The 56,879-nt window shown below is 60.1% G+C and carries 51 protein-coding genes and 1 rRNA gene (1 of these 52 running past the window's edge); 26 read left to right on the top strand and 26 right to left on the bottom strand.

Annotation, left to right across the window (positions count from 1 at the left end; genetic code table 11):
- From rpoD to rpsU, 3 genes are all read right to left on the bottom strand, one after another.
- On the bottom strand, positions 1-897 hold the 5' portion of the coding sequence (rpoD, locus tag ACKJSM_RS02815) for an RNA polymerase sigma factor RpoD (RefSeq protein WP_236178947.1). 951 nt of this gene lie to the left of the window's left edge; the window shows 897 of its 1,848 coding nt (coding positions 1-897); it begins with the start codon at positions 895-897; the stop codon falls past the left edge of the window.
- Positions 898-964: 67 nt separating this feature from the next.
- Entirely contained in the window at positions 965-2,932 is a 1,968-nt protein-coding gene (gene dnaG, locus ACKJSM_RS02810; RefSeq protein ID WP_410236567.1) for a DNA primase, read from the bottom strand.
- A gap of 480 nt (positions 2,933-3,412) precedes the next feature.
- Entirely contained in the window at positions 3,413-3,628 is a 216-nt protein-coding gene (gene rpsU / locus ACKJSM_RS02805) for a 30S ribosomal protein S21 (protein ID WP_002551877.1), read from the bottom strand.
- Positions 3,629-3,827: 199 nt separating this feature from the next.
- Between rpsU and tsaD the strand changes: the two genes are divergently transcribed.
- Positions 3,828-4,853: a tRNA (adenosine(37)-N6)-threonylcarbamoyltransferase complex transferase subunit TsaD gene (gene tsaD, locus ACKJSM_RS02800; protein ID WP_039768071.1), complete on the top strand. Its 1,026-nt coding sequence runs from the start codon at positions 3,828-3,830 to the stop codon at positions 4,851-4,853.
- 23 nt (positions 4,854-4,876) lie between these two features.
- Here the strand turns inward: tsaD and plsY are convergent, their stop codons facing one another.
- The gene (gene plsY, locus ACKJSM_RS02795; protein ID WP_007959895.1) at positions 4,877-5,446 is read right to left on the bottom strand and encodes a glycerol-3-phosphate 1-O-acyltransferase PlsY; all 570 of its coding nucleotides are present in this window, start codon (positions 5,444-5,446) and stop codon (positions 4,877-4,879) included.
- Between the two features lie 74 nt (positions 5,447-5,520).
- Between plsY and folB the strand changes: the two genes are divergently transcribed.
- Entirely contained in the window at positions 5,521-5,877 is a 357-nt protein-coding gene (gene folB, locus ACKJSM_RS02790; RefSeq protein ID WP_410236566.1) for a dihydroneopterin aldolase, read from the top strand.
- Positions 5,868-6,386, top strand: coding sequence for a 2-amino-4-hydroxy-6-hydroxymethyldihydropteridine diphosphokinase (gene folK / locus ACKJSM_RS02785; protein ID WP_410236565.1), 519 nt, complete (start codon positions 5,868-5,870; stop codon positions 6,384-6,386). Before folB ends, folK begins: the two co-directional genes overlap by 10 nt.
- Before the next feature lie 39 nt (positions 6,387-6,425).
- Here the strand turns inward: folK and ACKJSM_RS02780 are convergent, their stop codons facing one another.
- The 11 genes from ACKJSM_RS02780 to ACKJSM_RS02730 all read right to left on the bottom strand — a co-directional run bounded on the left by ACKJSM_RS02780 (position 6,426) and on the right by ACKJSM_RS02730 (position 20,620).
- Entirely contained in the window at positions 6,426-7,655 is a 1,230-nt protein-coding gene (locus tag ACKJSM_RS02780; RefSeq protein ID WP_410236564.1) for a multifunctional CCA addition/repair protein, read from the bottom strand.
- 63 nt (positions 7,656-7,718) lie between these two features.
- A complete protein-coding gene (locus tag ACKJSM_RS02775) occupies positions 7,719-9,290 on the bottom strand; it encodes a SpoVR family protein (protein ID WP_011336213.1) in 1,572 nt (523 codons plus the stop codon).
- Positions 9,287-10,558 carry a YeaH/YhbH family protein gene (locus ACKJSM_RS02770; protein ID WP_064599841.1) on the bottom strand — a complete coding sequence of 424 codons (1,272 nt, stop codon included), beginning with the start codon at positions 10,556-10,558 and terminating at the stop codon, positions 9,287-9,289. The genes ACKJSM_RS02775 and ACKJSM_RS02770 overlap by 4 nt, the downstream gene beginning before the upstream one ends.
- Before the next feature lie 205 nt (positions 10,559-10,763).
- A complete protein-coding gene (locus tag ACKJSM_RS02765; protein WP_236178952.1) occupies positions 10,764-12,686 on the bottom strand; it encodes a PrkA family serine protein kinase in 1,923 nt (640 codons plus the stop codon).
- Between the two features lie 296 nt (positions 12,687-12,982).
- Positions 12,983-13,312, bottom strand: coding sequence for a thiosulfate sulfurtransferase GlpE (gene glpE, locus ACKJSM_RS02760; RefSeq protein ID WP_102619787.1), 330 nt, complete (start codon positions 13,310-13,312; stop codon positions 12,983-12,985).
- 33 nt (positions 13,313-13,345) lie between these two features.
- Positions 13,346-14,227: a symmetrical bis(5'-nucleosyl)-tetraphosphatase gene (locus ACKJSM_RS02755; RefSeq protein ID WP_236178953.1), complete on the bottom strand. Its 882-nt coding sequence runs from the start codon at positions 14,225-14,227 to the stop codon at positions 13,346-13,348.
- Positions 14,227-14,607: a Co2+/Mg2+ efflux protein ApaG gene (gene apaG / locus ACKJSM_RS02750; RefSeq protein WP_236178954.1), complete on the bottom strand. Its 381-nt coding sequence runs from the start codon at positions 14,605-14,607 to the stop codon at positions 14,227-14,229. The genes ACKJSM_RS02755 and apaG overlap by 1 nt, the downstream gene beginning before the upstream one ends.
- Positions 14,608-14,723: 116 nt before the next feature.
- Complete coding sequence (gene rsmA / locus ACKJSM_RS02745; RefSeq protein WP_236178955.1) at positions 14,724-15,542, bottom strand: 16S rRNA (adenine(1518)-N(6)/adenine(1519)-N(6))-dimethyltransferase RsmA; 819 nt, start codon at positions 15,540-15,542, stop codon at positions 14,724-14,726.
- Positions 15,539-16,528, bottom strand: a complete 990-nt coding sequence (pdxA, locus tag ACKJSM_RS02740; protein ID WP_410236563.1) for a 4-hydroxythreonine-4-phosphate dehydrogenase PdxA — start codon at positions 16,526-16,528, stop codon at positions 15,539-15,541. The genes rsmA and pdxA overlap by 4 nt, the downstream gene beginning before the upstream one ends.
- Positions 16,525-17,841, bottom strand: a complete 1,317-nt coding sequence (gene surA / locus ACKJSM_RS02735) for a peptidylprolyl isomerase SurA (RefSeq protein ID WP_410236562.1) — start codon at positions 17,839-17,841, stop codon at positions 16,525-16,527. The genes pdxA and surA overlap by 4 nt, the downstream gene beginning before the upstream one ends.
- Positions 17,822-20,620 (bottom strand): LPS-assembly protein LptD, encoded by a 2,799-nt coding sequence (locus ACKJSM_RS02730; protein ID WP_236178958.1) that lies wholly within the window; start codon positions 20,618-20,620, stop codon positions 17,822-17,824. Before ACKJSM_RS02730 ends, surA begins: the two co-directional genes overlap by 20 nt.
- 130 nt (positions 20,621-20,750) lie before the next feature.
- Between ACKJSM_RS02730 and ACKJSM_RS02725 the strand changes: the two genes are divergently transcribed.
- From ACKJSM_RS02725 to ACKJSM_RS02715, 3 genes are read left to right on the top strand one after another with little or no spacing between them, the layout of a single operon-like run.
- Positions 20,751-21,770 (top strand): aminoglycoside phosphotransferase family protein, encoded by a 1,020-nt coding sequence (locus tag ACKJSM_RS02725; RefSeq protein WP_085746586.1) that lies wholly within the window; start codon positions 20,751-20,753, stop codon positions 21,768-21,770.
- Positions 21,767-22,438 carry an N-acetylmuramate alpha-1-phosphate uridylyltransferase MurU gene (murU, locus tag ACKJSM_RS02720; protein WP_410236561.1) on the top strand — a complete coding sequence of 224 codons (672 nt, stop codon included), beginning with the start codon at positions 21,767-21,769 and terminating at the stop codon, positions 22,436-22,438. The genes ACKJSM_RS02725 and murU overlap by 4 nt, the downstream gene beginning before the upstream one ends.
- A 1-nt stretch (position 22,439) precedes the next feature.
- Positions 22,440-23,207, top strand: a complete 768-nt coding sequence (locus ACKJSM_RS02715) for a TerB family tellurite resistance protein (protein WP_236178961.1) — start codon at positions 22,440-22,442, stop codon at positions 23,205-23,207.
- 62 nt (positions 23,208-23,269) lie between these two features.
- On the opposite strand, the gene ACKJSM_RS02710 is transcribed toward ACKJSM_RS02715, so the two are convergent.
- On the bottom strand, positions 23,270-24,259 hold the full coding sequence (locus tag ACKJSM_RS02710) for an alpha/beta hydrolase family protein (RefSeq protein ID WP_410236560.1): 990 nt from the start codon (positions 24,257-24,259) through the stop codon (positions 23,270-23,272).
- Positions 24,260-24,332: 73 nt separating this feature from the next.
- Between ACKJSM_RS02710 and ACKJSM_RS02705 the strand changes: the two genes are divergently transcribed.
- From ACKJSM_RS02705 to trpE, 10 genes are all read left to right on the top strand, one after another.
- On the top strand, positions 24,333-26,732 hold the full coding sequence (locus ACKJSM_RS02705; RefSeq protein WP_410236559.1) for a PAS domain S-box protein: 2,400 nt from the start codon (positions 24,333-24,335) through the stop codon (positions 26,730-26,732).
- On the top strand, positions 26,733-27,362 hold the full coding sequence (locus tag ACKJSM_RS02700; RefSeq protein WP_007959929.1) for a response regulator transcription factor: 630 nt from the start codon (positions 26,733-26,735) through the stop codon (positions 27,360-27,362).
- 218 nt (positions 27,363-27,580) lie between these two features.
- Positions 27,581-28,705 (top strand): ABC transporter ATP-binding protein, encoded by a 1,125-nt coding sequence (locus ACKJSM_RS02695; RefSeq protein WP_236178964.1) that lies wholly within the window; start codon positions 27,581-27,583, stop codon positions 28,703-28,705.
- A gap of 48 nt (positions 28,706-28,753) precedes the next feature.
- Positions 28,754-29,797 (top strand): ABC transporter substrate-binding protein, encoded by a 1,044-nt coding sequence (locus tag ACKJSM_RS02690; RefSeq protein WP_007959933.1) that lies wholly within the window; start codon positions 28,754-28,756, stop codon positions 29,795-29,797.
- Between the two features lie 130 nt (positions 29,798-29,927).
- Positions 29,928-31,175: an ABC transporter permease gene (locus ACKJSM_RS02685; protein ID WP_410236558.1), complete on the top strand. Its 1,248-nt coding sequence runs from the start codon at positions 29,928-29,930 to the stop codon at positions 31,173-31,175.
- Between the two features lie 12 nt (positions 31,176-31,187).
- On the top strand, positions 31,188-32,012 hold the full coding sequence (locus tag ACKJSM_RS02680) for an ABC transporter permease (protein WP_236178966.1): 825 nt from the start codon (positions 31,188-31,190) through the stop codon (positions 32,010-32,012).
- Between the two features lie 139 nt (positions 32,013-32,151).
- On the top strand, positions 32,152-33,300 hold the full coding sequence (locus ACKJSM_RS02675) for an iron-containing alcohol dehydrogenase (protein WP_410236557.1): 1,149 nt from the start codon (positions 32,152-32,154) through the stop codon (positions 33,298-33,300).
- 114 nt (positions 33,301-33,414) lie between these two features.
- Positions 33,415-34,089, top strand: coding sequence for a ribulose-phosphate 3-epimerase (gene rpe / locus ACKJSM_RS02670; RefSeq protein WP_003228808.1), 675 nt, complete (start codon positions 33,415-33,417; stop codon positions 34,087-34,089).
- Positions 34,086-34,904 carry a phosphoglycolate phosphatase gene (locus tag ACKJSM_RS02665; RefSeq protein WP_236178968.1) on the top strand — a complete coding sequence of 273 codons (819 nt, stop codon included), beginning with the start codon at positions 34,086-34,088 and terminating at the stop codon, positions 34,902-34,904. Before rpe ends, ACKJSM_RS02665 begins: the two co-directional genes overlap by 4 nt.
- A 71-nt stretch (positions 34,905-34,975) precedes the next feature.
- Positions 34,976-36,454: an anthranilate synthase component I gene (gene trpE, locus ACKJSM_RS02660; RefSeq protein WP_236178969.1), complete on the top strand. Its 1,479-nt coding sequence runs from the start codon at positions 34,976-34,978 to the stop codon at positions 36,452-36,454.
- Positions 36,455-36,524: 70 nt separating this feature from the next.
- Here the strand turns inward: trpE and estP are convergent, their stop codons facing one another.
- Positions 36,525-38,435 (bottom strand): esterase EstP, encoded by a 1,911-nt coding sequence (gene estP / locus ACKJSM_RS02655; protein WP_410236556.1) that lies wholly within the window; start codon positions 38,433-38,435, stop codon positions 36,525-36,527.
- 403 nt (positions 38,436-38,838) lie between these two features.
- Between estP and ACKJSM_RS02650 the strand changes: the two genes are divergently transcribed.
- The 4 genes from ACKJSM_RS02650 to ACKJSM_RS02635 all read left to right on the top strand — a co-directional run bounded on the left by ACKJSM_RS02650 (position 38,839) and on the right by ACKJSM_RS02635 (position 42,126).
- A complete protein-coding gene (locus tag ACKJSM_RS02650) occupies positions 38,839-39,432 on the top strand; it encodes an aminodeoxychorismate/anthranilate synthase component II (RefSeq protein WP_236178971.1) in 594 nt (197 codons plus the stop codon).
- Between the two features lie 9 nt (positions 39,433-39,441).
- On the top strand, positions 39,442-40,491 hold the full coding sequence (gene trpD / locus ACKJSM_RS02645) for an anthranilate phosphoribosyltransferase (RefSeq protein ID WP_039768098.1): 1,050 nt from the start codon (positions 39,442-39,444) through the stop codon (positions 40,489-40,491).
- The gene (gene trpC / locus ACKJSM_RS02640; protein ID WP_236178972.1) at positions 40,488-41,324 is read left to right on the top strand and encodes an indole-3-glycerol phosphate synthase TrpC; all 837 of its coding nucleotides are present in this window, start codon (positions 40,488-40,490) and stop codon (positions 41,322-41,324) included. The genes trpD and trpC overlap by 4 nt, the downstream gene beginning before the upstream one ends.
- 97 nt (positions 41,325-41,421) lie before the next feature.
- Complete coding sequence (locus ACKJSM_RS02635; protein ID WP_410236555.1) at positions 41,422-42,126, top strand: biotin/lipoate A/B protein ligase family protein; 705 nt, start codon at positions 41,422-41,424, stop codon at positions 42,124-42,126.
- A gap of 4 nt (positions 42,127-42,130) precedes the next feature.
- On the opposite strand, the gene crp is transcribed toward ACKJSM_RS02635, so the two are convergent.
- A complete protein-coding gene (gene crp, locus ACKJSM_RS02630; RefSeq protein WP_011336190.1) occupies positions 42,131-42,775 on the bottom strand; it encodes a cAMP-activated global transcriptional regulator CRP in 645 nt (214 codons plus the stop codon).
- A 236-nt stretch (positions 42,776-43,011) separates the two neighbouring features.
- Here crp and ACKJSM_RS02625 point away from each other — a divergent pair, with 236 nt between their 5' ends.
- Together ACKJSM_RS02625 and speD are read left to right on the top strand one after the other, a co-directional pair.
- Complete coding sequence (locus ACKJSM_RS02625) at positions 43,012-43,434, top strand: OsmC family protein (protein ID WP_003228794.1); 423 nt, start codon at positions 43,012-43,014, stop codon at positions 43,432-43,434.
- Positions 43,435-43,671: 237 nt separating this feature from the next.
- Positions 43,672-44,466: an adenosylmethionine decarboxylase gene (gene speD / locus ACKJSM_RS02620; protein ID WP_085609101.1), complete on the top strand. Its 795-nt coding sequence runs from the start codon at positions 43,672-43,674 to the stop codon at positions 44,464-44,466.
- A 61-nt stretch (positions 44,467-44,527) separates the two neighbouring features.
- Here speD and coq7 read toward each other — a convergent pair whose 3' ends face one another.
- The 6 genes from coq7 to hemJ all read right to left on the bottom strand — a co-directional run bounded on the left by coq7 (position 44,528) and on the right by hemJ (position 49,023).
- Positions 44,528-45,175: a 2-polyprenyl-3-methyl-6-methoxy-1,4-benzoquinone monooxygenase gene (coq7, locus tag ACKJSM_RS02615; RefSeq protein ID WP_007956317.1), complete on the bottom strand. Its 648-nt coding sequence runs from the start codon at positions 45,173-45,175 to the stop codon at positions 44,528-44,530.
- 107 nt (positions 45,176-45,282) lie between these two features.
- Positions 45,283-45,621, bottom strand: coding sequence for a histidine triad nucleotide-binding protein (locus ACKJSM_RS02610; RefSeq protein WP_007956318.1), 339 nt, complete (start codon positions 45,619-45,621; stop codon positions 45,283-45,285).
- An 81-nt stretch (positions 45,622-45,702) separates the two neighbouring features.
- Positions 45,703-46,491 (bottom strand): SDR family NAD(P)-dependent oxidoreductase, encoded by a 789-nt coding sequence (locus tag ACKJSM_RS02605; protein ID WP_007956321.1) that lies wholly within the window; start codon positions 46,489-46,491, stop codon positions 45,703-45,705.
- Positions 46,492-46,552: 61 nt separating this feature from the next.
- Positions 46,553-47,503 carry a DUF805 domain-containing protein gene (locus ACKJSM_RS02600; protein ID WP_410236554.1) on the bottom strand — a complete coding sequence of 317 codons (951 nt, stop codon included), beginning with the start codon at positions 47,501-47,503 and terminating at the stop codon, positions 46,553-46,555.
- A gap of 89 nt (positions 47,504-47,592) precedes the next feature.
- On the bottom strand, positions 47,593-48,561 hold the full coding sequence (locus ACKJSM_RS02595) for an NAD(P)H-dependent flavin oxidoreductase (RefSeq protein ID WP_236178975.1): 969 nt from the start codon (positions 48,559-48,561) through the stop codon (positions 47,593-47,595).
- A gap of 33 nt (positions 48,562-48,594) precedes the next feature.
- Positions 48,595-49,023 (bottom strand): protoporphyrinogen oxidase HemJ, encoded by a 429-nt coding sequence (hemJ, locus tag ACKJSM_RS02590; RefSeq protein WP_236178976.1) that lies wholly within the window; start codon positions 49,021-49,023, stop codon positions 48,595-48,597.
- A 135-nt stretch (positions 49,024-49,158) separates the two neighbouring features.
- Between hemJ and argC the strand changes: the two genes are divergently transcribed.
- Together argC and erpA are read left to right on the top strand one after the other, a co-directional pair.
- A complete protein-coding gene (gene argC, locus ACKJSM_RS02585; protein ID WP_064599800.1) occupies positions 49,159-50,193 on the top strand; it encodes an N-acetyl-gamma-glutamyl-phosphate reductase in 1,035 nt (344 codons plus the stop codon).
- 168 nt (positions 50,194-50,361) lie between these two features.
- Entirely contained in the window at positions 50,362-50,712 is a 351-nt protein-coding gene (gene erpA / locus ACKJSM_RS02580) for an iron-sulfur cluster insertion protein ErpA (RefSeq protein WP_003228776.1), read from the top strand.
- A 72-nt stretch (positions 50,713-50,784) separates the two neighbouring features.
- Here the strand turns inward: erpA and ACKJSM_RS02575 are convergent, their stop codons facing one another.
- The gene (locus ACKJSM_RS02575) at positions 50,785-51,876 is read right to left on the bottom strand and encodes an anhydro-N-acetylmuramic acid kinase (protein WP_410236553.1); all 1,092 of its coding nucleotides are present in this window, start codon (positions 51,874-51,876) and stop codon (positions 50,785-50,787) included.
- A 3-nt stretch (positions 51,877-51,879) separates the two neighbouring features.
- Positions 51,880-53,304: a peptidoglycan DD-metalloendopeptidase family protein gene (locus ACKJSM_RS02570; RefSeq protein WP_410236552.1), complete on the bottom strand. Its 1,425-nt coding sequence runs from the start codon at positions 53,302-53,304 to the stop codon at positions 51,880-51,882.
- Positions 53,305-53,514: 210 nt separating this feature from the next.
- On the opposite strand from ACKJSM_RS02570, the gene tyrS reads away from it, so the two are divergent.
- Positions 53,515-54,714: a tyrosine--tRNA ligase gene (tyrS, locus tag ACKJSM_RS02565; RefSeq protein ID WP_410236551.1), complete on the top strand. Its 1,200-nt coding sequence runs from the start codon at positions 53,515-53,517 to the stop codon at positions 54,712-54,714.
- A gap of 554 nt (positions 54,715-55,268) precedes the next feature.
- Positions 55,269-56,805: ribosomal RNA gene (locus ACKJSM_RS02560) — 16S ribosomal RNA — on the top strand.
- Positions 56,806-56,879 lie beyond the last annotated feature (74 nt).

The following is a 56,879-nucleotide window of genomic DNA, read 5'->3' as shown; positions in this document are numbered from 1 at the left end:
CATACGTGCATCACGTACACACAGCTGCATGATCGCGCGCTCTTGCTGACGCAGACGATCCAGGGCGCTGCGAACACGCTCGACCAGGGCTTCGAATTGCTTCGGCACCAGTTTGATCGGCATGAACAGCTCGGCCAGGGCCAACAGTTCGGCAACCGCCGCCTTGTTGTGGCGACCGTGCTTTTTCAGGGCCTTGCGGGTGATTTCCATCTGGTCGGCGACAGCACCGAAGCGCTGGGCTGCAATGACCGGATCCGGACCGCTTTCGGCTTCTTCTTCGTCATCGGAAGCTTCGGCCTCGTCATCGTCGTCGGACTCTTCCGCCTTCGCCGCTTTTGCGTCGATCGGTGGCGGCACTTCGGCGGCAGGCGGCGCAATGCCGTCGTCCGGATCGATGTAACCGCTCAGAACATCAGACAGGCGTCCACCTTCGGTGGTGACGCGGGTGTACTCGGCGAGAATATGGTCAACCGTGCCAGGGAAGTGCGCGATCGCGCTCATCACTTCACGGATGCCTTCTTCGATACGCTTGGCGATTTCGATTTCGCCTTCACGAGTCAGAAGCTCGACCGTACCCATTTCACGCATGTACATGCGCACCGGATCAGTGGTGCGACCGATATCGGTCTCCACCGCCGCCAACGCAGCGGCTGCTTCTTCCGCGGCGGACTCATCGGTATCGGCTTCGGCCAACAAAAGGGCATCCGCATCCGGAGCGCTCTCGTGTACCTGGATCCCCATGTCGTTGATCATGCGGATGATGTCTTCCACCTGCTCCGGATCTGAAATATCCTCGGGCAGGTGGTCGTTGACCTCTGCGTAAGTCAGGTAGCCCTGCTCACGACCCAGTTTGATCAACTCAATAATACGAGACTGCTGTTGCGCTTTTCCGGACATAACACCCTATCCACTGAAGGTCTTGGCGGGCAAAAAACAAGCCGAGGATTATACCTGAGCTATGACCTCACGCGCCAGTTGAGGTCGGGTTTGATGCGGAAACATTGCGACTTAAAAGGTCGCGCAGTTGATTTTTCTCTTCGGTGCTCAGTTCGCTTTGACGCGCTTTCCTGAGCAGTTGTTCCAGATTTCGCTCGCGTTGGCGGGCTGACAAGCTAGTAATGGTGTCGAAAAACTGTTGTTCAAGGTTGTCTCCGTCAATCAGCCATTCCTTTTCCGCCAGCGCCTTGAGCAGTCGGCCCTGTTCGGTTCCGTGCCATCGCGCGATCAACTGAAACGAGTTTAGCTTGGGATTCTTCTGTACGGCTTCGAGCAGTGCTACCAGCAGTTGTGCGTTGGTCTGGTTCTCGTCCGCGAAGTGCCCGGCGTCCTCGACTTTTTCCGCCAGTTGCGGGTGATGCAGCAAGGTCCTCAGGGCGGCCAGTGTCGGTGGTTCGACGGCGGCCGGCACGCGCGGGGCACGTGGCTGATCGCGATCGCCGCTACGCTTGCCATTCTTGTCCCACGGTTTCTTGTCCCATTTCTTGCCGCCAGCGCCGGGTTTCTTCGGCGTCCACTCCTGCTGCGGCACATACATGTCTTGTGCCTGCGGCTGATGGTAGTCGCTGTAGTCCGGCATGGCGTCGTAATCGATGCCCGGATCGTAGGCAGGTGGTGCTTCCGCAGGCGCGCTCTGGGCCAGCTGGCTGACGCTCTCGCTGCTCAGACCGGTGATTTCGGTCAGGCGCTGACGCATCAGGATGCGCAGGTTGGCACCGGGAACCTTGTCGATCAGCGGCGCAGCGAGCGTGGCCATATGGGCCTTGCCCTCAAGCGAGCGCGGGTCGGCCTCTTCGGTCAGTTGCTGGAAGAAGTAATCCGCCAGCGGTTGAGCGTGCTGATTGATCCGGGCGCGGAAGGCGTCAGTGCCCTCGGCGCGAATCAGCGTATCCGGGTCTTCGCCTTCGGGTAGAAACAGAAAGCGTGCACGGCGCCCGTCCTGCAGGCTGGAAAGTGTAGCTTCCAGTGCACGCCAGGCAGCATTGCGGCCGGCCTGGTCACCGTCGAAGCAAAACAGAACGTTCGGTACTACACGAAACAGACGCTTGAGGTGTTCTTCGCTGGTGGCGGTGCCCAGTGTCGCGACGGCATTGCGCAGGCCTTGCTGGGCCAGAGCGATGACGTCCATGTAGCCTTCGACGACGATGATTTCGTCGAGGTTGCGATTATTCTTGCGTGCTTCGTACAGGCCGTAGAGTTCCTGGCCTTTATGGAAGACTGGAGTCTCCGGGGAGTTCAGGTATTTCGGCTTGTCGTCGCCGAGAACCCGGCCACCGAAAGCGATGATCCGTCCGCGAGTGTCGCGGATCGGGAACATCACGCGATCGCGGAAACGGTCATAGCGTTTGCCGGTTTCGGCGTTCTCGATCAGCAGGCCGGCGTCGATCATGGCTTTCTGCTGCAAGGTGTCGCTGCTCAAATGCTTGAGCAGGTTGTCCCATCCCGGCGGTGCGAATCCGAGGCCGAAGTCCCGGGCGATTTCGCCGGTCAGGCCGCGGCCCTTGAGATAGTCCACGGCGGCCTTGCGTGCCGGGTGGCTCTTGAGGGCCTGCCGATAAAAGTCGGCAGCAGCGGTGAGCAGTGGATAAAGCGGCGAGTCGGTCGGCTGGCGCGGTTTGTTCGAGCGACCGCCTTCTTCGCGCGGTACTTCCATGCCGGCGGCTTTGGCGAGGTCTTCGACGGCCTGGGGGAAGTCCAGGTTGTCGTGATCCATGAGAAAGCCGAGGGCGTTGCCGCCGGCGCCACAGCCGAAACAGTAATAAAACTGTTTGTCGGGGCTGACGCTGAACGACGGAGTTTTCTCTTTATGGAACGGGCAGCAGGCGGTGTAGTTTTTGCCGGCCTTCTTCAATTGCACGCGCGAGCTGACCACGTCGACGATGTCGGTGCGGTTCAGAAGGTCGTCAATGAAGCTCTGGGGAATCAGCCCGGCCATGGCGTTCTCGTCTGCACTGTAATGGATCCGATGCGAAAGGCGGCCGGACGCGGGTCAATGAGTGATGCGCGCACGTTGGGCGGCTCGACCGGTGTCGTTTGCGTAATCGCTGTCGGGAAGTGTATCTGCCGAAAATCCACTGACGTTAGTAATCATCAGTCTTTGACTATTCGAAAATGTTGCGCTGAATCCGCTGACGGCTGGTAATCAGTCTCGGATAGCTCATGAAGCGGGCACGCAAGCAGGTGCCTTGGGCTGATCGTCGTAAGAGGAATCAGTGGGTGTGCTCGTCAGTAGCCTTGAAAGGCTCGTCAGAAAAGACGTGCACCGCTGGCAAAAGAGCCAGGCCTGACGCGGTGAAGCGGGTTTGTCTCGGTCGCATCTGCGGCTTCGACGGTGAAGCATCAAGCGTTTTACGCAAATGCCATTAGCCCGGCTGAGGGCCGGGCTTGGCAGAAGCTTGCTACGATCGTCTGTGTATTAGTACAGACGAACGGCGCGGCGCTGTTCGCGCTGAACTTTCTTGGCGTGACGCTTAACAGCAGCAGCTGCCTTGCGCTTACGCTCAGAAGTTGGCTTCTCGTAAAATTCGCGGCTACGAACTTCAGCCAGTACACCGGCTTTTTCGCAGGAGCGCTTGAAACGACGCAGAGCTACGTCGAAGGGTTCGTTCTCTTTAACTTTGACGGCTGGCATCCAGAGCTACCTTCATTCATTACCGGGGTCAACATCCTCGCGGCAAAAGAGCACTTGAAGACGTCGGTTTTTAAGGGTTGCGGATGTTAACCCCTCATCGCTCGGAATGCAAAGCCTCTGATCGAAAACCGCTGGTCGGGGCATCACGCGGCGACTATGATGCGCGCCTTCGAATTCAGCCTAAACAAGGCGCAAACCCATGCTAGTACTGGGATTAGAAACTTCCTGCGACGAAACCGGCGTCGCATTGTACGACAGCGAGCGCGGCCTGTTGGCCGACGCGCTGTTCAGTCAGATCGACCTGCACCGCGTCTATGGTGGCGTCGTGCCGGAGCTGGCCTCGCGCGATCACGTCAAACGCATGCTGCCCCTGATTCGTCAGGTGTTGGCCGAGGCTGACTGCGTACCGACCGAGATCGACGCCATCGCCTACACCGCGGGTCCCGGCCTGGTCGGGGCGCTGCTGGTGGGGGCTTCCTGCGCCCAGGCGCTGGCGTTTGCCTGGGGCATTCCGGCGCTCGGCGTGCACCATATGGAAGGCCACCTGCTGGCGCCGATGCTGGAGCCAAAACCGCCAGAGTTCCCGTTCGTCGCTTTGTTGGTGTCCGGTGGTCATACGCAGCTGGTTCAGGTCGATGGCATCGGCCAATACAGCCTGCTCGGCGAGACGCTGGACGATGCGGCGGGCGAAGCTTTCGACAAGACCGCAAAAATGATGGGCCTGAATTATCCGGGCGGACCGGAAATCGCCAAGCTGGCAGAGAAGGGCGTCGCAGGACGCTTCACCTTCCCGCGTCCGATGTGTGATCGCCCGGGCCTGGATTTCAGCTTCAGCGGCCTGAAGACCTTCGCCCTCAACACCTGGCAGCAATGCGTCAGCGCCGGGGACGACAGCGAGCAAGCCCGTTGCGACATCGCGCTGGCGTTCCAGCAGGCCGTGGTGGAGACTTTGACCATCAAGTGCAAGCGTGCCCTGAAACAGGCCGGAATGAAGCGTCTGGTGATCGCCGGCGGCGTCAGTGCCAACAAGGCGTTGCGTGTTTCGCTGGAGAAAATGCTCGGCGACATGAAAGGCGATGTGTTCTACGCCCGTCCCGAGTTTTGCACCGATAACGGCGCGATGATTGCGTTTGCCGGCTGCCAGCGTTTGCAGGCCGGTCAGCAGGAAAGCCTGGCGATCAGCGTGCAGGCGCGTTGGCCGATGGAGCAACTGTCGGCGCTTTGATAAGTGGCGCTCACGTGCGGTATTTAAAAATGCCGTTCGCGCCCGGCGAACAGGTCGCGTAGATTGCCCCGGTGGCGCCAGACGATCAGCAGTGTCAGCGTGCTCATCGGCAGCAGCGCCGCCGGTTCCTGCCAGGCCAGCAACGGCAGGGTCAGCGGAGTGGCGATTAACGCCGCCAGCGAGCTGGTGCGGGTCAGGTAGAACGTCAGCAGCCAGGCGCACACGGCCAGCAGCGCGGCGGGTGGATACAGACCCAGCAACATGCCGGCTGCCGTGGCGACGCCCTTGCCGCCGCGAAAGCGGAAGTACAACGGGAACAGGTGACCGATCACGGCGCAGACGCCGATCCACGCCTGATCCTGCAGTGAAAGGCCCATTGCCGAAGCGATCAGCACCGGCAGCAGGCCTTTGCACAGATCACCCAGCAGGGTCAGGATCGCGAGTTTGCGACCGGCCAGGCGCAGCATGTTGGTGGCGCCGGCATTACCCGAGCCACTCATTCGCGGATCCGGATTTCCGGTCAGGCGGCTGAGCAAAATGGCGAAGGACAGAGAGCCGAGCAGGTAGGCGAGGATCGCCAGTAACCAAAACATGCTAACTATTCCGGGCGAGGACGCCCTGATTCTAACGGCGCATTGCGCCCTTGTCGTGCAGCGGAGAGAAGTGCTTGGACAGAGTGTTTATCGAGGGCCTGGAAGTCGACACCGTAATCGGTGCCTACGACTGGGAGCGCGGCATCCGACAGTGCCTGCGTCTTGATTTGAGCTTCGCCTGGGACAATCGCCCGGCCGCTGCCGGTGACGACCTGACCCTGGCGCTCGATTACGCCAGTGTGTCCACGCGGATCCAGGCCTTTGCCGAGCAATCGCAGTATCAACTGGTCGAGACCTTCGCAGAGCGTCTGGTGGAAGTGCTGATGGGCGAATTCAAGATCACTTGGGTGCGTCTGAAGCTGACCAAGCCAGGTGCCGTGCCGGCCGCCAAGGGTGGTGTGGGTGTGGAGATCGAGCGCGGATGTCGCTGACCCAGGTCTATCTCGGGCTCGGTAGCAATATCGAGCGCGAAACCCATTTGCGGGCCGGTCTGGATGCCTTGTCCACGTTTCTGGTGGATATCCGCTGTTCGCCTGTGTTCGAAAGCCAGCCGGTGGGGATCAAGAGCGGCCCGTTCTTCAACTTCGTGGTGTCGGCGTTCACCGATCTGCCGTTGATCGAACTGGATCGCCGCTTGAAATTCATTGAAGCGGACAACGGTCGTTATGCGCCGGATCGCAAGGGCTTGCCGCTGGATATCGACGTGTTGCTGTACGGCGATCTGGCGGGCAACTTCGACGGGCTGATCCTGCCTCGGGCTGAAATCCTGAAAAATGCCTTTGTGTTGTGGCCGCTGTCGCTGATTGCGCCGGATCGGGTGCATCCTGGTGTGGGAAAAAGCTTTGCGACATTGTGGGCCGAGGCGCAGATCGATCAGGTGCTCGCCCCGGTCGGATTTGAGTGGCGCGGTACTCAGCTCACGCCTTCAGATCTGTTTTGAACGGCTTGATCCGCCCTCGGGAGGGCGGATCAACAGTTTTCAAGACGCCGCCGATTCCTTGTATGCCTTCAACGCCTTGAGCCGTTCGCGCTTGAGTGCCTCACCCAGTTCCGGGCCTTTGAATCCCTTCTCCAGCAACGGCTGCACCGCCACGCCGCGCGCGACATTCGCCGCGCCGCGCAGGTAATCGGCCTGTGGATAACTGCGCTGCTCAAGCCCTTTGCGGCCTCGGGCATCCATCTCGCACGCGACGATAAACTCTTCGAAACGCTGTGGTCGACGGTAAACGTCAAAGCTTTGCAGCAACTCAAGCAAAGTCGACGCTTTCAACTCCAGGGCGCGATGCCCGTGGGTGTGATATTGGCCGACCAGCAAGGCCAGTTCCTGACAGTCTTTCGGTGCCTTGAAGCGTTCGTTGATCGCTTTGATCAACTTCAGGCCCTTGTGCTCATGGGCAATGTGGCGTGGCCATTCCTCCTCCGGCGTCAGGCCTTTGCCGAGGTCGTGGAGCAGGCAAGCCCAGCGAACGGTCAGGGGCTGCTTGTACAGGGCTGACTGCTCAAGCACGCTCAGCGTATGAATGCCGCTGTCGATTTCCGGATGGTGGGCTTGCGGTTGCGGCACGCCGAACAACGCATCGACCTCCGGCATCAGCACTTTCAAGGCCCCGCAATCACGCAGTACCTGAATGAATACCTGGGGCTGATCTTCCATCAGTGCGCGGGAAATCTCTTTCCAGCTGCGTTCGGCCGTAAGGGCTTCCAGTTCGCCCGATTCACTGAGCTGACGCATCAGCGCCAGGGTCTCGGACGCCACCTTGAAACCAAGCTCCGCGTAGCGGGCGGCAAAGCGCGCAACACGCAGAACCCTGAGCGGATCTTCGGCAAATGCGGGGGAAACGTGGCGCAGAATCCGCTCTTCGAGATCGCGCCGACCATGATAGGGATCGGTCAGGTTTTGCTGATCGTCCTCGGCCATGGCGTTGATCGTAAGGTCACGGCGGATCAGGTCTTCTTCAAGCGTGACTTCGGGACTGGCGTGAAAGGTAAAACCACCATAACCGCGACCGCTCTTGCGTTCGGTACGAGCCAGGGCGTACTCCTCACCGCTTTTGGGGTGAAGAAAAACCGGGAAATCCGCGCCGACCGGGCGAAATCCCTTGGCGAGCATTTCTTCTGTCGTCGCACCGACCACCACCCAATCGATATCGGTGACCGGTTTGCCCAGCAGGCGATCACGAACTGCACCGCCGACCTTGTAAATCTGCATAAAGAACCTCCGTAGGCCCGACAGGATAACCCTTGCGCCGGATTTTCGGAGGTCTGAACGGGATCAAAGATGAATGACGGCCAGGTCAAGTCGACCGTAATCCCCCTCGCTGTGTTCGCTGCGGGGCGGAACATGGTGGGTTTTCATAATCTGATCACCTTGCAGGGTTTCCAGGTGGATGTCGAAACCCCACAGCCGGTGCAGGTGTTTAAGGACCTCCTCAGTGGAGTCGCCGAGGGGTTTGCGGTCGTGTTGCTGATGGCGCAGAGTCAACGAGCGGTCACCGCGGCGATCGATGCTGTAGATCTGTACGTTGGGTTCGCGGTTGCCCAAGTTGTATTGGGCCGCGAGCGTTTCGCGAATGATCCGGTAACCGCCCTCGTCATGGATCGCCGGTACCAGCAGATCGTCCTTCTGGTCGTCATCGAGGATGCTGAACAGTTTCAGGTCGCGGATTACTTTGGGTGACAGGTACTGCAGGATGAAACTCTCATCCTTGAAGCTGCTCATGGCGAACTTGATGGTCGATAGCCAATCGCTGCCGGCGATTTCCGGAAACCAGCGGCGGTCTTCTTCCGTGGGCTCTTCGCACATGCGCCGGATGTCGCGGTACATCGCAAAGCCCAGTGCATAGGGGTTGATGCCGTTGTAGTAAGGGCTGTCGAACCCCGGCTGGAACACCACGCTGGTGTGGGACGTCAGGAACTCCATCATGAAGCCGTCCGTCACCAGGCCTTCGTCGTACAGGTCGTTCATCAGCGTGTAGTGCCAGAACGTCGCCCAGCCTTCGTTCATCACCTGGGTCTGGCGCTGCGGATAGAAATACTGGGCGATCTTGCGCACGATCCGCACGATCTCGCGCTGCCAGGGTTCCAGCAGCGGGGCGTGTTTCTCGATGAAATACAGGATGTTTTCCTGTGGTTCGGCCGGAAAGCGTGCGTTGTCCTTGTCACTGTATTTGTCCGCGCCTTTGGGAATGGTGCGCCACAGGTCGTTGATCTGCTTCTGCAGGTGTTCTTCACGATCCTTCTGCCGACGCCGCTCTTCCTCGGCGGAAATCGGGTATGGACGTTTGTAGCGGTCGACACCGTAGTTCATCAGGGCGTGGCAGGAGTCGAGCAGATCCTCCACGGCATCAATCCCGTGGCGCTCTTCGCACTGCATGATGTACTGCTTGGCGAACACCAGGTAATCGATGATCGAACTGGCATCGGTCCAGGTGCGGAACAAATAGTTGCCCTTGAAGAAGCTGTTATGGCCGTAGCAGGCGTGCGCAACCACCAGGGCCTGCATGCAGATGGTGTTTTCCTCCATCAGGTAAGCGATGCACGGATCCGAGTTGATCACGATTTCGTACGCCAGCCCCATCTGCCCGCGGCTGTAGGATTTCTCGGTGCTGAGGAAATGCTTGCCGTAGGACCAATGGTGATAGCCCAACGGCATGCCGACCGAAGCATAGGCGTCCATCATCTGTTCGGCGGTGATCACTTCGATCTGGTTGGGGTAGGTATCCAGGGCATAGCGGGCCGCGATACGGGCGATTTCGCGGTCGTAGGTCTGGATCAGCTCGAATGTCCATTCCGAGCCGGTGGAAATGGGTTGGCGCTTCTGCTCTTTGGCGGTCTTGGCGGTCATGTCACTAACCTGCGCTGGAAGAGTTCACGGAAGACCGGATAGATATCCCCGGCCGAGACCAGTTGTTGCTGGGCAAAAGTGTCGGAAAAGGCTTCGGCGATGCGCTCGTACTCGTACCACAAGGCCTGATGTTCGCGCGGGGTGATCTCAACGTAAGTGTAGTACTGCACGAACGGCATGATCTGGTTGATCAGGATGTCGCGGCAGATCGGCGAGTCGTCGTTCCAGTTGTCGCCGTCGGAAGCCTGGGCGGCGTAGATGTTCCACTCGTTGCTCGGGTAGCGCTCGGCCATGATCTCCTGCATCAGTTTCAGGGCGCTGGAAACAATGGTGCCGCCGGTTTCGCGGGAATAGAAAAATTCCTCTTCGTCCACTTCCCGGGCGCTGGTGTGGTGGCGGATGAACACCACGTCGATCTTGTCGTAGTTCCGCTTGAGGAACAGGTACAACAGGATGAAAAAACGCTTGGCGATGTCCTTGGTCGCCTGGGTCATGGAGCCGGAAACGTCCATCAGGCAGAACATCACCGCTTTGGAGCTCGGATTGGGTTGTTTGACCAGCAGGTTGTATTTCAAATCGAAGGTATCGAGAAACGGCACGCGATGGATGCGCGCACTGAGTCGCTCGATTTCTGCTTCAAGATCCTGGATATCGCCGAAATTGTCCGGCTCTTCCCGTTTCAGCCGAGCCAACTCTTCTTTGGCTTCGCGCAGTTTGGCGCGGCTGCTGCCCGACAATGCAATGCGCCTGGCATGGGCCGAGCGCAGGGTGCGGATGATGTTGATACGCGACGGATTACCTTCGTTGCTGATCCCGGCGCGTACAGTTTTGAAGGTGTCGGTGCCGGTGAGGTTGCGCTTGACCAGGTTGGGCAGCTCGAGATCCTCGAACATGAATTCGAGGAATTCTTCCTGGGTGATCTGAAAGACGAACTCGTCCATGCCTTCGCCGGAGTTGCCGGCCTTGCCCGGTCCACGGCCACCACCGCCTCCCGGCGGACGGGCGATGTGTTCGCCGGCGGTGAATTCCTTGTTGCCGGGATGAACCACGGTCTGCTTGCCGCCGCGACCATGGTGAAGCACCGGTTCGTCGATATCGCGACCGGGAATGCTGATCTGCTCACCGTGCTCCATGTCGGTAATGGAGCGCCGGCTGACCGCCTCTTCGACGGCCTTCTTGATGTGGTCACGGTAACGCCGCAGGAAGCGCTGACGGTTCACCGTGCTCTTGTTCTTGCCGTTGAGACGTCGGTCGATCACATAGCTCATGACTGCTCCTTAGAAGCTGTCCTGCAAAGGGGTGAGCGGTCATGCAGCATTGAACCGAATGCCAAGGGACGTACACGCTCCCCCAAGCGCTTTGGGTGCTGCCTGAACCTCGCTACCGCCTTTCGAACATCTTCCAGAGGCCTGTGTAGCAGAAAATGCGCGCACAGGCCTCGGACTGACGACAACCGGTCTGGCCGGTCGCGGGTTACTGTGATTTTCTGACCCGCAGATACCACTCGGAGAGCAGTCGTACCTGTTTGTCGGTGTAGCCGCGTTCGACCATTCGTGTAACGAAGTCGTTGTGTTTCTGTTGATCCTCTTTGCTGGCCTTGGCATTGAAGCTGATGACTGGCAGCAGGTCTTCGGTGTTCGAGAACATTTTCTTCTCGATGACCACCCGCAGTTTTTCGTAGCTGAGCCAGGTCGGATTCTTGCCGTTGTTGTTGGCCCGGGCACGCAACACAAAGTTGACGATCTCGTTGCGAAAATCCTTCGGATTGCTGATGCCGGCCGGTTTTTCGATCTTTTCCAGCTCCTCGTTGAGGGCGACGCGGTTGAGGATCTCGCCGGTTTCCGGATCGCGGTATTCCTGATCCTGAATCCAGAAGTCCGCATACAGCACGTAGCGGTCGAAGATGTTCTGGCCGTACTCGCTGTAAGACTCGAGGTAGGCGGTCTGGATCTCCTTGCCGATGAATTCGATATAACGCGGCGCCAGGTACTCTTTCAGGTAGCGCAGATAGCGCTCGCGGGTTTCGGCCTGGAACTGTTCCTGTTCGATCTGCTGCTCCAGCACATAAAGCAGGTGTACCGGGTTGGCGGCAATTTCGTGCGGATCGAAGTTGAAGACCTTGGACAGGATCTTGAACGCGAACCGGGTCGACAGACCGTTCATGCCTTCGTCGACGCCCGCTGCATCGCGGTATTCCTGGATCGACTTGGCCTTCGGATCGGTGTCCTTGAGGTTTTCGCCGTCATACACGCGCATCTTGGAGTAGATGTTGGAGTTTTCCGGCTCTTTGAGACGTGACAGTACGGTGAACTGCGCCAGCATCTTCAGGGTGTCCGGCGCGCAATGGGCCTTGGACAGAGAGCTGTTGAACAGCAGCTTGTCGTAGATCTTCACTTCGTCGCTGACCCGCAGGCAGTACGGCACCTTGACGATGTAGATCCGGTCGATGAACGCCTCGTTGTTCTTGTTGTTGCGGAAGGTGTGCCACTCCGATTCGTTGGAGTGGGCCAGCAGGATCCCGGTGAACGGAATCGCGCCGAGGCCTTCGGTACTGTTGTAGTTGCCTTCCTGAGTGGCGGTCAGCAATGGGTGGAGCACCTTGATCGGTGCCTTGAACATTTCGACGAATTCCATCAGGCCCTGGTTGGCCCGGCACAGCGCACCGGAGTAGCTGTAGGCATCGGCGTCGTTCTGGGGGAATTCTTCGAGTTTGCGGATATCGACCTTGCCCACCAGCGCGGAGATGTCCTGGTTGTTTTCATCACCCGGTTCGGTCTTGGCCACGGCGATCTGGTTGAGGATCGACGGGTACAGCTTGACCACGCGGAACTGGCTGATGTCGCCGCCGAATTCGGCCAGGCGCTTGGTGGCCCATGGCGACATGATGGTGTTCAGGTAGCGCCGTGGGATGCCGAAGTCTTCCTCGAGGATCGCGCCATCTTCGGTGGCGTTGAACAGGCCCAGAGGCGATTCGAATACCGGCGAGCCCTTGATGGCATAGAAGGGCACTTTTTCCATCAGTTGTTTCAGCTTCTCGGCCAGGGACGATTTACCACCGCCGACAGGGCCGAGCAGATAGAGGATCTGTTTCTTCTCTTCCAGGCCCTGAGCGGCATGGCGGAAATACGACACGATCTGGTCGATGCATTCTTCCATCCCGTGGAAGTCTTCAAAGGCCGGATAGCGGCGGATCACCTTGTTGGAAAAGATTCGCGACAGCCTCGAGTTGGTCGAGGTGTCGAGCAGTTCCGGTTCGCCGATGGCCATTAACAGACGTTCGGCGGCAGAAACGTAGGCACTGCGATCCTCTTTGCACAGTTCCAGGTACTCCTGCAGGGAGAGTTCTTCCTGGCGTGTGGACTCGAAGCGTTGTTGGAAGTGGCTAAAGATACTCATGACGTCACCTCGCTCGATACGTGGAGCCGACGCCGGATCACTCAGTCGATGCTGGCAGCAGCCGCGATGGCAGCTGTTGTTTACCCCCCAGAACCCTTCCACGATCGACAATCGCGAAAGTTACTCCCGATGACCCGTGCGCCGGTGTACCGGCTCTCCCCTGTTTTGGATGGCCTGGGCTTAAGGATAGTTGGGAATTCGGGAGGTAAAGGCGAGATACGTAATTATGTGTGGCAAGACCGTTCGTCTGCCGGCGCAGGCCCGCGGAAGCCGGGGCCTGCACGTTACAAAAAAAATTATTCGGAGATGCCTTGCGCGGTTTCCGAAGGAAAAGTCGTACGCCACAGTTCGAAGCCGCCGTCCATGCTGTAGACGTCGGAGAAGCCCTGGCTCACGAGATACGCGGCGGCACCCTGGCTCGAGTTACCGTGGTAGCAGACCACGACGGTCGGGGCATCGAGGTCGGCGCCCTGAATGAAAGCATGCAGGGAATGATTGTCCAGATGCTTCGAGCCGCTGATGTGCAGTGCGGCAAATGTTGCCGGGTCACGGACGTCGACGACCACGGCGCCTTGCTCGCGCAGGGCCTGGGCCTGTTCAGGGGGGATACGTTTGAATTCGCTCATGGCGGGCTCCTGTGGCTCGGCTGAAAACGCAGTCTAGCGCGGGGCGCTGACGGGAGAAGATTCGGTGATCAGTGGCGCGACGGTGGGCAGGACGGCCCCGTGTTCGTCGCATTTGCATGACAGGCGTTCGCCGCTGTCGACATTCATCAGGGTCAGGCTGCCGCCCCACACACAACCGGTGTCGAGGGCTGAAATGCCTGGCTCGAGCACGTTGCCTTCCAGCGCCGCCCAGTGACCGAAGATGATCCGCAGGCCACGGGTCTTGCGCTCCTTGTGCTGGAACCAGGGCTTGTAGCCCGGCGGTGCGGTGTCGACGCCTTCCTTGCTCTTGAGGTCGAGCTTGCCTTCGGCGGTGCAAAAACGCATGCGGGTGAAGTAATTGGTGATGACCCGCAGGCGTGTCACGCCTTTGAGGTCGCTGTCCCATTTCGCCGGGTCGTTGCCGTACATGCCGTCGAGGTAGGCGGGGAACAGATTGTCGTCGCGCAGGGCTGTTTCAACTTCGGCGGCGCACTTCAGGGCGCGCCGCAGGGACCATTGCGGTGGAATGCCCGCATGCACCATGGCCACTTCGCGCTGCTCGTCGTAGTGCATGAGTTTCTGCTGGCGCAGCCATTCCATCAGTTCGGCACAGTCGGGCGCTTCAAGAATTTCACGCAGGGTGTCGGACTTCTTCATGCGCTCGATGTTTTTCGCTGCTGCCAGCAAGTGCAGGTCATGGTTACCGAGCACGCACACCAGCGAGTCGCGCATGCCATAAAGGAAGCGCAGCGTTTCCAGTGACTGCGGGCCACGGTTGACCAGATCGCCCACCAGCCACAGGCGATCCAGCGCTGGGTCGAACGCAACCTGCCTGAGCAGGCATTTGAGCGGTTCGAGGCAGCCTTGCAGGTCGCCGACGGCATACGTCGCCATCAGTGCAGGGCTCCGGGAACGGCGAGGCGGAAGGGCTTGATGATCGCGTCGAAATGCTTGCCGTCGTCGGCGACCATTTCGTAAGAGCCCTGCATGGTGCCGACCTTGGTGGTCATCACCGTGCCGCTGCTGTAGGTGTGACTCTTGCCGACGCCGATCAACGGTTGCTGGCCGACCACGCCGGCGCCCCGCACTTCTTCGACATGTCCGTCGCCATCGGTGATGACCCAGTGGCGCGACATCAGGCGGGCCGGTTGCTCGCCATTGTTCTGCACAGTGATGGTGTAGGCGAAGGCAAAACGCTCGTGCTCGGGTTGCGATTGGTCTGCCAGATAGTGGGTAACGACACTGACATCGACCTGGTAGCGGGGATCGGACATGCAAAAGGCCTTAAAAGCGAAGCGGGACGCGGGGCGTAGCTGATTGGGATTCAGTCTAGGCAAGTATCGGGCAGTAGACCAGAGTTGGCGTCCCGCCCGATAGCGATCATTGCCGGTCAGTCGGCATCAGGTGCTTTCGCCGGCTGCTCGGCGAGCTGGTCTGCAAGACGCACGAACGCGGCGAGGTCGAGCTGTTCGGGACGCAGGCTGCCATCGACGCCGGCAGCTTCGATCTCGGCGTTGCTCAGCAATTGCTTGAGGGTGTTGCGCAGGGTCTTGCGACGCTGGTTGAAGGCTTCGCGTACCACGCGTTCGAGCAGGCGATGATCCTTGGCCGGATGCGGCAGCACCGCATGCGGCACCAGGCGCACGATCGCCGAGTCGACCTTCGGCGGCGGATTGAATGCGCCAGGACCGACGTTGAACAGGTGTTCGACCCGGCAGTGGTACTGAACCATGATCGACAGACGACCCCAATCGCCGCCACCGGGGCCTGCGGCCAGACGCTCGACCACTTCCTTCTGCAGCATGAAGTGCATGTCGCGGATGATGCCGGCGTTGTTCAGCAGGTGGAAAATCAGCGGCGTGGAGATGTTGTACGGCAGGTTGCCGACCACGCGCAGGCTGTTGGGTGCAGCGTTCAGGCTGTTGAAGTCGAACTTCAGTGCATCGCCCTGATGCAGGTTGAAATTGCTCTTGCCGGCAAACTGCTGGTTGAGGATCGGGATCAGGTCCTTGTCCAGCTCCACCACGTCCAGCTGTGCGCCGGAGTTGAGGATGCCGGCGGTCAATGCGCCCTGGCCCGGGCCGATTTCCAGCATGCGGTCGCCGGCCTTGGCACTGATGGAGCGCAGGATGCGGTCGATGACGCCGGCATCGTGCAGGAAGTTCTGGCCAAAGCGTTTGCGCGCCTTGTGTTGGTATTGCTCGGTCATAAACGGGTCTCGGCCATCTGGTAGGCGGTTTCCAGAGCGACTTGCAGGCTGCCGGTGTCGATCCTGCCGCTGCCGGCCAGATCCAGGGCGGTGCCGTGGTCGACCGAGGTGCGGATGATCGGCAGGCCCAGGGTCACGTTGACTGCAGCGCCAAAGCCTTTGTACTTGAGCACGGGCAGGCCCTGGTCGTGGTACATCGCCAGCACCGCGTCGCAGTGCTCCAGATATTTGGGGGTAAACAGAGTGTCGGCAGGCAGCGGGCCACGAAGGTCCATGCCCTCGCGGCGCAGGCGCTCCAATGTGGGTTCGATGATGTCGATTTCTTCATGGCCCAGGTGTCCGCCTTCACCGGCGTGCGGGTTGAGCCCGCAGACCAGGATGCGCGGTTGGGCGATGCCGAATTTTTGTTGCAGATCGGCGTGCAGAATCCGCGTGACCCGTTCCAGCCGCTCCGGCGTAATCGCATCGGCGATGTCGCGCAAGGGCAGGTGAGTGGTGACCAGTGCCACGCGCAAACCGCGGGTGGCGAGCATCATCACCACTTGGGCGGTGTGGGTCAGGTCGGCGAGAAATTCGGTGTGACCGGAAAACGCGATGCCCGATTCGTTGATCACGCCCTTGTGAACCGGGGCGGTGATCATCCCGGCGAAATCGCCGTTCAGACAGCCATTGCCGGCGCGGGTCAGGGTCTCAAGAACGAAAGCGGCGTTGGCCTTGTCCAGTTGCCCGGCGACCACGGGGGCGCTGAGCGGGGTGTCCCAGACATACAGGCTGTTGGCGGGCGCCGGAGCGTCCGGCCAGTGGTCAGGCGCCACTTCCAGCAGGCTGACGGCCAGCCCCAGTTGCGCGGCCCGCTCTTGGAGCAGGTCGCGGCTGGTGATGGCAATCAGGGGGTGTGGCTGGGCTTGCGAGGCGAGCAGCAGGCACAGGTCGGGACCGATGCCGGCCGGTTCGCCGGGTGTCAGCGCGAAACGCTTGGGTTTCACTGCGCTGCCTGGTCTGCACCAGGGAGTTTGATCTCTACGTACGCTTCGTCACGGATCTGACGCAGCCAGGTTTGCAGCTCTTCGTCGTATTTGCGGTTACGCAGTACGGTCATCGCTTGCTGCTCACGGGCCTGTTCGGTGCTGTCGGTGGCGCGACGGCCAAGGACTTCCAGAACGTGCCAGCCGTACGGGGTCTGGAACGGCTTGGACAGCTGACCCTGAGGGGACTTGGCCATCACCGCGCGGAATTCCGGTACCAGTGCGTTCGGGTCGATCCAGTTCAGGTCGCCGCCGTTGAGGGCAGACCCCGGGTCTTCCGAATACTTCTTGGCCAGCTCGGCGAAATCTTCACCGGCTTCGATGCGGTTGTAGAGCGACTGAGCCAGTTCCTTGGTCTTGGCTTCGTCGCGAACCGGACTTGGCTTGACCAGGATGTGGCGCACATGCACTTCGTCGCGCATCTGGCTCTCGCCACCACGCTTTTCCAGCAGCTTCAGGATGATGAAGCCGCCTGGAGTGCGTGCCGGTTGAGTGATGTCGCCAGCCGTCATGCTGCTCAGTTCACGGTCGAACGGCGGTGGCAGTTGAGCGGCTTTGCGCCAGCCCATGTCGCCGCCTTCCAGCGCGTTGTCACTGGCGGAGTTGGCCACGGCCATCTGGCCGAAGTCAGCACCTTGCTTGAGTTGCTGGTAAACCTCCATCGCCTTGCGTGCTGCGCTCTGAATCGCTTCGGAGTTGGCGCTTTCCGGGGTCGGGATCAGGATGTTGGCCAAGTGCAGCTCTTCGGACAGTTGCATCTTGCCCAGGTCGGAGGCGAGGAAGTTCTTCACTTCCTGTTCCGACACCTGAATGCGCTCGGCCACGCGGCGCTGGCGCACACGGCTGATGATCATTTCTCGGCGGATCTGCTCGCGAGCGTCCTCATAGGACAGGCCATCGCGGGACAGGGCGATGCGGAACTGCTCCGGGGTCATGTTGTTGCGCTGGGCAATGGTACCGACCGCCTGGTTCAGCTCCTCATCGGTGATGCGGATACCGGAGCGTTCGCCGATCTGCAGCTGCAGGTTCTCGATGATCAGGCGCTCGAGCACCTGTTGATCCAGTACGCCCGGAGGCGGCAGACCGCCGCCGCGCTTGGCGATGGTTTGCTGAACTTCGTGGACGCGTTGATCCAGCTGGCTCTGCATGACCACGTCGTTGTCGACGATGGCCACCACTTTATCGATAGGCTGTACCGCGGCGTTGGCTGCGGTACCCAGGAACAGCGCGCCCAGCATCAGCGGGCGCAGACAATCAGAAAGCTTGGTCTTCACGTTGACGATAACCTTGGATGCCTTTGTCGAGGAAGCTCTCTACCTTGGCGCCGGTGAGGCCGCCGAGTCCCTTCAGAACAATTTGGAGGAAGACGCCGTGGTCGCCTTTTTCGTTTTCCGGGGCGTTCTGACTGAATTCGTCATAGCTGACCCAGTAACGGTTGATCAGGCGCAGTTTCCAGCAGCAGTTGTCATATTCGAAACCACCGAAGGCTTCCAGCGTGCGATTGCGGTTGTAGTCGTACTGCCAGCGGCTGATCGCGCTCCACTGCGGAACGATCGGCCAGATGACCGAGAAGTCATGTTGCTGGATTTTGTAGTAGTCCTTCACGTAGCCAGGCTGGCCAGGCGTGCCGTAGTCACCACCGCCCACGGCCCATTTACCGGTGTTCTGGTCGTAGCGGACCTGGTCGTTGCGATAGCGATAGCCGACGTTGACCACCTTGTTCGGGTTGTCTTCAGGCTGGTAGTGGAACATCGCGCTGCCGGAACGCGGGCTGCGGCTGTCCGGATCCCAGTTGTAGTCGGCCGTGGTGCGCCAGTCGCGGTTCCAGCGGTATTCGTATTCCAGTGCGTAAGGCGAAACGTTGGCGTGCGCGTCATCGCGTGTTTTGGCGTCGATGCCTGGCAGTTGAACTTCACGATCCTTGAAGTACAGAGCCTGGCCGACACTGATGCGTTGACGCTCGAATCCGTCGTCTTCGATCCAGCGGCTGGTCACGCCCAGCGACAGCTTGTTCTCGTCGCCGACACGGTCGGCACCCGAGAAACGGTTGTCACGGAAAAGCGAGGCGTAGTTAAAGGTGTATTCGCTGGTGTCGAATACCGGAATGTCTTCCTGATCCACCTCAGGTACATAGAGGTAGAAGAGGCGTGGCTCCAGGGTCTGGCGGTAATTTTTGCCAAAGAACGAGGTGTTGCGATCGAAGTACAGGCCGCTGTCGATACTGGCGATCGGTACACCGCGGCTCTGGTTGCTGTCGAACTTGCCGTTGAGCTTTTGTTGCTCGGCAGTCAAGGTATCGATCTGCGACTTGCCGGTGCCGTCCAGATCCAGCTGGTACTGGGTGTACTGATACTTGAGCGATGGCTTCAGGAAGCCATAGGTCCAGTTCATCGGCAGGCTGACGCCTGGTTTCAGATTCAGACGGTCGCCGTTGGCACGAGCCAGGCCGAACACGTTGTTATCGAGGCGGCGCTCGATCGTCCCGTCCTCGTTGACGAAATTGCCGTCCTTCAGATCGCGGTCAAACCGAACAAGCTCGGTCTCGTAATCGAAGTTCAGACCTTCCGGGTGATACGGCAGCTGACCATTGAAGGTGATCTGCGGCAGACGGTCATATGGCGTGATGTTCGATACGGTTGCCAGCTGGTACGCCTGGGCGTTCAAGCGAGCGGTGTAGCTGTCGCCACGATAGGTGACCGAGCCCTGCTGGTTCACGAAGTCGGCACTCTTCACGCCGATCTGATCAGTCTGTAGATCCTGGAAGTAGTACGGGTCGCTGATCTTGGTGTAGTCAACCTGGGTGAGCACGCGGGAGTCGAGACCGCCCTTGTGTTGCCAGTTGTACATGTAGCGATTCTTTTGGTAGTCGGTCTGCTTACTGCGCTCGGTTTCCTCGTCGTTGAGGTACGCCGCACCGAACTGGCCTTCGCTGGACTTGGTGAGGTAGCGGAACTCGCCTTCCATCAGCAGGCCGCGCTTGCCCATGTAGCGCGGGTACAACGTGGCGTCGTAGTTCGGTGCCAGGTTGAAGTAGTACGGGGTCACCAGCATGAAGCCGGTGTCGCTGCCGGTGCCGATGGTCGGCGGCAGGAAGCCCGACTGGCGACGGTCGTCGATCGGGAAGTAGATGTACGGGGTATACAGGATCGGAATGTCCTTGACCCGCAGCGTCACGTTGGTCGCGGTACCGAAGCCGGTGGCAGGGTTCAGGGTGATGTTGTTGCCCTTGAGCTGCCAGGCGTTGCTGTTCGGTTCGCACGTGGTGTACGTGCCGTCCTTCAGGCGGATGATCGCGTTTTCGGCACGCTTGGCGTACAGCGCGTTACCGCGGATGCGCGATTTGTGCATCACGTATTCAGCGTTGTCGACCTTGGCTTCACCGGTGTCGAGCTGCACATCGGCGTGGTCGCCGACGATCAGCGCACCGTTGTCGCGAATGCGCACGTTGCCCGCCAGTTCGCCACGGCTTTCGGCCTGATACAGGTTGGCCTCGTCGGCTTCGACCTGCATGCTGCCCTGACGCATGACCACATCACCGGCCAGGCTCGCGACTTGCGAATCCTGCTGATAACGCGACGCCTTGGCGCCGATGAAGGTCGGGGCGTCACTTTTATTCGTCTTGTCATTCATGCCAGGACGAATTGGTTCGATATAGGAACCAGAGCAGTAAGGACCGGTCTCGGCCAGTTGGGCGGCGGTGAGCTTCTCGCGCGGAACCCAGTCGAGGTGACTGTAGTCTTCGCTACGGGATTTCAGGCCACGGCCCTTGGACTCGGTAACCAGTACCGGCTTGGGCCCGGACTCCGCGGTGGAGCCGCTCTCGGCCGAGGCTTCGCCAGCGGCGCTGACGGCACTGCCGTCATGCACGGGACGCGGCGGCAAGGCAGCGGCCGGCGTCTTCGGCGAGCAGGCCCAGCCACCCGTTGCCGAGACGGCGCAGTCATACTGCTCGGCGGCAACAACGAATGAACTGGCCAGAGGTTGCATAGCCAGCAGACTGCCGGTTACCAACAACGGAAATTTTTTACGAAACGCGGGGGATTTCAATGCCATCTTATTAGTCCGGGCTTCCTGCGTGCCATCTGCCCGCGGTGTGGGCCGCACGCCTCTCGATGGTCTGAAAAAGATGCTGGATAATAAAGCATGACCCGCTTGACGGCTAGCGCCGTCGGAGACCCTTGCAATGCCTGATCAAGATGTACGCTTGCAACACCTGAAAGTTTGGCTCGATGAACAGTTGGCAACCCTTTTTGCGGATCAGGGCTGGGGCGCCGTACCCCCGGCCACGTTGACCGCGGCCAGCAGCGACGCGAGTTTTCGCCGGTATTTCCGTTGGGAGGGCGCGGGTCGCAGCTTCGTCGTGATGGACGCGCCACCGCCTCAGGAAAACTGCAAACCCTTCGTGGATATCGCCTTTTTGCTGGCGAAATCCGGCATCAACGTGCCGAAAATTTATGCCGAAGACCTCGAGCGCGGGTTTCTTTTGCTCAATGACCTGGGCAACAAGACCTATCTGGACGTGATCGACAGCGAAAATGCCGACGCGTTATTCAGCGATGCCCTGCAAGCGCTGCTGGCTTTTCAGCAGTTGCCGATGGTGGCACCGCTGCCGAGCTATGACGTCGCGTTGTTGCGCCGCGAGCTGGAACTGTTTCCCGAGTGGTACGTGAAACGCGAACTGGGCGTCGAGTTTGATGCCACCCAACAGCAGCAGTGGCAAAAGGTCAGCGATCTGCTGATCGACAGCGCCCTGGCCCAGCCGAAAGTGCTGGTGCACCGCGACTACATGCCGCGCAACCTGATGCTCAGCGAGCCGAATCCCGGTGTGCTGGATTTTCAGGACGCCGTGTACGGCCCGGTGACCTACGACGTGACCTGCCTGTTCAAGGACGCGTTCCTCAGCTGGCCTGAAGAACGTGTGCGCGGCTGGCTGGAAAGCTACTGGCAGCAGGCGTCGGCGCTGAACATCCCGGTGCAGCCGGACTTCGAAGAGTTCCTGCGTGCCAGCGACCTGATGGGCGTGCAGCGTCATCTGAAAGTCATCGGCATCTTCGCCCGCATCTGCCATCGCGATGGCAAGCCGCGTTACCTCGGTGATGTACCGCGTTTCTTCTCTTATATAGAAGCGGTCATCGCTCGCCGTCCCGAGTTGGCGGATCTGCAGGCGCTGCTCGCCAGCCTGCGTGGTGGAGTGACGGCATGAAGGCAATGATTCTGGCGGCGGGCAAAGGCGAGCGCATGCGCCCGCTGACCCTGACCACTCCCAAGCCGCTGGTGCGGGCCGGTGGCGTGCCATTGATTGAATATCACCTGCGTGCCCTGGCAGCGGCCGGTTTTAACGAGATCGTGATCAACCATGCCTGGCTCGGACAGCAGATCGAAGATCATCTGGGCGATGGTTCGCGGTTCGGCGTGTCGATCCAGTACTCGCCGGAGGGCGAGCCACTGGAAACCGGCGGCGGAATTTTTCGCGCCTTGCCGCTGTTGGGTGACGACGCGTTCCTGGTGGTCAACGGCGACATCTGGACCGATTACGACTTCAGCGTTTTGCATCAGCCGATCACCGGCCTGGCGCATCTGGTGCTGGCGGACAACCCGGCCCATCACCCGACAGGGGATTTCACCCTGACCGAGGGCCAGGTACGTGATGGCCAGGCCGAGGCGGCGACTCTGACCTACAGCGGCATCGCCGTACTGCATCCGCAGTTGTTCGACGGCTGCGCCGACGGTGCCTTCAAACTGGCGCCGCTGCTGCGTAAAGCCATGGGGGATGGTCAGGTGACCGGCGAGCGGCTGAAGGGCCACTGGGTCGATGTCGGTACCCACGAGCGTCTGACCGAAGCCGAAGCCTTGATAGAAGCGAGTCGCTGATATGTTGTGGCCAGGGACTCTGATTGGAGCCGGAGCGGGTTTTGCTATCGCCAGCATTCCGGGGGCCATGCTTGGGGCTTTGTTGGGGCAGGCGCTGGATCGGCGCCTGCATTTGCAGAGCTGGGGGCACTTGCGGGAAAAACTCGGTGGGCGGCCGATGCTGCGCAACGACGAATTGTTGTTCGTGTTGCTCGGGCGTCTGGCCAAGAGCGACGGGCGGGTCACGGACGGTCATATCCAGCAGGCGCGTCAGGAGATGCGTTCGCTGGAAATGAGCGAGCCGGCACAGCGCCGGGCGATTGCCGCGTTCAACCGCGGCAAGTCCGGCAACGACAATCTGCGCGGTTACCTGCGTCGGTTGAGCGCTCAACCCCATGCGGCCGAAGGCGTGTTGCGTGCCTGCTGGCGAATGGTCTTCGCCGATGGTCGGGCCGGCGTCAGCGAGCGGGAACTGCTGGCACAGTGGGGCAAGTGGCTGGGCTGGACGACACACCAGATACAGGCGCTGGCTACGGATTACGAGCCGCACAAGCGTCCGATCGTCAGCGCGGCGGTCAGCTATCAGGAGGCGATGCGCCTGCTCGGTGTGTCGGCCACCAGCGAACCGGCGCAGATCAAGCGTGCCTATCGACGGCTGCTCAGTCGGCATCACCCGGACAAGGTGGCCGGGACGGGCGCAACGCCAGCGCAGGTGCGTGAGGCCACCGAGAGAACCCGCGAATTGCACAATGCCTACACCTTGATTCGCGAACGGCGGGATTTTCGCTAGGCATAAAAAATCGCAGCGTTGAGCTGCGATTTTTTTATCCGTGTTTTTTACATCCGGGCCCTTTAGTCCGGACTCTGCGGATTCAACCAGCCACGCACCCGGCGGAAGAATTGCTCCTGCTCGGCCTTGTTATCCGGCAAGGCCCTGAGTGCGACCTGACTGAACGCGGACGTCTTCAACCGTTTGCTGGCCTGCAGGCGCTCCAGTGCCGCGTTGCGGTCCAGCGGTTTATCCATGTAGAAAATATCCGCCGTCGGCAGCTTCAGGGCAGGCGTCAGTTCCACCAGTGGCGGTTGGGCCTTGGGCGGCGTCTGCGCGGCCACCAGCACCAGTTTCTCGACCTGCGAGGTCTGTCGCTCACTCAAGTAACGTGCGGCCCAGTAGGCGCCGGTGCCATGGCCGAGGACGACGATGCTGCGCGCGCTCTGTTGCTCGGCGTAGGCCAATGCGGCGTCGATGCGGGCGAAGATTCGCTCGGCATCCACCTTGGACTGTTCCTCGGTGGTTTCGGCAACGACCTTGTCGGCCACATCGGCTTCGCCGCCGGCGGCTTGTTCGATTGGCTCGGCAGTGGTCGAATCCTTGCTGCCAGGGTCGGCGGTTTTCGCTGCGGCGGGGGCTTCGACCACGCGCGGTGCGATCGCATCGCTTTGCAGATCGGGCAGGGTGATACTCAGGCTGCTCCACTCGACGTCCGGCAACTTGTGGCGCAACGGGCCAATTGCCTGGGGCCAGTCAGCGGTCTCGCCGGCACCGGGAATGAGGACCACCGCGCCTTTGGGTTCGGCGGTGTTGGCAGGTTTCCAAAGGGCGAGGAAGGTGTCGCTGCCCGCTTGCAGTTGCTGTTGTTCCTGGGCCGGAACCTTGCGTTCGAGTGCTGCGGCTTCTTCCTGACTACGCTCAAGCAGTGGCTGGCGTTCGACCGGTTTCTCTTCGGCGGCTTTTTCTGCGGCGGGGGCGGGTGCCGGATCCGCGGCTTCGACGGAAAACGCACAAGGCAGGATCAGCGACAGGCACAATGCTGGCATTGCCAGGCGATAGACAGGGGGCATCGGTTATTCCAGGCCAGAAGTTATCCCGGCAGCCTAATGGGTTGGTCAGAATTTGTCAGTGTATGAGACTTCAATGATGCGTTTTTGCTGCCTGTGGGTTATCGGCTGTCTGGTGTTTCCCTTGATAGGCTGGGGGGCGCCTGCGCCATCGAGCCACCTCGCGCGGTTGTCGGCGAGCGAACAACAGTGGCTTGCGCAGCACAACGAATTGCGCGTGGGCCTGGTATTGCAGGCACCGTACGCGCAATACGACCGGCGACTGCAGCGGCTGTCAGGGGCCAATGTCGAGGTGATGAAAGCCTTGGCCCGGGCGCTGAATGTCGAGCTGAGCTGGCGCAACTTTCAAGATCTGGCGCAACTGGAGGCGGCTGCACGGGACGGCGAAATCGACATCGCCCCGGGCCTGACCCAGACCCCGGGCGGACTGCGCCTGTGGCAGTTTTCCGACCCCTACATGCGTGTGCCGCAACTGGTGGTCAGCGATCAGAAGAGCAGCGCGACCGTGGAGCTGGAAAAGCTCGACAGCCAGACCCGCGTCGCCGTGCGCATGCCCGGCGTCGCCGCCGATTACCTGCGCGGCAACTATCCCCATCTGAATCTGCAAGGCGTACCGATGGAACGCCAGGCGCTGCAACTGTTGCTGACTCAACAGGCGTCCTACGCGGTGGTCGATGAGGCGCAGCTCGGTCGATTGTCGGCGGAACCGGAGTTTGCCGGGCTGGTGGTGGTCGGCGACATCGGTCTGCCGCAACTGCTGCGCATCGGCACCCGCCGCGACTGGCCGGAACTGGCCGGGATCGTCGAGAGCGGCTTGCGCGCAATTCCGGCCAAGGATCTGGAGCGCCTGCATGCGCAATGGCTGCAGCCCAAGTATCCGCGGCTTTCCGAATCGCCGGGCTTCTGGCAGAACCTGAGTCTGTTGTTTGCAGTGCTGCTGCTCAGTTGCGTGGCCATCGTGCTCTGGCAACGGCGCCAGCAACGCAGTCTTGAACAGCGTCTGCTCGACGCGCGCGAAGACATTGCCTTGCGCGCCGCCAGCGAAGAAGCCTTGCGTCTGACCCAATTCTCCATCGATCAGAGCACCGTCGGCATTCTCTGGGTCAACTGGGACAGCCATGTGCGCTACGCCAATCGTGCGGCGGAAAACATGCTCGGTTATCCACAAGGCGCGATCATCGACCGGCCGTTGATCGACTTCGAGCCGGGCCTGCACATGGATCGCTGGCTCAATCTGTGGAAACGCGCCCGGGCCAGCGAAGAGGGGCCGCTGAGTTTTGAAACCAACTGTGTGCGGGCCGATGGCAGTGTGCTGCCGGCGGATGTATCGCTGAGCTTCCTGCGTTTTCGCGATGGCGAGTATCTGGTGGTTTACCTCACTGATGTCACCGAACGCCGGCGTGCCCTGGCTGCCTTGCAGGAAAGCGAGGCGCGGCTGCAAGGCATCGCGGCCAACGTGCCGGGGCTGGTGTTCCGTCTTGAGCGCGCACCGGTAACCGGGCAGATCGACTTTGCCTACATCAGTGAGGGCAGCGAGAGTCTGGTGGGCTACGCGCCGGCCGCCATCGCTCATCGCGACATGGGCCTGCGCAGCCTGGTGCATCCGGATGACCGGGCCGGTTATCACCAGACCCAGGATCAGGCGCTGGACACCGACAGCGACTGGTCGTGGCAGGGCCGAATCCTCACGCGCCAGGGCGAACAGCGCTGGGCCGAAATCAAGGCCATCACCCGTCAACTGGAGGGCGGCGCCTATGTCTGGGACGGCATCGTCTGGGACATCACCGAAAGCAAACGCATCGAACTGGAACTGGCGGCCTCCCGCGAACAACTGCGCGAACTGTCGGCGCACCTGGAAAGTGTGCGGGAGGAGGAAAAGGCACGGATTGCCCGGGAGGTGCACGATGAGCTGGGGCAGATGCTGACGGTGCTGAAACTGGAGACATCGATGTGCGAACTGGCCTACGCGCAACTTGACCCGGGGCTGAACGAGCGCTTGAACAGCATGAAGCGCCTGATCGCCCAGTTGTTTCAGCTGGTGCGGGATGTGGCGACGGCGCTGCGTCCGCCGATCCTCGACGCCGGGATCGCCTCGGCGATCGAGTGGCAGGCGCGGCGCTTCGAGGCGCGTACGCAGATTCCGTGTCTGGTGCAGGTGCCGGACAACCTTGCGCCGCTGAGCGACGCCAAGGCCATCGGCCTGTTCCGCATTCTTCAGGAGGCGTTGACCAACGTCATGCGCCATGCCCAGGCGCATACTGTAGAACTGACGCTGGTGCAGGAAGGCGACGAATTGTGTCTGACGGTCAGCGATGATGGCGTAGGATTTGTCGCCGCTGCCGGCAGGCCCACATCCTTTGGACTGGTGGGCATGCGCGAGCGGGTGTTGATCATGGGTGGGCAGCTGTCACTCGACAGCGAGCCGGGCGAAGGCACCACGCTGAGCGTGCGGGTGCCACTGGATGAGGAGAAGTAAGTGATCCGTGTACTGGTAGCCGAAGACCACACCATCGTTCGCGAAGGCATCAAGCAATTGATCGGCCTGGCCAAGGATCTGCAAGTGGTGGGGGAGGCGAGCAATGGCGAGCAGTTGCTCGAAACCTTGCGCAACGTGCCGTGCGAAGTGGTGCTGCTGGACATCTCAATGCCCGGCGTCAACGGGCTCGAAGCGATTCCGCGGATCCGCGCGCTGAACCATCCGCCGGCGATTCTCGTGCTGTCGATGCACGACGAAGCGCAGATGGCCGCCCGGGCGCTGAAGGTCGGCGCCGCCGGGTATGCGACCAAGGACAGCGATCCGGCGCTGCTGCTGACGGCGATTCGCAAGGTCGCGGCGGGCGGGCGCTACATCGACCCGGAGCTGGCCGACCGCATGGTGTTCGAAGTCGGCCTGACCGATGCGCGGCCGCTGCACTCGCTGCTGTCCGAGCGCGAGTTCTCGGTGTTCGAACGTCTGGCGCAAGGCGCCAACGTCAACGACATCGCCCAGCAACTGGCCCTGAGCAGCAAGACCATCAGCACCCACAAGGCGCGGTTGATGCAGAAACTCAACATCACCTCGCTCGCCGAACTGGTGAAGTACGCGATGGAACACAAGCTCCTCTGAGCGACATATCCAATAGCGACAGGCGTTTTTGCCGGTTCTGACGACTTGAGCCCCGACCCATGGGGCGGGTTTGCCAAAACGCGCCATCCTTGTAGGGCAATCCCTACCCCCGGACTTCCATCCGGCTGAGGCGATTCTCTCCTGCGCCCCGATTTGCGTGACTGTGAGCAGCCACTAGGCTTAATCCCACAGCAGTCATCAATAACAAAGGTGTGGGTATGAGCCAGGTCGAAACAAACGCAGGGGCCAGCGATGTGCTGGTCAGCTTTCGTGGAGTGCAGAAGAGCTACGACGGCGAGAACCTGATCGTCAAAGACCTCAACCTGGACATTCGCAAGGGCGAATTCCTCACCTTGCTCGGACCGTCCGGCTCCGGCAAGACCACCAGTCTGATGATGCTCGCCGGTTTCGAAACGCCGACCGCCGGCGAAATCCTCCTCGCCGGGCGGGCAATCAACAACGTGCCGCCGCACAAGCGCGACATCGGCATGGTGTTCCAGAACTACGCGCTGTTCCCGCACATGACCGTTGCCGAAAACCTGGCGTTTCCGCTGACCGTGCGTGGCCTGAACAAGAGCGACGTGAGTGACAAGGTCAAGAAGGCCCTGAGCATGGTCCAGCTCGACGCGTTCGCATCGCGTTATCCGGCGCAACTGTCCGGCGGCCAGCAACAACGTGTGGCCTTGGCTCGCGCGCTGGTGTTCGAGCCGCAGCTGGTGCTGATGGACGAACCCCTCGGCGCCCTCGACAAGCAACTGCGCGAACACATGCAGATGGAAATCAAACACCTGCACCAGCGCCTCGGCGTGACGGTGGTCTACGTGACCCACGACCAGGGCGAAGCGCTGACCATGTCCGACCGTGTCGCCGTGTTCCATCAGGGCGAGATCCAGCAGATCGCTCCGCCACGCACCCTCTACGAAGAACCGAAAAACACCTTCGTCGCCAACTTCATCGGCGAGAACAACCGTCTCAACGGTCGCCTGCTCAGTCAGACCGGCGAGCGCTGCGTGGTCGAGTTGGGGCGTGGGGAAAAGGTCGAGGCGCTGGCGGTCAACGTCGGCCAGACCGGCGAACCGGTCACCCTGTCGATCCGTCCGGAGCGCGTCAGTCTCAATGGTTCGAGCGACCAATGCGTCAACCGCTTCTCCGGGCGGGTGGCCGAATTCATCTATCTGGGCGACCACGTCCGGGTGCGCCTGGAAGTCTGCGGCAAGACCGACTTCTTCGTGAAACAACCGATTGCCGAGCTCGATCCAGCGCTCGCGGTCGGTGACGTGGTTCCGCTTGGCTGGCAGGTCGAGCACGTTCGCGCGCTCGATCCTCTTCTAGAGGCGCACTGAAACGCCCCGCAATACCAACACCAACCCTGCACGTGGAGAGAACAATAAATGTTGAGATCCCTGAAGTTCACAGCCCTGACCCTGGGCCTGATGGGTGCGGCAAGCGCAATGGCCGCCGGCCCGGATCTGACCGTGGTGTCGTTTGGCGGGGCGAACAAGGCGGCGCAAGTCAAAGCCTTCTACGCACCGTGGGAAGCGGCGGGCAACGGCAAGATCGTCGCCGGCGAGTACAACGGCGAGATGGCCAAGGTCAAAGCCATGGTCGACACCAAGAGCGTGTCCTGGGATCTGGTCGAGGTGGAATCGCCGGAACTGTCCCGTGGTTGCGACGAAGACATGTTCGAGCAACTCGATCCTGCGCTGTTCGGCAAGTCCGAAGACTACGTCAAAGGCGCGATCCAGCCATGCGGCGTGGGCTTCTTCGTGTGGTCGACCGTACTGGCCTACAACGCCGACAAGCTGAAAACCGCACCGACCAGCTGGGCGGATTTCTGGGACACCAAGAAATTCCCGGGCAAGCGCGGCCTGCGCAAAGGCGCCAAGTACACCCTCGAATTCGCCTTGATGGCCGATGGCGTTGCACCGAAAGACGTCTACAAGGAGCTGGCCAGCAAGGGCGGCCAGGATCGCGCGTTCAAGAAACTGGATGAGCTGAAACCGAACATTCAGTGGTGGGAAGCCGGTGCCCAGCCGCCGCAATACCTCGCTTCCGGTGACGTGGTCATGAGCTCGGCCTACAACGGTCGTATCGCCGCCGTGCAGAAAGAATCCAATCTGAAAGTGGTGTGGAACGGCGGCATCTACGACTTCGACGCCTGGGCCATCCCGAAAGGCCTGGACGCCAAGCGTGCCGAAGCGGCGAAGAAATTCATCGCGTTCTCGGTGCAGCCGCAACAGCAGAAGACCTACTCGGAAAACATCGCCTACGGCCCGGCCAACTCCCAGGCTGTGCCGTTGCTGGACAAGGCGATCCTGAAAGACATGCCGACCACCCCGGAAAACATCGCCAATCAGGTGCAGATCGACGTCAGCTTCTGGGCTGACAACGGCGAGCAACTGGAGCAGCGCTTCAATTCCTGGGCTGCGAAGTAACCAGAGGGCTTGCCCCCCCCTGTGATCGTTCCCACGCAGAGCGTGGGAATGATCATTCAGGTTGCGGTGTTCCAACACAACAGAGACGGTTTGCCGCCTCTGTAACGATCAAAGATTTGCGGAGTACGTCATGGCCATCGCCGTTCCCCTGAACGAGGGCAACAGCCCCACCTTGAAGCAGCGGCTCAAGCACGCCGAGCGGGTCAACCGCTGGAAGGCCCAGGCGCTGATCGCGCCGCTGGTGCTGTTTCTGTTGCTGGTGTTCCTGGTGCCGATCGTGGCGCTGCTCTATAAAAGTGTCGGCAACCCGGAAGTGGTCGCCGGCATGCCGCGCACCGTGACCGCGATTGCCGCGTGGGACGGCCGAGGCCTGCCCGCAGAACCGGTCTACAAAGCCGCCAGCGAAGACCTCGCCGAAGCACGGAAAAACCAGACCCTGGGCGATCTGTCCAAGCGCCTGAACATGGAGTTGGCCGGCTATCGTAGCCTGCTGACCAAAACCGCCCGCTCGCTGCCCTTCGCCAGCGAACCGGCCTCTTATAAAGAAGCGCTGGAAGGCCTCGATGAGCGTTGGGGCGATCCGGCCTACTGGCAAGCGGTGAAGCGCAACACCAGCACCTTCACCCCGTTCTATCTGCTGGCGGCGGTGGATCATCGCATCGACGACCTTGGCGAAATTGCTCCGGCCACCCCGGATCAGGCGATCTACCTCGACATCTTCGCCCGGACCTTCTGGATGGGCCTGGTCATTACCGTGATCTGCCTGGTGCTGGCCTATCCGCTGGCGTACCTGCTGGCCAACCTGCCGTCGCGTCAAAGCAACTTGCTGATGATTCTGGTGCTGCTGCCGTTCTGGACTTCGATTCTGGTGCGAGTCGCCGCGTGGATCGTGTTGCTGCAATCCGGCGGATTGATCAACAGCGCGCTGATGGCAATGGGCATCATCGATAAACCGCTGGAACTGGTGTTCAACCGCACCGGGGTCTACATCTCGATGGTGCACATCCTGCTGCCGTTCATGATCCTGCCGATCTACAGCGTGATGAAAGGCATCTCGCCGACCTACATGCGTGCCGCGATTTCCCTCGGTTGCCACCCGTTCGCCAGTTTCTGGCGGGTGTACTTCCCGCAGACCTACGCCGGTGTCGGCGCCGGCTGCCTGTTGGTGTTCATCCTCGCCATCGGCTACTACATCACCCCGGCGCTGCTGGGCAGCCCGAACGATCAGATGGTCAGCTACTTCGTCGCGTTCTACACCAACACCAGCATCAACTGGGGCATGGCCACTGCGCTCGGCGGGCTGTTACTGCTGGCGACCGTGGTGCTTTATCTGATTTATAGCTGGCTGGTGGGCGCCAGTCGCCTGCGCCTGAGCTAAGGGGAATTTGAAATGCTGAGTCCTTATATGTCGCCCGTCGAGCGGGTGTGGTTCTACAGCTTGCGGATCCTCTGCGGCTTGATCCTGTTGTTCCTGATCCTGCCGGTGCTGGTGATCGTGCCGCTGTCGTTCAACTCGGGCAGTTTCCTGGTGTACCCGCTGCAAGGTTTTTCGCTGCAGTGGTATCAGGACTTCTTCGCCTCGGCGGAATGGATGCGCGCGTTGAAGAACAGCATCATCGTCGCCCCGGCCGCGACCGTGCTGGCCATGGTGTTCGGCACACTGGCGGCCATCGGCCTGACCCGTGGCGATTTCCCCGGCAAGCCGCTGGTGATGGCGCTGGTGATTTCGCCGATGGTGGTGCCGGTGGTGATCATCGGTGTGGCCAGTTACCTGTTCTTCGCGCCGCTGGGCCTGGGTAACAGTTTCTTCTCGCTGATCGTCGTACACGCGGTGCTCGGCGTGCCATTCGTGATCATCACGGTGTCGGCGACGCTGCAGGGCTTCAACCACAATCTGGTGCGGGCGGCGGCCAGCCTCGGCGCTTCGCCATTGACCACGTTTCGCCGGGTGACTCTGCCGCTGATTGCGCCGGGGGTGATTTCCGGGGCGCTGTTTGCCTTTGCGACCTCGTTCGATGAAGTGGTGGTGACGCTGTTTCTCGCAGGTCCCGAGCAGGCGACGTTGCCACGGCAGATGTTCAGCGGGATTCGCGAGAACCTGAGCCCGACGATTGCGGCGGCGGCGACGTTGTTGATTGCCTTCTCGGTGATCCTGCTGCTGACGCTGGAGTGGTTGCGTGGGCGGAGTGAGAAGCTGCGTACTGCTCAGGTCTGAACCACGCCCGATATTGCTCCCACGCTCCGCGTGGGAGCAATCAGTGTGCAGGCAGTCATTCATGCGCTGAATGACAGACAACCCGAATTCCCCGACTACGCTTGTGCTCAGCTCCCCCATCTATAAGAGGCTGCGCACGATGAGTCTTTCCTCGTTCAAGATCGCTCACAAACTGATCACCGGCGCCGGGGCCATCGAGCAACTGGCGGCCGAGCTCACGCGGCTGGACATCGACAACCCGCTGATCGTCACCGATGCCGCGCTGGTCAAGTCCGGCACGGTGGAACTGGCGCTGGCGCAGATCGGCGAGCGCGAGTACGAAATCTTCGACCGGGTGCTGCCCGATCCGGAAATCGCCATCGTCGAAGACTGCATGCGCGTCTACCGAGAGGGCGGTCACGACGGGCTGATCGGCCTCGGTGGCGGCAGTGCCATCGACATCGCCAAGAGCGTTGCGGCGTACGCCGGTTATCACGGCGCTCTCGAAGATCTGTTCGGCGTCGATCAGGTGCCGCGCAAGGGGCCGCCGCTGATTGCCATCCCGACCACGGCCGGCACCGGGTCGGAGGTGACCAATGTGGCGATCCTCTCGGACAAGGTCGCCCAACTGAAGAAGGGTATTGTCAGCGATTACCTGTTGCCGGACGTGGCGCTGGTCAGCCCGCAAATGACCCTGACCTGTCCGCGCAGTGTCACCGCCGCCAGTGCCGTCGATGCCCTGGTGCATGCCATCGAGTCCTATCTGTCGCTGAATGCCTCGCCGATCACCGATTCGCTGGCCATTGGTGCGATCAAGTTGATCGCCCGATCCTTGCCCAAGGCGTACGCCAACCCGTCCAACCTGCAGGCCCGGGAAGATATGGCCACCGCCAGCCTGATGGCCGGCATGGCGTTCGGCAATGCCGGGGTCGGCGCGGTGCATGCGCTGGCGTATCCGCTGGGCGGGCGCTTCAACATTGCTCACGGCGTCAGCAATGCGTTGCTGCTGCCGTATGTCATGACCTGGAACAAGATGGCCTGTGTCGAGCGGATGCAGGATATCGCCGAAGCCATGGGGGTGAAGACCGCTCATCTGAGTCTCAATGCAGCCGCCGACAGCGCCGTTGCGGCAATGACCGAACTGTGCGCGGCGGTGGAGATCCCGTTGGGTCTGCGCAGTTTCGGCGTGCCTGAAGAAGCGATCCCGGCCATGGCGCTAGAGGCCGCTGGCATCGAGCGCCTGATGCGCAACAACCCGCGTAAGCTCAGCGCTGCCGATATCGAGAAGATCTACCGGGCGGCGTATTGAGAACCTGCCGGTCATCGGTCATGGCACAACCCAATCATCGCGGTCACGGTGCGCGCGCGGAAACTTGAGGTATACAATGCGCGCCATCGTGATTTAGCTCAGAAAAGGTGCGTCATGCAGCCCTTCGTTATTGCTCCGTCGATTCTTTCCGCCGACTTCGCCCGCCTGGGCGAGGAAGTGGACAACGTTCTGGCCGCCGGTGCCGACTTCGTCCACTTCGATGTCATGGACAACCACTACGTGCCGAACCTGACCATCGGCCCGATGGTCTGCGCCGCGCTGCGCAAGTACGGCATCACCGCGCCGATCGACGCGCACCTGATGGTCAGCCCGGTGGATCGCATCGTCGGCGACTTCATCGAGGCCGGCGCTACCTACATCACCTTCCACCCGGAAGCCACGCTGCACGTCGATCGTTCGCTGCAACTGATCCGTGAAGGCGGCTGCAAATCCGGCCTGGTGTTCAACCCGGCGACCCCGCTGGACGTGCTCAAGTACGTGATCGACAAGGTCGACATGGTCTTGCTGATGAGCGTCAACCCGGGCTTCGGCGGGCAGAAGTTCATCCCCGGCACCCTCGACAAGCTGCGCGAAGCGCGCGCGATTATCGATGCCTCGGGCCGTGACATCCGCCTGGAAATCGACGGCGGCGTCAACGTCAACAACATCCGTGAAATCGCCGCTGCCGGTGCCGACACCTTCGTGGCCGGTTCGGCGATCTTCAATGCGCCGAACTATCAGGAAGTCATCGACAAGATGCGTTCCGAACTGGCGCTGGCTCGCCCATGAGCGGCTTTGAGCAGCTGTTCCCGGGGCAACTGCCGCGGTTGGTGATGTTCGATCTGGATGGCACGCTGATCGATTCGGTCCCCGACCTGGCGGCGGCTGTGGATAACATGCTGCTCTCCCTCGGGCGCAAGCCTGCCGGTATCGAGTCGGTGCGCGAGTGGGTCGGCAACGGCGCGCCGGTGCTGGTGCGCCGCGCGTTGGCTGGCGGCATCGACCATTCCTCCGTGGATGATGTGGAGGCCGAGCATGCGCTGGAGGTTTTCATGGAGGCTTACGGCGCCAGCCATGAGCTGACCGTGATCTATCCCGGCGTGCGCGACACCCTCAAATGGCTGCACAAGCAGGGCGTGGCCATGGCGCTGATCACCAACAAGCCGGAGCGCTTCGTTGCGCCGTTGCTGGATCAGATGAAGATCGGCCGCTACTTCAAGTGGATCATCGGCGGCGACACCCTGCCGCAGAAGAAGCCTGACCCGGCAGCGCTGTTCTTCGTGATGAAAATGTCCGGAATCCCGGCTTCGCAATCGTTGTTCGTCGGTGATTCGCGCAGCGATGTGCTGGCGGCGAAAGCGGCGGGGGTCAAGTGCGTCGGGCTCAGTTATGGCTACAACCATGGCCGGCCGATTGCCGAGGAGTCTCCGGCGCTGGTGATCGACGATCTGCGCAAGCTAATTCCCGGTTGCCTGGATACGGCCGCTGAGATAACGTTGCCCGACGCTTCTCAATCCCCTTCTGGAAACGCCATCGTGGTGGTCACCCGCAAACTCTGGATGAAAGTCATCAAGGCTCTGGCCCGCTGGCGTTGGCGCGCCTGACTTGTTCCTGGCCGGCCTGCCGGCGCGTTTGCTCACCTGACTGATTTGCCCCTCACACCACGAGGCACCCTATGATCCGCGAAGAATTCCTGCGTCTGGCCGCTGACGGCTACAACCGCATTCCGTTGGCCTGCGAAACCCTGGCCGACTTCGACACGCCGCTGTCGATCTACCTGAAACTGGCCGACCAGCCCAACTCCTACCTCCTCGAATCGGTGCAGGGCGGCGAGAAATGGGGCCGTTACTCGATCATCGGCCTGCCGTGCCGCACGGTGCTGCGGGTTCATGACCATCACGTCAGCATCACCGTCGACGGCGTCGAAACCGAAAGCCATGACGTTGAAGACCCGCTGGCCTTCGTCGAAACCTTCAAGGCCCGCTACAACGTACCGACCATCGCGGGTCTGCCGCGCTTCAACGGCGGTCTGGTGGGTTACTTCGGTTATGACTGTGTGCGCTATGTAGAGAAGCGCCTCGGCAAGTGCCCGAATCCGGATCCGCTGGGTGTGCCGGACATTCTGTTGATGGTTTCCGATGCGGTGGTGGTGTTCGACAACCTCGCCGGCAAAATGCATGCGATCGTGCTGGCCGACCCGGCGCAGGCCGATGCCTACGAGCAGGGCCAGGCGCAATTGCAGCAACTGCTGGAAAAACTGCGTCAGCCGATCACCCCGCGCCGTGGCCTGGATTTCAGCAAGCAGCAGGCGGCCGAACCGGTGTTCCGCTCCAGTTTCACCCAGGACGACTACGAAAAAGCCGTCGATACCATCAAGGAATACATCCTCGCGGGTGACTGCATGCAGGTCGTGCCGTCCCAGCGCATGTCGATCGACTTCAAGGCGGCGCCGATCGATCTGTACCGTGCGCTGCGTTGCTTCAACCCGACGCCGTACATGTACTTCTTCAACTTCGGCGATTTCCACGTCGTCGGCAGTTCGCCGGAAGTGCTGGTGCGGGTCGAAGACAACCTGATCACCGTGCGCCCGATTGCCGGCACCCGTCCTCGCGGGGCGACCGAAGAGGCGGACGTGGCGCTAGAAGAAGACCTGCTGTCCGACGACAAGGAGATCGCCGAGCATCTGATGCTGATCGACCTCGGTCGCAACGACACCGGTCGCGTTTCGGAGGTCGGCTCGGTGAAACTCACCGAGAAAATGGTCATCGAGCGTTATTCCAACGTGATGCACATCGTGTCCAACGTGACCGGCCAGTTGAAAGCCGGGCTGACGGCGATGGACGCACTGCGGGCGATCCTGCCGGCGGGCACCTTGTCCGGCGCACCGAAGATCCGCGCGATGGAAATCATCGACGAACTGGAACCGGTCAAACGTGGCGTGTATGGCGGCGCGGTCGGCTATTTCGCCTGGAACGGCAACATGGACACCGCCATCGCAATCCGCACCGCCGTGATCAAGAACGGCGAACTGCACGTGCAGGCCGGTGGCGGCATCGTCGCCGACTCGGTGCCGGCGCTGGAGTGGGAAGAAACCATCAACAAGCGCCGGGCGATGTTCCGCGCTGTTGCACTGGCCGAGCAAACCCCGGACTGAGTGATTGATGATTCAGCCATAAAAAAACGCGGCGCCTGTGAGGGCGCCGCGTTTTTTTATGGCCTGCGAATCAGAAGTCGAGCGCTACGCCGACGTTGATCCCTTGCTGGGTGAAGTCGTCATCCTTGCGGATGTCGTAGCTGGCGCGCAAGGCCAGATCCTTGGTGAGGTTGTGGCTCACGCCCAGGTTCAGGCGGTTGAGGTTGGTCTGCGGGGTGTAGCCGGCCAGGGTGTAGCGGTTGTTCGGCAGACTGTTGAGGTTCATCGTCACATTCTGGGTGTCGTCGTTGTACTCGCGCTCATGGGCCAGTTCGCCGAACACCTGAGTCTGCGAGGTGATCTGGTACTTGCCCTGGATCCCGAGGCCGAGACGGCGGGAGATGCGCGACTGGTCATCGAATGTCAGTGCAGTGGAGTCGGCACCGTTTTCCGAGTAACCATCGACTTCAACCTTGGCGAAGTCGGCGCTGACGAACGGCGACAGGTGCCATGGACTGCTCGCTTCTGGCGCAATGTCGTAACCCACGCGTCCGCTGAACGCCAGAACATAGCCGTCGGTATCGCCTTTCTCGCCGCGTTCGTTGACCCCCAGCTGGAATTTGCGTTTGAGGCTGTCGTAATCCAGATGCCCGGCGGTCAAGGCGGCGTCACCCCACCAGCGGTTCTGCTGGTACTGGGCGAACGCAGTGCCCAGATAAGTGTTCAGCTTGTAGTCCGAGTCGTTGTCGCCGGCCTCGAGCTTCTGATTGTAGAAACCGGCCGCCACGCCCACGCGCCAGGCGTCGTTGAGTCGGTAGCTGCCGCCGATGTTCAGGTTGTAACCGTTACCGTCGGCGCTGGCGCCGCTGCGCTGGCTGTCGAAGTCCTGATGCTGGCCACCGCCGGCGACAATCGCCCGCCATTGGCCAACGGCTTGCCAGTTTTCCCAATCCGCCAGCCACTGGTTGCGCAGTTCATCCTGATGCGAGCGCAAGGTGCCTTGGGCCATTTGCGGCAGCAGGGTCGCTTCCCATGGTGCGGCCAGCAGCGAGTAAGCGTAATCGGCAATCAGGCGCTGCCCGGCTTCGGTCGGGTGGACGGCGTCGTTGTAGATCAGCTTGGTCGGGTCCGGGGTGGCGCTGTTGATCCCGTACCGGGCGTTCTCGGTGCAACCGCTGCCGCTGAAGCAGGTGCCGACCAGGTTCTGGTCGGTTGCCAGACCGAACTGCGCCGGATTGGCGAATGCCTCTTTGAGCAGAACCGGGACGTTCAGCGGGATGACGTTGGCATTGACGCTTTGCAACTGGCTGACCAGTTCGGTGTTGAACTGGGCGCTGAGTTGCGAGGTGAAGGCTTGTAGCGGCGAGCCGTTGATGGCCGGGGTCAGGCCGATGTCCGGCAACAGCCAGACCATGATGTAACGGGCGCCGGCACCTTGCAGTGTCTGTACGCTGTCGACCAGTCGGTCAGCGGCGGCGTTGGCCTGGGCCAGGCTGGTGACGCGCCCCTGAAGGAAGTCGTTGCCGCCCCCGGTCAGGTAATACAGGGCATTCGGGTCGGCGCGCAAACCGTTCGACGGCAGATAGCCGGCCCGGGTGCGTTCGCCGGTGGCGGACTGGCTGGTGATCGAGTCGAGAATCTGGTCGGTGCGGTAGCCGCCTACGGCCCAGTTGTTACCGTCCGGCTGGCCTTGGCCGGCTCGTACCGCAGAGGACGAAGAGGCAGTTTGATCAGGGGTGAAGCCGAGACGGCCGCCGAGCAGTTGTGTCGAGTTCAACGAGCGCAGTTCACCGCTGCCGTCCAGATAGACCGGGCCGGTACGGTTGGTGTAGCGCTGGGTGGCGCCGGCCGGGCCACCGCTGTCGGTAAAGGTTCCGGCATCGCTGAGGCTGTCGCCGAAGACCACGAAATTCGAATAAGGATTGGGTGCGGCGTTCGCCTGGGCGCAGGCCATCGCGAGCAGGCATCCGGCGAGCGGTACAAACAACGTCTGTTTGATCATGAGCAAGTCCGTTTATTTATTGTTGTAGTGAACGAAACGACAGTACCAAAAACTTCCGGCGTTTTGCCATCGGTCGTCAACCCTCCCATTGTTTTATCCCCCACGGCCCCGGCCATATTGCACGCTCCGCCCAGCTAAGTTACTGTGCCGAAACGTATGAACGAGACCTTCCCCGTGTTGATCACCAGCAAACTTCTGGATCAAGTCATCAAGGCACACGCCCGCTGGCGTTGGCGCGCCTGAATCTTTTCTACCGGCCCCGCCGGATCTGTATCGCTTTGCCTTCCTTGCCCGTTTGAAATGCCGCTGTGCCGTTGTGACCTGCGCGTCCGACCGTGTGCTGCGCCCTGGCAAGTCATCCGAAGGCTGTCTTCAAGTCAGAATTCAAGAGGTTCGAAACGCCATGTTGCTGATGATCGACAACTACGACTCCTTTACTTACAACGTTGTGCAATACCTCGGCGAGCTGGGTGCCGAGGTCAAGGTGGTGCGCAACGACGAACTGACCATCGCCGAAATCGAAGCGCTCAACCCTGAGCGGATCGTGGTTTCCCCAGGCCCGTGCACACCGACCGAAGCCGGCATCTCCATCGAAGCCATCAAACACTTCGCCGGTAAACTGCCGATTCTCGGTGTCTGCCTCGGTCACCAGTCCATCGGCCAGGCTTTTGGCGGCGATGTCGTCCGCGCCCGCCAGGTGATGCACGGTAAGACTAGCCCGGTATTCCACGAGGACAAGGGCGTGTTTGCCGGTCTGAACCGCCCGCTGACCGTCACCCGCTATCATTCCCTGATCGTTAAACACGCAACGTTGCCCGATTGCCTGGAGCTGACCGCGTGGACTCAGCACGATGACGGCTCGGTCGACGAAATCATGGGCCTGCGTCACAAGACCCTGAACATCGAGGGCGTACAGTTCCACCCGGAATCGATCCTCACCGAGCAGGGCCATGAACTGTTCGCCAACTTCCTCAAACAAACCGGCGGCACGCGCTAAGGACTTTTCATGAATATCAAGACAGCCCTGAGCCGTATCGTCGATCACCTCGACCTCAGCACCGATGAAATGCGCGACGTGATGCGCGAAATCATGACCGGCCAATGCACGGACGCGCAGATCGGCGCGTTCATGATGGCCATGCGCATGAAGAGCGAGAGCATCGACGAAATTGTCGGCGCCGTGTCGGTGATGCGCGAACTGGCGGACAAGGTCGAACTCAAGACCCTCGACGGCGTGGTCGATGTGGTCGGCACCGGCGGTGACGGGGCGAACATTTTCAACGTGTCGACCGCGTCTTCCTTTGTGGTCGCTGCGGCCGGCTGCACCGTGGCCAAGCACGGTAACCGCGCGGTATCGGGCAAGAGCGGCAGTGCCGACTTGCTGGAAGCCGCCGGCATCTACCTCAACCTGACCCCGGTTCAGGTGGCGCGCTGCATCGACAACGTCGGCATCGGTTTCATGTTTGCCCAGACTCACCACAAAGCCATGAAGTACGCCGCCGGCCCGCGTCGCGATCTCGGCCTGCGCACCCTGTTCAACATGCTCGGCCCGCTTACGAATCCGGCCGGTGTGAAGCATCAGGTGGTGGGCGTGTTTACTCCAGCACTGTGCCGGCCATTGGCTGAAGTCTTGCAGCGTCTGGGCAGCAAACACGTGCTGGTGGTGCATTCGAAGGACGGTCTGGACGAATTCAGTCTGGCGGCGCCGACCTTTGTCGCCGAGCTGAAGGACGATCAGATCACCGAGTATTGGGTCGAGCCGGAAGATCTGGGCATGAAGAGCCAGAGCCTGCACGGTCTGTCGGTCGAGGGGCCGGAAGCGTCGCTGGCGCTGATCCGCGATGCATTGGGCAAGCGCAAGACCGAGAACGGCCAGAAGGCTGCCGAAATGATCGTGCTCAATGCCGGTGCGGCGCTGTACGCCGCTGACCTGGCGACAAGTCTGAAAGAGGGCGTGGCATTGGCCCACGACGCTCTGCACACCGGTCTTGCTCGGGAAAAGCTCGAGGAGTTGGGTGCCTTTACCGCGGTATTCAAAGTGGAGAATGAGGGATGAGTGTACCGACGGTTCTGGAAAACATTCTGGCCCGCAAGGTTCAGGAAGTCGCCGAGCGTAGCGCCCGTGTGAGCCTGAGCGAGCTGGAAAGTCTGGCCAAGGCGGCCGATGCACCCCGTGGTTTTGCCCAGGCATTGCTGGCGCAGGCCAAGAAGAAACAACCGGCAGTGATCGCCGAGATCAAGAAGGCGTCGCCGAGCAAGGGCGTGATCCGCGAGCACTTCGTTCCTGCCGACATCGCCAAAAGCTACGAGAAGGGTGGGGCAACCTGCCTGTCGGTGCTGACCGATATCGACTATTTCCAGGGCGCCGATGCCTACCTGCAACAGGCCCGCGCGGCGTGCTCGCTGCCGGTGATCCGCAAGGACTTCATGATCGATCCGTACCAGATCGTCGAAGCCCGTGCCCTGGGCGCCGATTGTGTGCTGTTGATCGTCTCCGCTTTGGATGACGTGAAAATGGCCGAGCTGGCTTCGGTGGCCAAAGGCGTCGGTCTCGATGTGCTGGTGGAAGTGCACGACGGCGATGAGCTGGAGCGCGCGTTGAAAACCCTCGACACGCCGCTGGTCGGGGTCAACAACCGCAATCTGCACACCTTCGACGTCAGCCTGGAAACCACCCTCGACCTGCTGCCGCGCATCCCGCGCGATCGTCTGGTCATCACCGAAAGCGGCATCCTCAACCGTGCCGATGTCGAGCTGATGGAAATCAGCGACGTTTATGCGTTCCTGGTCGGCGAAGCATTCATGCGCGCCGAAAGCCCGGGCATCGAACTGCAGCGTCTGTTCTTCCCGGAACGCGGCGTACCGGTGAGCGGTTCGACTCTCGACTGATCGAGTCTTCGCAGGCGCCCGTTCTCCCTGTGGGAGCGGGCTTGCCCGCGAAGGCGGCATAAGATTCACCTCAGGCTCAACGTCCTATGGAAACCTTATGATCCCCACGTCCCTGACCATCGAAGCCGGCCTGCAAGCCGAGCAGGATTTACTGGCCTCGATCTGCGCTGGCGACTCCGAGTTCGGCCTGCTGTTCTGGCAACCCAGTGATCGCGCCTTAGTCATGCCCCGTCGTTTGAACCGCTTGCCCGGTTTCGATCACGCCTGCGAAGTCTCCGCCGCGGCCGGTTGGCCGGTGTTGTTGCGTGAAACCGGTGGTGAACCTGTTCCGCAATCGGCTTCGACCATCAATATTGCACTGGTCTACGCACCGCCTCGCAGCGAAGGTGATCTGAACCGCATCGAAACCGGTTACCGGCGTCTGTGTGATCCAATCTGTGAGTTGCTGGATGAGTTGGGTGGCACTTCGTCGCTGGGTGAAATCGACGGTGCGTTCTGCGACGGTCGCTTCAACGTCAATCTCGACGGTCGCAAGATGGTCGGTACCGCCCAGCGCTGGCGCCAGAGTCAGGGCGGTCAGCGTCCGGTGGGCCTGGTTCACGGGGCAATGCTGCTGGATGACGAGCGTGAGTCGATGGTGGCGGCGGTCAACCGTTTCAACGAGGCGTGCGGTCTGGAGCAACGGGTACGTGCCGCCAGCCACATCGCTCTGCACGAAAAATTCCCGGCGCCCCATGCACTGGCACGCCTCGATGAACGCTTTCGTTTGATGCTGGCGCAGATCTACGCCGGCTGCGATTGAGAACTCAGCGGGTGCCGAAGACCACCATGGTCTTGCCTTTCACATCGACCAGGTTGCGTTCTTCAAGATCCTTGAGCACGCGACCGACCATCTCTCGCGAACAACCGACAATCCGGCCGATTTCCTGACGGGTTACTTTGATCTGCATGCCGTCCGGGTGGGTCATGGCGTCCGGTTGTTTGCACAGCTCCAGCAGGCAGCGAGCGACACGGCCGGTGACGTCGAAGAACGCCAGGTCGCCGACCTTGCGGGTGGTGTTGCGCAGACGTTGTGCGATTTGTCCGCTGAGCACGTAAAGAATGTCTGGATCCTGCTGTGACAGTTCGCGGAACTTGGCGTAGCTGATTTCTGCGACTTCGCACTCTACCTTGGCCCGCACCCAGGCGCTGCGCTGCTGTTCCTGCCCGGCTTCTTCGAACAGACCCAGCTCGCCGAAGAAGTCTCCGGCATTCAGGTACGCGATGATCATCTCGCGGCCGTCGTCGTCCTCGATCAGGATCGTGACCGAGCCGCGGATGATGAAGTACAGCGTGTCGGAGCGATCCCCGGCGCAGATGATATTGCTCTTGGCCGCGTGACGCCGGCGCTGGCAATGCATCAGCAGCTTGTCGAGGTTCTTGATTTTGGGTGTGGGGGTAATACCAACCATGGTTGTATCCCGAAAAGACTGCACGGTTATATTTGGTTTTTATATGAGGCGCTGAGGCGGTCGCTACACAGACTGGCGAAGGCGCCAGTGAATTGGCGCCAGCTTACCAGACACTTCGTCGAAATTTCGAGAAATCACCTACGCTCAAGGTGCATTCGTCCTAGGAACCTGCTCGCTGTCCGGGCGCGGCCCTGTGCTAAGCTGGCGACCCTTTTTTCTACAGTGGAGTCTTGGCGATGAAGGCACGCATCCAATGGGCTGGCGAAGCCATGTTCCTCGGCGAATCCGGCAGCGGTCATGTCGTGGTCATGGACGGTCCGCCCGACGCCGGTGGTCGCAATCTGGGTGTGCGCCCGATGGAGATGCTTCTGCTGGGCGTTGGCGGTTGCAGCAATTTTGACGTGGTCAGCATTCTGAAGAAGTCTCGGCAGGCCGTTGAAAGTTGCGAAGCGTTTCTGGAAGCCGAACGCGCGACCGAAGATCCGAAGGTGTTCACCAAGATCCACATGCATTTCGTGGTCAAGGGCCGTGGTCTGAAAGAAGCCCAGGTCAAACGTGCCATCGAACTGTCTGCCGAGAAGTATTGCTCGGCCTCGATCATGCTCGGCGCCGCCGGTGTAGCGATTACCCACGACTACGAAATCGTCGAACTCGGTTGAAGCGACATTCAACTATCATAAAAGCAGTGCAGACTCTGGCGATCCCCCGCTGACGTCTGCATAATGCGCCACTTTTTTCAGGGCCGTGATCAGTCAATCGACGGGTCATCCGCCTGAACAGATAACCAAAATCGCCATCGCGAAGAGGTGTTAACCGTCCTACGCAGGTGCGTTGTTCGCACTTGACGGGCATGCTTGATCACGCGGCTGTGCCGCATACATAGAGAGTTTTTAACGGTGAAAAGCAAACTCAAGCTCCACGGGTTCAATAACCTGACAAAGACCTTGAGCTTCAACATCTATGACATCTGCTACGCGGAAACCCCGCAAGACCAGCAGGCTTACGTCGAGTACATCAATCAAGAGTACAACGCCGAACGCCTGACGCAGATCCTCACGGAAGTTGTCGAAATCATTGGTGCCAACATTCTGAACATTGCGAGTCAGAACTATGAGCCTCAGGGTGCCAGCGTCACGATTCTGATCTCGGAAGAGCCGGTGACCCCGACCGAAAGCCAGATCGAAGAGTCTCCGGGCCCGTTGCCCGAAATCATCCTGGCCCACCTCGACAAGAGCCACATCACGGTGCACACCTACCCGGAAATCCATCCGGATGCCGGTATTGCGACCTTCCGTGTGGACATCGACGTGTCGACCTGTGGTGTCATTTCACCGCTTAAAGCGCTTAACTTCCTCATTCACCAGTTCGATTCGGACATCGTGACCGTGGATTACCGTGTGCGCGGCTTCACCCGTGACGTTGAAGGCAACAAACACTTCATCGACCACGAGATCAACTCGATCCAGAACTACCTTTCCGATGACACTCGCGACGCGTATCAGATGACCGACGTGAACGTGTATCAGGAAAACCTGTTCCACACCAAAATGCTGCTGAAGAACTTCGAACTGGACAACTACCTGTTCGGCGATGCCACCAGCAACCTGTCTTCCGAGCAGCGCGCTCAGGTGACCGAGCGTGTGAAACACGAAATGCTGGAAATCTTCTACGCGCGCAATATGCCAAGCTAAGAAGTCCGGGCACAAAAAAAGGCGACTGCTTTGCGGCAGTCGCCTTTTTTGTGGGTGTTTTTCAGATCCGATAAGTACTTTTGGTCATCACTTTGGCCAACAGGCTCATGCCGAACTTCACCGGCGCCGGGAAGCGGAAGCCGCCGGCCTCAAGCGCACTTTCCGCGTGATGTTCTTCATCGATACGCATCTGTTCCAGAATTGCCCGGGACTTTTCGTCCTCGGCCGGCAGTTGCTCCAGATGCTCGTTCAGATGCTTGCACACCTGATGCTCGGTGGCGGCGACAAACCCGAGGCTGACCTTGTCGCTGATCAGCCCGGCGACTGCGCCGATCCCGAACGACATGCCATAGAACAGCGGATTGAGCACGCTGGTGTGGCTGCCCAACTGGTGAATACGCTGTTCGCACCAGACCAGATGATCGATCTCTTCTTCGGCCGCATGCTCCATGGCCTCACGCACCTGTGGCAGCTTGGCGGTCAGGGCCTGGCCCTGATACAGCGCCTGGGCACAGACTTCACCGGTGTGGTTGATGCGCATCAGACCGGCGACATGGCGGGTGTCCTCATCGCTCATCTGCACATCGGGCTGCACGATCGCCGGCGACGGACGGTACGGCTGGCCGCTGAAGGGCAACAGGGTACGCATCGCGGCATCGGCTTGCAGCAGAAGACGATCAATGGGCGAGTAGTGACGTTGGGTAGTCATGCTGACCTCCGGGAAGAATCTCGGCGGCCAGTTTAACCGAATCGGCCGGGGAAGGTTTGCGTTGGGTCATGTGGGAGCAGGGCGCTCCCACCGATTTCCAGGTTCGATCAGCCCGGAGGCCAGTTCATCTGGCGTTGACCCAGAACGTGCATGTGAATGTGGTAGACAGTCTGCCCGCCCATTTCATTGCAGTTCATCACCACTCGGAAGCCTTCCTCGCAACCCAGCTCCAGCGCCAGACGCTGGGCGGTGAACAGGATATGCCCGGCCAGTGCCTTGTCGTCTTCGGTCAAGTCGTTGAGGGTGCGTACCGGTTTCTTCGGGATCACCAGAAAATGCACCGGTGCCTGTGGGGCGATGTCGTGGAACGCCAGAACCTGGTCGTCCTCGTAGATGATCTTCGCCGGGATTTCCCGGTTGATGATCTTGGTGAACAGAGTATCCACAGCTGTTTTCTCCGTTGTTTGGACTGGCCTGAGTGTACTCATACGGGGATAAGCCCGCCCAGGGTTTTGCCGTAGGGCTTTTCAGCGCGGGCAGTAGGCCTTGTTGACCATGCCGACAATTGTGCGATTGAGCCAGCGCGAACCGAGTCGTGGCAGAAAGGCGAACCAGCGGTTTCGGCGTCCTGGAATGATGATCGCGCGGTTTTTCTCCAGGGCGCGCACGGTGTACAGCGCGACTTCCTCGGGACTCATCAGCAATTTGCTGGCGTTGAGCTTGTCGTTGTTCAGTTGTGCAGTGCGAAAGAACGCGGTGCGGGTCGGGCCGGGGCACAGCACCGACACCTTGACCGCACACTTTTTCAGTTCCACCCGCAGTGCTTCAGAGAAGTGCAGAACGTAGGCCTTGCTGGCGTAGTAGGTGCTCATCCAGGGCCCGGGGTTGAAGGCCGCCACCGACGCGACATTGAGAATCTGCCCGCCACCCTGCAACGCCATGCTGTTGCCGATGGCATGGCAGAGGCGGGTGAGGGCGAGGATGTTCACTTCGATCAGGTCCTGTTCGGTCATCCAGTCCTGGGCCAGGAACGGGCCGCAAGTACCGATGCCGGCACAGTTCACCAGCAGATCGATCTGCCGGTCGCCTTCCTCGAGCTCCAGCAGAAAGCCGGACAGGCGCAGCGGCTCACCGAGGTCACAGGCGCGGAACAGCACCTCCACGCCGAAGCGTTGGGTCAGTTCAATCGCAATGCTTTCCAGCTGATCACGCTGGCGGGCCACCAGAATCAGGCTGCGGCCACGGCGCGCCAGGGCTTCGGCCATGGCCAGGCCGATGCCGCTGGAGGCGCCGGTGATCAGAGCGTAACGGGTCATGCAAATCTCCATCGCAACAGCGCCGCGCCGTGGACGCAGGTGTCACGGCGGGGCGCGTTGTTCATTCTTTCGCAGAGTCTACAGGGGCGAGAGCAGCTTCGGCTGCATCGTCTGCCGAATTCGCGGCGGGTTCGACTTCGACATCGATTTCATCGGTGGTCACCGAACCGCTCTCGTAGCTGCTTTCAAGGCTGCTTTCATATTCCTGCTGGATGGCAGTAATCCCGCCCAGCATGCCACCCACGAAAAACAGCCCGATAAATACGATCCACAGAGAGCACAGCACTTTGACTGCCGTGCTGTTCGGCGGAGGCGGTGGGCCATAGCGATTGGCGCCGGTATTACCCGGCACGACCATGATCACCAGCGGGAAGAAGCTGCCCACGAAAGGCACCAGCGTCAGCAGCCAGAGCCATCCCGACCAGCCGATATCGTGCAAGCGCTGGATGCTGAACAGGATCCCGACAATCGCGAAGGCCAGGAACAGGAAGAAGGCGAAGAGACCGCCAATGATCAAGCCTGTGGTCGAGTCGGCGCTCACCAGGCCCAGGCCGATCAGTGCGAACACGCTGACGATCGGCAAGGTGACGAGGCTCAACACCATCGACCACGCCAGGTAACGCAGGCGGCCGATCCGGCCCTCGACGCTGAACGGCTTTAGCGGCGCGAATGCCGGCAGGTTTTCACCTACCGCAGCGCGAGGGGGCGCATAAGGCGAGTCGGGCTCTGTAATGGCTGTGCTTTGCTCGTGGACATCCGACAGATTCAGTTCGATGGGCGTTTCCGCTTCGATCCGGGCATCGATTCCGGTCTTGCCCAGTGCTTGCAGGTAGGTCTGCGCATCGCTGTGGGACAGATCACGCTTGAGCGCGACGGTGCGGCCATTGAACAGACGCTCGATGGCGGCGACATCGCTTTTGAACAGGTCGGCCAGGTTGAGCTTGGCCGTGGTGATATCGACGCCGGGCTGGAGCGCGGCGCCGAAAACGATCTTGTAACGGGTTTCGCTCATGGCCGAGGCATCCTTGTCGCGAGATAAGTTGAGTGATTGCAGTCTGTAAGTGCCAGACCAGTCCTCTGGCAGCGACTGGCCGGATTTGTTCAGCGTGGCCAGCGTTTGGGTAACTGTGCCGCTTGTTCCAGGGCCTGGCGGTATTCGGCATCGAGACGCGCCACCAGTTGATCCACGCTTGGCAGATCGTCGATCTGCCCGACGCCTTGACCCGCCGACCAAACGGTTTTCCAGGCCTTGGCTTCATCGTTGATCGGCTTGAGCTTGTCGCCGAAATTCACTTCACCCTTACCTTGCAGAGACGCCATGTCGAAACCGGCGGCCTCCAGGCTTTGGCGCATGAAACTGGCCGGTACACCGGATACGGCAGGAGTATGAATGATGTCGGCGGCTTTGGCAGTCAGCAGCATCTGCTTGTAGGCGTCAGGCGCGTGACTTTCAGTGGTGCCGATAAATCGCGTGCCGAAGTAGGCCAGATCCGCGCCGAGCAGTTGTGCGGCGAGAATCTCATGCCCATGGTTCAAACATCCTGCAAGCAACAGGGTCTTGTCGAAGAACTCGCGGATTTCGGCGATCAGCGAGAATGGACTCCAGGTCCCGGCGTGCCCCCCGGCACCGGCCGCGACGGCGATCAAACCATCGACACCGGCCTCGGCGGCTTTTTCGGCATGGCGACGGGTCGTCACGTCGTGGAAGACCAGGCCACCGTAACTGTGCACGGCGTCTACCAGTTCCTTCACGGCACCGAGGCTGGTGATGACGATGGGGACTTTGTGCTCGACGCAGATGTTCAGGTCAGCCTGCAGGCGTGGGTTGCTGTGGTGGACGATCAGGTTCACCGCGTACGGCGCCGGGTTTTCCAATGTCGCCAGTCCCGCTTCGATCTGTTCCAGCCAGGCCTTGAAACCGCTGCTTTCGCGCTGGTTCAGCGCCGGAAAGCTGCCGACCACGCCGTTGCGACAGCACGCCAGGACCAGTTCGGGATTGGAGATCAGGAACATCGGCGCCGCCACCACAGGCAGACGCAGACGTTGTTCGAGCAGAGCGGGCAGCGACATCGGAAGTACCCCGGAAAGTTGTATTTGTTGAAGTTAGAACGGCTTGACCACGACCAGAATTACGATAGCCAGCAATAGCAGAACCGGCACTTCATTGAACCAGCGATAAAAGACATGGCTGCGGGTGTTCTCGCCACGGGCAAAACGTTTTACCTGCGCGCCGCACATGTGGTGGTAACCGATCAACAGCACGACCAGGGTCAGTTTGGCGTGGATCCAGCCACCGCTGCCGAAGATGCTCGGGTTCAGGTAGATCAGCCAGCCACCGAAGATCAGCGCGGCGATCATGGCGGGGCCCATGATGCCGCGGTACAGTTTGCGCTCCATGATGCTGAAGCGTTCCTTGCTGATCGTGTCTTCACTTTGCGCGTGATAAACGAACAATCGAGGAAGATAGAAGAGGCCGGCAAACCAGCACACGATGCTGACGATATGAAGCGCTTTGATCCACAGATAGAGCATTTTTGGTTATTCCCTGATTCACGGTAGGCCGGATAGTAGAGGCTTGAGCGTCCGCACGTCACCTTGGCGGTTGTCGCAGGCGCGCGCGGCCCCTATTATCGACGGCTTTCCAGTGGGTTCGTTGAGGGCAGGTTTATGGTCAAGGTCGGTATTGTCGGCGGCACGGGTTACACCGGTGTCGAACTGCTGCGTCTGTTGGCACAGCATCCGCAGGCAGAAGTGGTGGTCATCACTTCCCGATCCGAGGCCGGTCTGGCCGTGGCTGACATGTATCCGAACCTGCGTGGCCACTACGATGGTCTGGCATTCAGCGTGCCGGACATCAAGACCCTGGGCGCTTGCGACGTGGTGTTCTTCGCCACTCCCCACGGCGTTGCCCACGCACTGGCCGGCGAATTGCTGGCGGCCGGCACCAAGGTCATCGACCTGTCGGCAGACTTCCGTCTGCAGGACGCCGATGAATGGGCCAAGTGGTACGGCCAGCCGCACGGTGCGCCGGAGCTGCTGGACGAAGCGGTTTACGGCTTGCCGGAAGTCAATCGCGAGCAGATCAAGAAGGCGCGTCTGATCGCGGTGCCGGGTTGCTATCCGACCGCGACGCAGCTGGGCTTCCTTCCGTTGCTTGAAGCGGGCATCGCCGACGCTTCCCACCTGATCGCCGACTGCAAGTCCGGTGTCAGCGGTGCCGGTCGTGGTGCTGCCGTAGGCTCGCTGTATTCCGAAACGTCGGAAAGCATGAAGGCCTATGCGGTGAAAGGTCACCGTCATCTGCCGGAGATTCGTCAGGGGCTGCGTCGTGCGGCGGGCAAGGATGTCGGTCTGACTTTCGTGCCACACCTGACGCCGATGATCCGTGGCATTCACTCCACGCTCTACGCGACCGTTGTGGATCGCTCAGTGGATCTGCAGGCATTGTTCGAGAAACGTTATGCCAATGAGCCGTTCGTCGATGTGATGCCGGCCGGCAGCCATCCGGAAACCCGCAGCGTGCGTGGTGCGAACGTCTGCCGCATTGCCGTTCACCGTCCGCAGGATGGCGATCTGGTAGTGGTGCTGTCGGTGATCGACAACCTGGTCAAGGGGGCGTCGGGTCAGGCAGTGCAGAACATGAACATTCTGTTCGGGCTGGATGAGCGTCTGGGTCTGTCCCACGCGGGCATGCTGCCGTAACGACGGAACTTGCTTGGCAAAAAGGCCCGTCTAACGGGCCTTTTCGTATTCTGGTCGGTTGATCAGCTTTATTGATATACCGTAACAATAGTTGACCGATTTTCTAGGACAAGCGGATAATGCGCGTCATCACGCATTATGGCGGCGTAACGCCGGGAGAGAGTCAGCATGAGCGTCGAATCCTTCACCCCCACGGCTTTGCAATTCACTCAGGGTGCCGCGCACAAGGTGAAGAGCCTGGTCGATGAAGAGGGGAATGATCGCTTGAAGCTGCGCGTATTCGTTACGGGCGGCGGTTGTTCAGGGTTTCAGTACGGTTTCACCTTCGATGAAGATGTGGCCGAGGACGACACGATCGTCGAGCGCGAAGGCGTCAGTCTGGTGGTCGATCCGATGAGCTTCCAGTACCTGGCGGGTGCCGAGGTGGATTATCAGGAAGGTCTGGAAGGCTCGCGTTTCGTGATCAAGAACCCGAATGCCACTACTACTTGTGGTTGCGGCTCGTCGTTCTCGATCTGATCGCGCTTCGCCGAACACAATAAAACGCCGTAGAACCTCACGGTTCTGCGGCGTTTTGTTATCTGCGATTTGTCAGTGGGGGTAGATGGCCCCGAGTACGCGCAAGCCTTTGGCGCCGGTGACGCTCGGGCGATTGGCGGCGATGCCTTCCAGACAGCAATGGGCCAGCCAAGCGAAGGCCATGGCCTCGACCCAGTCCGGATCGACGCCGTGGGTCGATGTGCTGGCGACTTTGGTGTTCGGCAGCAGCCTGGCCAGGCGATTCATCAGTGCGATGTTGTGAGCGCCGCCGCCGCAGACCAACAATTCCCGAGTATCGGATTGGGCGCTTTGCAGGGAGCCGACGATAGTCAGTGCGGTGAGCTCCAGCAGCGTTGCTTGCACGTTTTCCGTCAGGAACACTGGCAGGCGTGAAAGGTGCTGCTCCAGCCAGGGCAGGTTGAAGACTTCGCGGCCGGTGCTCTTCGGGCCTTGTGTCATGAAAAACGGATCGCTGAGCAAGGCCTTCAGGAGGGTAGGCTCAACCTTGCCGCTGGCTGCCCACTGCCCGTTGCGGTCGTAGTTTTCGCCCCGTTGCTGATGAATCCAGGCATCCATCAGCACATTCCCCGGCCCGCAGTCGAAACCGGCTACAGGCTTGTTCGGCTCGATCAGACTGAGATTGCTGAAACCGCCGACATTCAGAACCGCACGGTTGCCGGTACGCTCTTCGAACAACGCCTCATGAAAGGCTGGAACCAGAGGGGCGCCCTGGCCGCCGGCGGCTACATCACGGCTGCGGAAGTCGCTGACGACGGTGATACCGGTCAGTTCAGTGAGTAGGGCAGGGTTGCCTATCTGTACGGTAAAGCCACGAGCCGGCTCATGGCGAATAGTCTGGCCGTGGCTGCCGATCGCGCGAATGGCTTCGGGCTTGAGCTGCTGCTGTTCGAGGAGGGTGTGGATCCCCCGCGCGGCGAGCTTTACCCAGTTTTGCTGGGCAATCGCCGAGCGGGCGATTTCGTCAGGGCCGCTGGCGCACAAGCCAAGCAGCTCGGCGCGCAGGGTGTCTGGCATGGGAATGTAGTGGGTGGCGATCAGGTTGATCGCCGAGGATTGCTCGATCAGGGCGATGTCCAGCCCGTCGAGGCTGGTGCCGGACATCACGCCGATATACAGACTCATGGCTTAGCGTTTGCTCGAAGCCAGCATGGTGGCCTTTTCCTGGTCCATGCGCGCCATCAACGGCTGGCTCTGCGCCAGGAAGCGAGCGCGTTCGGATTTGGCGATCGGGTCGGCCATCGGCAGCTTCTGGCCCAATGGATCGACGTGAACACCGTTGACCTGGAACTCATAGTGCAGGTGGGGGCCGGTGGACAGGCCGGTGGTGCCGATGTAGCCGATCACCTGGCCCTGTTTAACAGTGCCGCCGGTCTTCACACCCTTGGCGAAGCCTTGCATGTGGCCATACAGCGTACGGTAAGTGTTGCCGTGCTGGATGATCACGGTGTTGCCGTAGCCGCCGCGACGGCCGGCCAGCAGCACTTTTCCGTCGCCGGCAGCCTTGATCGGCGTACCGCGTGGGGCTGCGTAATCGACGCCTTTGTGGGCGCGGATCTTGTTGAGGATCGGATGTTTGCGGCCCATGGAGAATTTCGAGCTGATGCGGGCGAAGTCTACCGGTGTACGGATGAACGCCTTGCGCATGCTGTTGCCATCGGCGGTGTAGTAGCTGCTGTTGCCCTGCTTGTTGGTGTAACGCACTGCGGTGTAAGTCTTGCCGCGGTTGGTGAAGCGCGCGGACAGGATCGGGCCGTTGCCAACGGCCTTGCCATTGACCACTTTCTGCTCATAGATCACATCGAACTCGTCGCCTTGGCGGATATCCTGGGCGAAGTCGATGTCGTAGCCAAAGACACTGGCCATGTCCATGGTCAGGCTGTGTGACAGGCCAGCGCGGGCGGCGGACTGCGATAGCGAGCTGTTGATCACTCCGTGCGCATACGCGGTGCGAACAGTCGGTTTAGCGGTGACGCGGTTGAACACATAACCCTTGTCGTTCTTGGTCAGAGTGATGGTTTCAACGTCGCTGACCTTGCTGCGCAGGTTGGTCAGCAGGCCTTGTGAATTCAATTCGAATTCGAGTTTCTGGCCATGTTTAAGCTGACTGAATTGCTTGGCTTGTTTGTCGCTGGTCAGCACTTCATGGACGGCGGCGGCCGGGAGGCCGACTTTTTCAAACAATGTAGAAAGCGTATCGCCCTTGGAAACGATCACTTCCCTGTGATTTGAAGCCTTCTTTTCTTCGGCTGCCGACATCGGTGCTGTTGCGGCCTGAGCGGTTTCCTGCGCTTCTTCGGTGCTGTTTTCGATCTGTGCGAAAGGGGAGGCTACGGACTCATTTGTGGCTTGAGCCGAGTCTGCGGCGTCTTGATCCTGTGTCAGTTGTTCAGCAGGACTTTCCAGTTCAAGGCTCAGCGTTGTCTTTTTGGCTTCAACATCACTGGATGGAAACACCAGGAGCGCCAGACTGAGAAGGGCGGCGATCCCACTTGCGGCGAGCAGGTGGGTCTTCGGGTAAAGCGGTGGCGCTTTAGACGGTTCAGTGGTCATAAGTAATTTGACTTTGAAAAAAATGAATTGGAAAAGATGAATGACATGATGAAGATGAAATAACTGTATAAAATATAACCAAATCATCTCTGAAGCAAGTCTGCGGACGCTCTGTCCGTGGATTGGTGTCCGTGCGCCGGGCAAAACTTGTATTTGGTGCGCGATCTTGTATGGTTGGTTCCCTTTGAATCTGAGCCTTGCGGGTCTGTTATGAAGTCGGTTGAAGAGCAGCTAGCGCTGATTAAACGTGGTGCGGAAGAACTATTGGTCGAGTCCGAGCTGATCGAAAAGCTCAAACGTGGCCAGCCGCTACGAATCAAGGCTGGCTTCGATCCAACTGCGCCGGATCTGCACCTTGGTCACACTGTGCTTATTAATAAGCTGCGCCAGTTCCAGGAACTGGGGCATCAGGTGATTTTCCTTATTGGTGATTTCACCGGAATGATCGGTGATCCGAGCGGCAAGAGTGCCACCCGCCCTCCGCTGACCCGTGAGCAGGTTCTGGAAAACGCCGAGACCTATAAAACTCAGGTGTTCAAGATTCTTGATCCGGCGAAAACCGAAGTCGCGTTCAACTCCACCTGGATGGATCAGATGGGGCCGGCGGACTTTATTCGTCTGACTTCGCAGTACACCGTTGCTCGCATGCTCGAGCGTGACGACTTCGACAAGCGCTACACCACCAATCAGCCGATCGCGATCCACGAATTTCTCTATCCGCTGGTGCAGGGTTATGACTCTGTAGCATTGCGCGCTGATGTGGAACTGGGTGGCACCGATCAGAAGTTCAACCTGCTGATGGGGCGTGAGCTTCAGCGTGGTTATGGTCAGGAAGCTCAGTGCATTCTGACGATGCCATTGCTTGAAGGTCTGGATGGTGTGAAGAAGATGTCCAAGTCGTTGGGCAACTACGTCGGTATCCAGGAAGCTCCGGGTGTCATGTACAGCAAGCTGGTCTCGATTCCTGATGCATTGATGTGGCGCTACTTCGAATTGCTCAGCTTCCGTTCGATGGATGAGATCAACGTGTTCCGTGCGGATGTAGAGGCGGGAGCTAATCCTCGCGATATCAAGATCAAGCTGGCTGAGGAGATTGTCGCGCGTTTCCACGGTGAAGAGGCTGCGGCCAATGCTCACCGCGGTGCGGGTAACCGTATGAAGGATGGTGAGTTGCCGGATGATCTGCCAGAGGTCGAACTGAGTGCTGCCGAGGATATGCCGATTGCTGCTGTTCTTAATAAGGCAGGGCTGGTGAAGAACTCTGCGGCTGCTCGTGATTTGCTGGCTTCCGGTGGTGTGCGCGTGGACGGTGAGGTTGTTGATCGCTCCTTTGTGTGTGCGCTGGGCTCGACTCACGTTTGTCAGGCTGGCAAAAAGACTTTTGCGCGGATTACGCTGAAAGCTGAGTAAATTTGAAATAAGGGGTTGACGGCAGATTCTGAGTCTCTATAATTCGCCCCACTTCCGGCGCAGTCGAAACGGAAAACTCCTTGAGAATCAATGAGTTAAGTAGGTTTCGAAAGCGGATTGCTTCAGATCATCGAGGCCTGGAAGAAGTTGGAAATGCCGGATTATTACGGCGCTTTCAACGGTTCGATCTTCTCGGTCGAAAGCGGAGAAAAAGAGGTGTTGACAGCAGCGTGTAACGCTGTAGAATTCGCCTCCCGCTAACGAGAGATCGGAAGCGCAAGTGGTTGAAGTTGTTGAAGAAATCTTCGAAAACTTCTGAAAATAATCACTTGACAGCAAATGAGGCTGCTGTAGAATGCGCGCCTCGGTTGAGACGAAAGATCTTAACCAACCGCTCTTTAACAACTGAATCAAGCAATTCGTGTGGGTGCTTGTGGAGTCAGACTGATAGTCAACAAGATTATCAGCATCACAAGTTACTCCGCGAGAAATCAAAGATGTAACCAACGATTGCTGAGCCAAGTTTAGGGTTTTCTCAAAACCCAAAGATGTTTGAACTGAAGAGTTTGATCATGGCTCAGATTGAACGCTGGCGGCAGGCCTAACACATGCAAGTCGAGCGGATGAAGGGAGCTTGCTCCTGGATTCAGCGGCGGACGGGTGAGTAATGCCTAGGAATCTGCCTGGTAGTGGGGGACAACGTTTCGAAAGGAACGCTAATACCGCATACGTCCTACGGGAGAAAGCAGGGGACCTTCGGGCCTTGCGCTATCAGATGAGCCTAGGTCGGATTAGCTAGTTGGTGAGGTAATGGCTCACCAAGGCGACGATCCGTAACTGGTCTGAGAGGATGATCAGTCACACTGGAACTGAGACACGGTCCAGACTCCTACGGGAGGCAGCAGTGGGGAATATTGGACAATGGGCGAAAGCCTGATCCAGCCATGCCGCGTGTGTGAAGAAGGTCTTCGGATTGTAAAGCACTTTAAGTTGGGAGGAAGGGTTGTAGATTAATACTCTGCAATTTTGACGTTACCGACAGAATAAGCACCGGCTAACTCTGTGCCAGCAGCCGCGGTAATACAGAGGGTGCAAGCGTTAATCGGAATTACTGGGCGTAAAGCGCGCGTAGGTGGTTCGTTAAGTTGGATGTGAAATCCCCGGGCTCAACCTGGGAACTGCATCCAAAACTGGCGAGCTAGAGTATGGTAGAGGGTGGTGGAATTTCCTGTGTAGCGGTGAAATGCGTAGATATAGGAAGGAACACCAGTGGCGAAGGCGACCACCTGGACTGATACTGACACTGAGGTGCGAAAGCGTGGGGAGCAAACAGGATTAGATACCCTGGTAGTCCACGCCGTAAACGATGTCAACTAGCCGTTGGGAGCCTTGAGCTCTTAGTGGCGCAGCTAACGCATTAAGTTGACCGCCTGGGGAGTACGGCCGCAAGGTTAAAACTCAAATGAATTGACGGGGGCCCGCACAAGCGGTGGAGCATGTGGTTTAATTCGAAGCAACGCGAAGAACCTTACCAGGCCTTGACATCCAATGAACTTTCCAGAGATGGATTGGTGCCTTCGGGAACATTGAGACAGGTGCTGCATGGCTGTCGTCAGCTCGTGTCGTGAGATGTTGGGTTAAGTCCCGTAACGAGCGCAACCCTTGTCCTTAGTTACCAGCACGTTATGGTGGGCACTCTAAGGAGACTGCCGGTGACAAACCGGAGGAAGGTGGGGATGACGTCAAGTCATCATGGCCCTTACGGCCTGGGCTACACACGTGCTACAATGGTCGGTACAAAGGGTTGCCAAGCCGCGAGGTGGAGCTAATCCCATAAAACCGATCGTAGTCCGGATCGCAGTCTGCAACTCGACTGCGTGAAGTCGGAATCGCTAGTAATCGCGAATCAGAATGTCGCGGTGAATACGTTCCCGGGCCTTGTACACACCGCCCGTCACACCATGGGAGTGGGTTGCACCAGAAGTAGCTAGTCTAACCTTCGGGAGGACGGTTACCACGGTGTGATTCATGACTGGGGTGAAGTCGTAACAAGGTAGCCGTAGGGGAACCTGCGGCTGGATCACCTCCTTAATCGACGACATCAGCTGCTCCATAAGTTCCCACACGAATTGCTTGATTCATTGAAGAAGACGAAAGAAGCAGCC

Origin of the sequence: Pseudomonas sp. PHC1, from assembly GCF_046487845.1 — a bacterium.
Classification (GTDB): Bacteria; Pseudomonadota; Gammaproteobacteria; order Pseudomonadales; family Pseudomonadaceae; genus Aquipseudomonas; species Aquipseudomonas sputi.
The sequence above is the reverse complement of the archived record's forward strand: the minus strand, read 5'-3'. Positions and strand labels throughout refer to the sequence as shown.

Bases quoted from the DNA above. Each gene is read 5' to 3' on its own strand.
- trpC (WP_236178972.1), top strand. From the start codon at position 40,488: ATGAGTGTACCGACGGTTCTGGAAAACATTCTGGCCCGCAAGGTTCAG.
- ACKJSM_RS02650 (WP_236178971.1), top strand. From the start codon at position 38,839: ATGTTGCTGATGATCGACAACTACGACTCCTTTACTTACAACGTTGTG.
- rsmA (WP_236178955.1), bottom strand. From the start codon at position 15,542: ATGACCGAGCAATACCAACACAAGGCGCGCAAACGCTTTGGCCAGAAC.
- ACKJSM_RS02695 (WP_236178964.1), top strand. From the start codon at position 27,581: ATGAGCCAGGTCGAAACAAACGCAGGGGCCAGCGATGTGCTGGTCAGC.
- dnaG (WP_410236567.1), bottom strand. From the start codon at position 2,932: ATGGCCGGGCTGATTCCCCAGAGCTTCATTGACGACCTTCTGAACCGC.
- tsaD (WP_039768071.1), top strand. From the start codon at position 3,828: ATGCTAGTACTGGGATTAGAAACTTCCTGCGACGAAACCGGCGTCGCA.
- ACKJSM_RS02595 (WP_236178975.1), bottom strand. From the start codon at position 48,561: ATGTCGCTGCCCGCTCTGCTCGAACAACGTCTGCGTCTGCCTGTGGTG.
- ACKJSM_RS02675 (WP_410236557.1), top strand. From the start codon at position 32,152: ATGAGTCTTTCCTCGTTCAAGATCGCTCACAAACTGATCACCGGCGCC.
- ACKJSM_RS02730 (WP_236178958.1), bottom strand. From the start codon at position 20,620: ATGGCATTGAAATCCCCCGCGTTTCGTAAAAAATTTCCGTTGTTGGTA.
- ACKJSM_RS02690 (WP_007959933.1), top strand. From the start codon at position 28,754: ATGTTGAGATCCCTGAAGTTCACAGCCCTGACCCTGGGCCTGATGGGT.
- ACKJSM_RS02680 (WP_236178966.1), top strand. From the start codon at position 31,188: ATGCTGAGTCCTTATATGTCGCCCGTCGAGCGGGTGTGGTTCTACAGC.
- ACKJSM_RS02665 (WP_236178968.1), top strand. From the start codon at position 34,086: ATGAGCGGCTTTGAGCAGCTGTTCCCGGGGCAACTGCCGCGGTTGGTG.
- ACKJSM_RS02710 (WP_410236560.1), bottom strand. From the start codon at position 24,259: ATGCCCCCTGTCTATCGCCTGGCAATGCCAGCATTGTGCCTGTCGCTG.
- ACKJSM_RS02570 (WP_410236552.1), bottom strand. From the start codon at position 53,304: ATGACCACTGAACCGTCTAAAGCGCCACCGCTTTACCCGAAGACCCAC.
- ACKJSM_RS02685 (WP_410236558.1), top strand. From the start codon at position 29,928: ATGGCCATCGCCGTTCCCCTGAACGAGGGCAACAGCCCCACCTTGAAG.
- ACKJSM_RS02775 (WP_011336213.1), bottom strand. From the start codon at position 9,290: ATGACCGCCAAGACCGCCAAAGAGCAGAAGCGCCAACCCATTTCCACC.
- ACKJSM_RS02575 (WP_410236553.1), bottom strand. From the start codon at position 51,876: ATGAGTCTGTATATCGGCGTGATGTCCGGCACCAGCCTCGACGGGCTG.
- ACKJSM_RS02765 (WP_236178952.1), bottom strand. From the start codon at position 12,686: ATGAGTATCTTTAGCCACTTCCAACAACGCTTCGAGTCCACACGCCAG.
- ACKJSM_RS02715 (WP_236178961.1), top strand. From the start codon at position 22,440: ATGTTGTGGCCAGGGACTCTGATTGGAGCCGGAGCGGGTTTTGCTATC.
- estP (WP_410236556.1), bottom strand. From the start codon at position 38,435: ATGATCAAACAGACGTTGTTTGTACCGCTCGCCGGATGCCTGCTCGCG.
- ACKJSM_RS02625 (WP_003228794.1), top strand. From the start codon at position 43,012: ATGAAGGCACGCATCCAATGGGCTGGCGAAGCCATGTTCCTCGGCGAA.
- ACKJSM_RS02705 (WP_410236559.1), top strand. From the start codon at position 24,333: ATGATGCGTTTTTGCTGCCTGTGGGTTATCGGCTGTCTGGTGTTTCCC.
- apaG (WP_236178954.1), bottom strand. From the start codon at position 14,607: ATGTCCGATCCCCGCTACCAGGTCGATGTCAGTGTCGTTACCCACTAT.
- plsY (WP_007959895.1), bottom strand. From the start codon at position 5,446: ATGTTTTGGTTACTGGCGATCCTCGCCTACCTGCTCGGCTCTCTGTCC.
- ACKJSM_RS02755 (WP_236178953.1), bottom strand. From the start codon at position 14,227: ATGGCGACGTATGCCGTCGGCGACCTGCAAGGCTGCCTCGAACCGCTC.
- glpE (WP_102619787.1), bottom strand. From the start codon at position 13,312: ATGAGCGAATTCAAACGTATCCCCCCTGAACAGGCCCAGGCCCTGCGC.
- ACKJSM_RS02725 (WP_085746586.1), top strand. From the start codon at position 20,751: ATGCCTGATCAAGATGTACGCTTGCAACACCTGAAAGTTTGGCTCGAT.
- ACKJSM_RS02780 (WP_410236564.1), bottom strand. From the start codon at position 7,655: ATGCAGATTTACAAGGTCGGCGGTGCAGTTCGTGATCGCCTGCTGGGC.
- crp (WP_011336190.1), bottom strand. From the start codon at position 42,775: ATGGTTGGTATTACCCCCACACCCAAAATCAAGAACCTCGACAAGCTG.
- argC (WP_064599800.1), top strand. From the start codon at position 49,159: ATGGTCAAGGTCGGTATTGTCGGCGGCACGGGTTACACCGGTGTCGAA.
- coq7 (WP_007956317.1), bottom strand. From the start codon at position 45,175: ATGACTACCCAACGTCACTACTCGCCCATTGATCGTCTTCTGCTGCAA.
- trpE (WP_236178969.1), top strand. From the start codon at position 34,976: ATGATCCGCGAAGAATTCCTGCGTCTGGCCGCTGACGGCTACAACCGC.
- ACKJSM_RS02605 (WP_007956321.1), bottom strand. From the start codon at position 46,491: ATGACCCGTTACGCTCTGATCACCGGCGCCTCCAGCGGCATCGGCCTG.
- murU (WP_410236561.1), top strand. From the start codon at position 21,767: ATGAAGGCAATGATTCTGGCGGCGGGCAAAGGCGAGCGCATGCGCCCG.
- rpsU (WP_002551877.1), bottom strand. From the start codon at position 3,628: ATGCCAGCCGTCAAAGTTAAAGAGAACGAACCCTTCGACGTAGCTCTG.
- ACKJSM_RS02600 (WP_410236554.1), bottom strand. From the start codon at position 47,503: ATGAGCGAAACCCGTTACAAGATCGTTTTCGGCGCCGCGCTCCAGCCC.
- erpA (WP_003228776.1), top strand. From the start codon at position 50,362: ATGAGCGTCGAATCCTTCACCCCCACGGCTTTGCAATTCACTCAGGGT.
- ACKJSM_RS02770 (WP_064599841.1), bottom strand. From the start codon at position 10,558: ATGAGCTATGTGATCGACCGACGTCTCAACGGCAAGAACAAGAGCACG.
- trpD (WP_039768098.1), top strand. From the start codon at position 39,442: ATGAATATCAAGACAGCCCTGAGCCGTATCGTCGATCACCTCGACCTC.
- hemJ (WP_236178976.1), bottom strand. From the start codon at position 49,023: ATGCTCTATCTGTGGATCAAAGCGCTTCATATCGTCAGCATCGTGTGC.
- tyrS (WP_410236551.1), top strand. From the start codon at position 53,515: ATGAAGTCGGTTGAAGAGCAGCTAGCGCTGATTAAACGTGGTGCGGAA.
- ACKJSM_RS02635 (WP_410236555.1), top strand. From the start codon at position 41,422: ATGATCCCCACGTCCCTGACCATCGAAGCCGGCCTGCAAGCCGAGCAG.
- rpe (WP_003228808.1), top strand. From the start codon at position 33,415: ATGCAGCCCTTCGTTATTGCTCCGTCGATTCTTTCCGCCGACTTCGCC.
- folK (WP_410236565.1), top strand. From the start codon at position 5,868: ATGTCGCTGACCCAGGTCTATCTCGGGCTCGGTAGCAATATCGAGCGC.